We start from the raw sequence: 56,530 nt of genomic DNA, 5'->3' as shown, positions 1-56,530 counted from the left end.
GAGAAATCGGGTTCGGCAGGCGGCTCGCGGCGGGAACCGATCCCCGGATCGGACGCCACGATCCGCCCTCCTGCTCGAAAACGCCGGGCCGGCTCGGGTCCTGCAAGCAGTCTCCCTGGCAGTCGAGCAGATGCGGCCCGATCCCGAGGGTCCCGTTCGACGTCGGCTTGGCCGTGGATATCGGGCACCCATCGGGGCAGGGCCGGGGATCATCGGCAATGATCTGGATGGGCAGGCCAGGAACCGTCATGCCGCCGATCCGAAGGTCGGCGCGGAATAGTGGCCCCCAGGCGTCATCGTGGACGAAACGCAGGCATTCTGCGAGGGACTTGCCGTCCGGCCCCAGGAATGGCGGGAGCCGGAACTCCGACGGGAGGGCCGAGGCTTCGAGCCTCAGACCTGTTGATCCCGTGTCGACCATGATGTCGTCGACCGTCGCACAACGATCCGTCCCCGGCTCACACAGGGTGATGCTGACAACCAAGCGGTTGAACCCGGAATGGGGCGTTCGCACCCGGAGCGGGACGACGTTGGCCGACGACAACGTTTGCGCGGAGGCAGGGTCCCCCAGCCACATGGCGGCTAGCAGGACAAGCAACAACAGTAGTTTCCAGATCATTCGAGACCCTCCCTGGTTCCTGCGCGCTTCTGCCATCTGAATGTGCCTCCGCGGGCACCATACTTTCCCGCCGACCAGCGCCCGATCTTGGGCTCCTCCTCCGAATTGACTGATCCACACATGCCCGACTCTCTACGATTACTCATCGCCGAGAGCGAGACGGTTCAGGATCGGGAACGGAGGCGACAGAGCACCGGCCGCAGCAGTGGCGAGAGCTATATGGCGACGCTGCAAACGATCTGTCCGAACGCCGAATGCGAGCTTGTGCGGCCGGTCGAGCCTGGCGGGAATGCGAGACCGGCGCAGGATCTCGCCGCATACGACGCCGTATTCCTGACGGGCTCCCCTATGCACGTCTACAGGGAGACGCCCGAGGTCCGGCGCCAGCTCGAGTTCATGCGTGCCGTCTTCGAGGCCGCGACGCCGAGTTTCGGCTCCTGCGCCGGGCTTCAGGTGGCCGTTGCGGCGGCCGGCGGCACTGTTCGAGAGTGCCGGCGGGGTCACGAAGTCGCTTTCGCTCGGCGCATCTTGCGGACCGAGGCCGGCCAGACGCACCCGCTCCTGGCAGGTCGGCCCTCTGTCTACGACGCAGGGGCGATCCACTCCGACGAGGTCGAAGTCCTCCCGTCCGAAGGCGCCACCCTTCTTGCGACCAACGGCGTGACCCGCGTCCAGGCCGCCGAGGTGCGGTTCGGGCATGGCGTGTTCTGGGGCGTCCAATACCATCCCGAACTGCCGCTGTCGGAAATCGCCGACGCGCTGCGCCGCCAGGGCGACGACCTGATCGAGCAGGGTCTCGCGCGAACCTGGACGGACGTGGAGGACCAGGCATCGCTGATCGAAGCTTTAGGTCGGGAGCCGGATCGCCGCGATCTTGCCTGGCGCCTGGGTGTGGACGATCAGGTGGCGGACCCAAGGCTTCGCCAAACCGAGCTGCGCAACTTCATCGAGCATCTTGTCTTGCCGACACGCTCCGGTCGTGGACGGGGCTGAAAGGCGCGCACGGGGTGTTCCAGTTTGCCTGGATGCGCCTCGGCAGGTGGGCGTTGCCGGATTGGCAACAGGTGGTGCGAAACTTGCGGCTTCTCCCTCGGTCATCGCTGGGGCATGACGTCTCTGAGCTTCACCGGAACCGAAAGACATGCTCCCCTTCAGTCTCGAAAGCGTCAGCTCCGCCAAGGCGTTTCGCATCGGTCCGAACGACACGAATTATTTCGCCATGCTGTTCGATGGCGAGAAGGACCAGATCGACAATATCTTCGTGATCGAGATCTTCACGGTTGGAGGCGCCACGCCGCCGAACGAACACGCGGCCGCACATGAATTCTTCTATGTGCTGGCGGGTGAAGGAATGGCGCGCTGCGCGGACAAGACGATGCCGATCAAGAAGGGCGATGCGCTTCTGCTTCGGCCGGGCAGCGAGCACGTCATTGAGAATACCGGCTCAGGGAAACTCTATACTTTGACCGTCATGACTCCGAACGAAGGCTTTGCCGAGCTGATCCGCAGCGGGCAGCCGGTGGAACTGGACGACGAGGACCTGCGGGTTCTCGGTGGCAAGAATTGAGCCGTCCGATCGACTGAACGGCATCGCACAGCCATGGATCCTGGCGCCGCCGCAACCAGAGAGGCCGGTCCCGATGCCTTTTCCGTCTGACGATCCGCGCGACGCACTGGCCCTCGCGGCGGATATCCGCAGCGGCCGCCTCTCGGCCCGCGCGGCCCTGGATGCCGCACTGGGAGCGGCTGAGTCCGTAAAACACCTGGGAGCGATCCGCTTTCTGGATGCGGCCCGTGCTCGTGGTCGCGCCGATGAACTCGACCGCCTCCTGGCCGACAAGCCGGAGGAAGCGGCCTCCATGCCGTTCTTTGGTGTGCCCTTTCTGATGAAGGATCTCGGGTCTGCGGCGGCCGGATTCCCGGTCGTCTGCGGCTCCCGGCTGCTCGAAGGCATGCCGCCGCCCCAGGTCGACAGCCATCTTGCGGCGCGCTTCCTGGCCGCGGGTCTCGTGCCGTTCGGTGTCACGACAGTGCCGGAATTCGGTCTGGCGACGACGTCCGAACCCGACCTCGGTCCCGTGGCTCGCAATCCGCTCGATTCCACCCGAACGCCGGGCGGCTCGTCGGGTGGCGCGGCTGCGGCCGTGGCGGCCGGCATCGTCACCTTGGCGCAGTCCGGCGACGCCGGTGGATCGACCCGCGTGCCGGCCGCCTGCTGTGGCCTGGTCGGCCTGAAGCCAAGCCGTGGAGCGGTGCCGGGCGGCCCTGGTTTCGGCAACCATCTGAGCGGGATCGCCATCGAACTCGTGTTGAGCCGGAGCCTGCGCGATACCGCAGCCGCTCTCGACGCCGTGACAGGTCGCGCCCAGGGGCCGGAACCCGACCCCGATCTCGGCGGATCGGTCCTGGCGCGGTTGGAAGAGCCGCTTCCCCGGTTACGTGTCGGGCTCTGCCTCGGCATGCCGGGCAGCATCGATCCCGCGCGGCGCGACGCCGTCGCGGCGGCCGCGGATGTCTTGGCCCGGAACGGCCATACGCTCATCGTGGTGCCGCCCGAACATCTGGCGCCGCTGACTCTCGCGTCGGCGCGGGCCTTCGATCGGATCATTTCCGTCAACCTCGCCCGCAACCTCGCTGGGCTCGGAGACGACGACCTTGCGCGCGTCGAGCCGCTCACACGCGCGGTGCTGGCTCGGGGTCGCGCGATCTCCGGGGTCGAGTTGCAGGAGGCGCAGGCCGCAGCCGTCGGCGTCGCTCATGAGATGTGGCGTCTCTTCGGTGACATGGACGTGTTGCTGACGCCCATGTTGGCGACGGCACCGACGCCGATCGGGGCGATGCCGATGGATCACGGCGACGTGGAGCTGCACTGGCGCCGCATGGAGGCCTTCGCGCCCTATGCGATGCTGGCGAACATTGCCGGTACGCCGGCATTATCGGTTCCCATTGGACCGGACCGCGACGGGCTCCCGCTTCCCCTGCATCTGGTCGGCATGATGGGGAGTGACGCGCTTCTCCTCAGAGTGGCCCGGCAACTCACCACTCTCTGACCGTCAGGCTGGACCGTTGCCGTTTCGACAACGCCCCGTGCGGAACACGTGCCTTCCGGTGAGGCAACGTTTCAGACACGATCGGTCTCACCGCTGCATCGCCGCGGCGCCATGGAGATCCGCATGTCTGCGCTTTTGACCCGACGCCAAACGCTGGCCAGCATCGTCGGAGGCGTGGCAGCAGGTGCCCTGTCGCTCGATCGCGCCAAGGCAGCCGTCTCGGAACTCGTCTGGGCAACCTGGGATTCGAACGCCCATCCCGAATATGTGGATCCGTTCAAGAAGGAGACCGGCACGGCCATCAAGCTGTCGTTCCTCAGCAGTGAGGACGCGCAATTCGCGGCGCTGAAGACGGGTGCGGCCAAGGATTGGGACGTGGTCAATCCGGGCCTGAACGGCACGTGGCGTTACATCGACGCCAAGGTCCTGCAGCCGCTCGATCTCACCAAGATCCCCAACCGGCAATACATGTACGCCCCCTTCAAGGACACCGACAAGGTGGTGGGCAAGGACGGCAAGACCTACGCAATCCCGTATCTCTGGGGCTTGAACCCGATCGTCTACCGGAAGGACAAGTATAGCGAGGAGCCGACCTACGCGACGCTGTTCGACAGCAAATACAAAGGCCAGCTGGCGATGCGCGACTATGCGCTCGAAAGCATCGCGGTGGCGGGTCTCTTCATTGGCGTGCCGCGCGATCACGTCTTCACCATGAGCGACGCCGAGCTGGCCGAGGCCAAGAAAGCCCTGATCGCCCAGAAGCCGCTGCTGCGCACCTATTGGCAGACGATTGGCGATCTCACAAATCTGTTCGCCACCAATGAGGTGACCTGCGCCTTCTCCTGGCGGGTGCCCTTCGATGCGTTGCGCGACAAGCTGCCGATGGGCATGGCCAAGCCCAAGGCCGGAATTTTCGGTTGGAGTGATTGCTTCGCGATCCCGGCGACGCTGTCCGACGACAAGGTGGCGGCCGCTCATGCGTTCGGCAATTACCTCCTGGGCGCCGATTATGCCTCGGCCATCGCGGAGATCGGCAATTACGCCACCTCGTCGAACATCATCCGGGACAAGCTCACCCACGAGAAGCAGGAAGCCATCTTCGTCGACGATCTCTCGGTCATGAACAGCTTCATGTGGCCCGTCGCCCCGCCCAATTATTCGGCCTGGCTGAAGATCTGGAACGAGGTGAAGGCCGCTTGACGCACCGAGAGCCCGCACACGTTCTGCTTTCCGCGCGCGGGCTCACCAAATCTTATGGGGGGCCGCCCGTCGTGGATCGCGTGGATTTCGATCTCGGCGAGCGGGCTTTTACGACCCTGCTCGGTCCGTCCGGCTGCGGCAAGACCACGATCCTGAGATTGATCGGCGGGTTTGAACGGCCGTCGGCCGGCCGGATTCTGCTCGACGGACGGCCGATCGATGCGGACCCACCCGAGCGGCGACCGGTCAACACCGTCTTCCAGTCCTACGCGCTGTTCCCGCACATGAACGTGTTCGACAATGTCGCGTTTTCGCTGACCCTTCGGTCGGGAACGGGCGATATTGCCGCGAAAGTCGCCCGGGCGCTCGACGCGGTACATATGGGCGAGTTCACGAACCGCTTTCCGAATGAACTGTCGGGCGGCCAGCAGCAGCGCGTGGCGGTCGCCCGCGCCATGGTGGCGGAGCCGCGCCTGCTGCTGCTCGACGAGCCCTTGTCGGCCCTCGACCGCAAGATGCGGGCGCATCTGCAGGTCGAACTGAAGGACCTGCAGCGCCGACTCGGCATCGCCTTCGTGTATGTCACGCACGATCAGGAGGAGGCGTTCGCCCTGTCGGATATCATCATGGTGATGAATGCGGGGCGGATCGTCCAGGCGGGGGCGCCGCAGGAGATCTATCGTCGTCCCGCCAGCACCTTCGTGGCCGATTTCATCGGCGGCGCCAGTCTTGTCAGCGGCCATATCCTCAGCGCCACGGCGGATCGGGCGATCATCCGGACCGCCCTCGGTACCTTCGAGGCGCCGGCCCGGCCTGCCTTCACGCAAGGCGAACCAGCGGTCCTGGTGCTGCGCCCCGAAAGTCTGGCGCCGGGCCGCGTGGGCGAGGCAGTGCCCGCGACAGTCCGGCACGTGACCTATGCGGGCCAGGATTTCACGGTGGAGGCGGAAGCCCACGGCGTGGTGTTGCGCTTCGCCGCGCAGGAAGCGCCGGAGCCCGGCGCGACCGTGCCTTTGGCGGTACTGGGCCACAAAGCCTTCGTCACGGCGGCCTGATGCCAGACAGCCGTCAAATCTTGGCGCTCCCGGTCGTGCTGTTGCTGCTCGTCGGCGCGATCCTGCCGCTCACCATCCTGGTCGTGATCAGCTTCTGGAGCGTCGATTTCGATGCCTTCGAACTCGTGCCGGGCTTTGGTCTTGCGAGCTGGCGCGAGATCCTCGGCAACCCGACCTATCCCTATCTGATCGGCAAGGCCGTGCTGACCGGCGGTGTGACCACGTCTCTGACGGCTCTTGCCGGCTATCCGCTCGCCCTGTCTCTGCTGCGGTTGCCAAAGCGCTGGAAGAGCGTCGCCCTCGTGGTGCTGCTGACGCCCCTCTACACCGGCGAGATCGTGCGCATCTATGCCTGGCGTTTGGTGCTCGGCACCGATGGGCTCGTCAATAGCCTGCTGATGGGGCTGCATCTCGTCGATGCCCCACTGAAGTTCCTGCTCTTCTCGCCCTTCACCACGGCACTCGCCCTGTTCTACGATGAACTGCCCTTTATGACGCTGGCGCTCTGGATTGCGCTCGAACGCCTCGACATGCGCCTCGTCGAGGCCGCCCGCGACCTCGGCGCCCGCCCGCTCCCGGCCTTCATCCGCGTCACCCTTCCCTTGACCAGCACAGGACTTTGCGCCGGTGCGCTCGCGGTCTTCGCTCTCTCGGCGGGCGACATGCAGACACCTAATTTCCTCGGCGGCCCTTCGGGCGCGACCGCGCTTGCCTCGATCGACAACTTCTTCGGCACCGCCTTCGACTGGCCTACGGCCTCTGCCCTCGCACTCACCCTGCTGCTGACGCTGATCGTCGCCGCAGCGCTTCTCGCCGCTGGAATCCTCCGGCTCGGGGGCCGGCCTGCGCGAGTCGCCCGATGAGCCGCCGGAGCCTCGCAGTGCTGACCGCCGCGGTGGCCTTCCTGTATTTGCCGATCGCCATCCTGGCGGTCTTCTCGTTCAACGCGTCGCGCCTGATGGCCTTTCCGCTGTCGGGCTTCACGCTCGACTGGTACCGGTCGCTGGCGGGCAATACGAATTTCCAGAATGGGTTCGTCACCAGTTTTCTGGTCGCCCAGCCGGTCGGGATCCTGGGCGCCGGGCTCGGGCTGACGGCCGCGATGGCATTGATCGCAGCCGGTCGCCGATTGCGCATCATGCTGACGGCGCTGCTTCTCGTGCCCTTTCTGGTGCCGAAAACGGTTCTGTCCATTGCCCAGACCATGGTGCTGAGCCGCCTCGGTCTCGGCCGTGGCGCCGCGACCCTCATTCTTGCTCAGGTGATCGTCGTGATCCCGTTCACCACCGCGATCATCGCTTCCGTGCTGATCCGGCTCGACCCGCGGCTCGCGGAGGCGGCCCGCGATCTCGGTGCGAGCCCTTGGATCTGCTTTCGCCGCATCACCTTTCCGCAGATCAAGCCCGCCGTCATGGCGGCCTATTCCATGGGCGTGATCCTGTCCTTGGCCGATCTGACCATCGGCCTCTATCTGGCGGGGCGGACCCAGCCCCTGTCCCTCATCGTCGCGTCGCAGTTCCGCCGCGAACTCAGCCCCGACCTCAACGCCATGCAGGTGGCGGTGCTGGTTCTGACCGCTCTCATCGTCGTGCTGACGGAGGTCTACCAGCGCCGCCGCGACGCGCGCCGACGTGGGCGGGCACCCGTCCGACAAGCCACCGGCGAAACCTTGGAAAGACCCGCGTGAGCGAACTGACACTGACCGAGCTGGCCGAAGCCGCGCGCCGGGACCTCGCGACGCTCGCCTACCCGGCGACCGATTGGGTCGAGGCATGTGCGACGCGGCAGGGCGAGCATGTCCATGCCGTCATCGTCGTCGGAGCCGGCCAGTCGGGTCTCCTGGCGGCGGCGAGCTTGCGGCGTGAGGGGGTGCACGACGTGGTCGTCCTGGACCGGGCGCAGGCCGGCCAGGAAGGTGTGTGGGATGCCTTCGCCCGCATGGAGGAACTGCGGAGCCCCAAGGCGCTGAACGGCCTGGAGTTCGGATGTCCCAATCTGTCGATCGCCACGTGGTACGCGGCCCGGCACGGTCGTGCGGCCTGGGAGGCGATCGAGCGGGTTCCGAGACGCGACTGGGCCGACTACCTTCGATGGTACCGCACCACACTGGCCCTCGCGGTTCAAAGTGGGACCGATGTGGTCGGCATCCGCGACGCCGAAGCCGACGAGAATGTGCTGGCGGTCGAGACCGAGGTGAACGGACGCCGCGCGGCCCGCTTCGCCCGCACGGTCGTGATCGCCACGGGCTTCGATGGCGCTGGGGCCTGGCGGGTCCCGGATTTCATCAGCGATCACCTGCCGCGCGACCGATACGATCACACCAACGGGCCGGTGGATTTCGAGCGGCTGCGTGGGCGTCGCGTCGCGGTTCTCGGCCATGGGGCATCGGCCTTCGACAATGCCAATGCGGCGCTTCGTGCCGGAGCTGCGCGTGTCGACCTCTGTTTCCGCCGGACGCGGTTGCCGCGGTCGAATCCGCATCGGCATCTCGAAACGGCCGGTACGATGACGCACTTCAACGAACTCGACGATGCGATCCGATGGCAGGTGGCGCGGCATTTTCGGGCGGCCGACCAGCCGCCACCGAACCGCGCCTTCGCCGAAGCCCTGGCGCACCCCCGCTTCAGCCTGCATCCGGGGCGTCCCTGGCTGTCCGTGCGCCTCGATGGCGATGAGATCGTCATCGCGACGCCGCAGGGCGCCCTCCGCTGCGATCATCTGCTCTGCGGAACGGGTCTTGCCGTCGATCTCGCGGCCCGACCTGAATTGACGTCCCTCGCGCCCCTGGTCGCTTTGTGGCGCGACCTGTACACGCCGCCGCCGGCGCAGGAAGACGCGCGACTGGAGGCCTTTCCCTATCTGGACGCGAATTTCAACTTCCTTCCTCGGCATGAGAGAGATGGATGGGTGCGCCAGGTGTTCGCTTTCAACGGGCTCAGCGCCGTCAGCCAAGGACCGCACTCGACCTCGATCAGCGGCCATCGTCATGCGATGCCCCGCCTCGTTCGTGGCGTCACGGCGCGCCTGTTTTCCCTCCAGTCGGCTTCGTTCATCGATCGGCTGAAACGCTACGACAACAATGATCTGGCCGTGCCGGACGATTTCGAGTCGGCGCACCCGGCCTTGGGTGAGCCTCATCCGAGTCCCTTGCCTCAGCCGGCGAGGCTGGGCAGGACCGAGATCGTGTCCGGCTGATCGGCCTGCAGCCGCTCGTCGCCGAGTTGGCTGAGAGCATCGTCGACCGCCTCGGCGAAACACGCGCCCGCCACTGGCAGGATCCGGTTCCGCTTGACGATGGCGGCCACCGTCTCGCGTGGAAAGGAGCGTTCCTCGAAGGGCACGAAGGCGACCTCGCCGCGGCCGATTTCGCCCGCGATCCCCACACGCGACCGGATGCCGACCCCGACGCCCGCCTTGATCAGCGCCGTCATGGTCTCGAAGGAGTTCGTCTCCAACTGCCGCCCGATCACAAGTTCGGCGTCTCCGCCCAATTGCGCATTGAACAGGCGCCGGGTCGAAAAACCGTTGTCCGGTACGATCAGGGTTTCCCCGATCAGGTCCGTCAATTTGATCGAAGCGCAGTCCGCCAGCAGATGCGAGGGATGCACCACGGCGCCGATCGCGACGGCCGTTTCACGGCGCCGCCGGATGCACGGCTCGCTCGAAGGACTGAACGCGATCCCGAGATCCGCGAGCCCCTCGGCCACGTCGGAGACGACGGTTTGCATGTCGCGCACATGCACCCCGAAACTCACATGCCGGTGCTGGGCCCGGAAAGCACCGATGACGGCCGGCAGAAAGTCCTTGGCGATCCCTTCTTCGCAGGCGACCACGACATGGCCTCGGCGCGCGCTCCTGAGGTCGTCGACATCGGCGATGGCGCGATCGAGATCCGCATGGGTCTTCAGGACGTAGCGGTAGAACACTTCTCCGGCCGCCGTCAGCTTCAATCCCTTGCTGCTTCGCTCGAAGAGAGGTGATTTAAGCTGCTCTTCGAGCTTCAGGATCTGCCGGTTGATGGCCGATGGCGCGATGTTGAGCTGGTCGGCCGCCTTGCGGATCGACCGGGTTTGTACGGTTTCCCGGAAGTACCTGAGTGCGATCCACTGAAAATGCATGCGTCGGCCGCCTTCGGTTCAGCCGGCTCTTCTGCATGCCCCATGCCAACCAGATCGCAGAGTGGCATCGCTCGAAAATTGTGGCCAAGGCGTGTCGCTCATTTGACAAGGCAGACATGCACGTTGCACATAATCATCCCGCATCGGAGATGGTTGGGCCGCCTCGAGCGTGGAGGAGGAGTGTCATGACCGATCGATCTGAGCCGTCTGCGGTTCATGACGGCCCCATCTTGGAAATGCGCAACATTTCCAAGACGTTTCCGGGCGTTAAAGCCCTTTCCAATGTGCAGTTGACGGTCGCCCCCGGCGAGATCCATGCCCTGATGGGCGAGAACGGCGCGGGCAAGTCGACCCTGATGAAGATCCTGTCCGGCGCCTACCAGGCGGACCCCGGTGCGATCATCAAAGTGGCAGGCGTTCCGCTGGTCAGCCGCGGCCCCCTGGAATCCAAAGCGGCCGGCATCTCGATCATCTACCAGGAACTTGCTCTGTCGCCCAACCTGACGGTCGCTGAAAACATCTTCCTGGGTCGCGAGCCCCGGAACGGGGCCTTCATCGATCGTGCGGCGATGAGCAAGAGCGCGGGCGAGGTTCTCGCGCGGCTCGGTGCGACCTTCGGACCAACCACGATCGTGTCGACCTTGTCCATCGCCGAGCGGCAGATGGTGGAGATCGCGCGCGCGGTTTTCGCCAATTCCCGCATCCTGGTCATGGACGAGCCAACCACGGCCTTGTCGTCGCGCGAGACCGACAAGCTCTTCGCGATCGTCCGGAAATTGCGTCAGGACGGTATCGCGATCATCTACATCTCGCATCGCATGGCGGAGGTCTATGAACTGTCCGACCGGGTCTCGATCCTGCGGGACGGGACCTATGTCGGAACGCTCGAACACGATCAGATGACGCCCGACGCGATCGTCAAGATGATGGTCGGCCGCGATCTCGGCTCTTTCTACAAGAAGGAACACCGGTTCCGCCCCAATGCCGCGCCGATCCTCGAAGTGCGCAACATGGGTGACGGCCGGCGTGTCAAGGACGTGTCCTTCGCTCTCCATGCGGGGGAGGTGCTCGGCCTCGCCGGACTCGTCGGCGCGGGCCGGACCGAACTCGCCCGAATGCTGTTTGGCGCCGACCGCCACGTGACCGGGACGGTCGTCCTGGCGGGCAAGACCCTCGAGATCAAAGGTCCCCAGGATGCCATCGATGCCGGCCTCGTCTACCTGACGGAAGACCGCAAGGCCGAGGGCGTGCTGCTCGACATGTCGGTCAAGGACAACATCAATCTGATGATCTGCGGCAAGGATGCGAAATCCGGCATCCTCAACCTGGCAAAGATGAAATCCCGCGCGAAGGCGGCGATTTCGGCCCTGAGCATCCGGGTCGCCAGCGCCGACGTCAACGTCGGCTCGCTCTCGGGCGGCAACCAGCAGAAGGTGCTGCTCTCCCGCCTGCTCGAAACCAAACCGCTCGTTCTGATCCTCGACGAACCGACGCGCGGCGTCGACATCGGCGCGAAATCCGAGATCTACCGGATCATCGACGAACTGGCCAAGGCCGGAGCCGGTGTCCTGGTGATCTCGTCCGAGCTGCCCGAGGTCATCGGCATCGCGGACCGTATTCTGGTGATGCGCGAGGGGCATCTCGAAGGTGAATTGCAGGGCGAACAGATCAACCAGGAACGAATCATCGCCCTGGCAACCGCCGCCGACCGCGAGCTTGCCAAAGCGTCCTGATCCCCGTGCGCAACCGCGACCCGGGCCGGAATCCAACTAGACAATGATGTAAAGTCTCAGCCAAGAGACGCGACACGAACGCAAGGGATGGAAGCCATGTCGACCGTCAAGACGACCGAAGCCCCGTCGCAGAAGAACGTCGCGGCCAAGCAGCACATGCAGGGCATTCTTCGCGCCGTTGGAATGCTGCCGATCCTAATCCTGATCGGCCTGATGTTCCAGTTCCTCAGCGGCTATGTTGAAAGCGGCAGTGTCTCGAGCGCCTTTTCAAGCGGGCGCTTCATCTCGGCGCTCAACCTGTCCACTGTCGCCCAACAGGCGGCCGTCAACACGGTTCTTGCCGCCGGCATGACCTTCGTGATCCTGACCGGCGGCATCGACCTGTCGGTCGGTTCCATCCTGGCCGTCGCGGCCATGGCGGCCCTCATCGTTTCGAAGTTCCCCTCCATCGGCATTTTGGGCATTCCGGCCGGTCTTCTGACCGGACTGGCCTTCGGGCTCATCAATGGCGGCCTGATCTCGGCCATGCGGCTTCCGCCGTTCATCGTGACACTCGGATCGCTCACGGCCGTTCGCGGCGTCGCCCGGCTGATGGGCGATGATACGACCGTGTTCAATTCAGACTTGCCCTTCGCGTTCATCGGCAACGGCAGCCTGTTCGGCGTGTCATGGCTCATCATCATCGCGGTTGTGGCGATCATCACCTCCTGGTTTGTCCTGCGCCGCACTGTCCTCGGCGTGCATATCTATGCCGTCGGCGGCAATCCCGATGCCGCGCGGCTGTCCGGCATCAAGGTCTGGGCGGTGCTGCTGTTCGTCTATGGAGCGTCGGGACTGTTGTCCGGTCTGGGCGGTGTCATGCAGGCGGCACGGCTCTATGCAGCCAACGGTCTCCAACTCGGCACGAGCTACGAACTCGATGCAATCGCGGCGGTCATCCTCGGCGGCACGAGCTTCGTGGGCGGGGTCGGATCGATCGTCGGCACGCTCGTCGGTGCGCTCATCATCGCGGTGCTGGCGAATGGATTGATCCTGACAGGCGTTTCGGACGTCTGGCAGTTTATCATCAAAGGTCTTGTGATCATCGGCGCCGTGGCGCTCGACCGCTATCGCATGAGCGGCGGCGCCCGCACCTGATCTCAACTTTCAGCTGAAGTGCTGGAACCCCGGCGCGGCCTCGGGCCGAGCCGGTCACTTGTGTCACAGGAAGGAAACCCATGTTGAAGAAACTTCTGCTCGCGGGCGCGGCCCTCGCGCTCCTGAACGGCGCGGCATCCGCAAAGGATCTGAAATCGATCGGCATCTCGCTCGGTTCTCTTGGCAACCCGTTCTTCATCGCCCTATCGAAGGGCGCCGAAGCGGAAGCCAAGAAGACGAACCCGAGCGTCAAGGTGCAAACCGTCGGCTTCGATTATGACCTCGGCAAGCAGGTCACGCAGATCGACAATTTCATCGCCTCGGGCGTGGACTTGATCCTGCTCAACCCGGGCGACCCCAAGGCCCTGAAGCCGGCGATCCAAAAGGCCCAGGCGGCCGGCATCCTGGTGGTGGCCGTCGACACTGCGGCGGATGGTGCGGACGCGACGGTCACGACCGACAACGTGCAGGCCGGGCAGATCGCCTGCCAGTTCATCATCGACAAGCTGAGCGGCAAGGGTGACGTGATCATCGAAAACGGTCCGCAGGTCTCCTCCGTGGTGGATCGCGTCACCGGCTGCAAGAAGGCGTTCGCGGCTGCTCCTGGCATCAAGATCCTGTCGAGCGACCAGGACGCCAAGGGCTCGCGCGATGGCGGCTTGTCGGTGGCTCAGAGTTTGTTCACCCGCTTCCCCAAGGTCGATGGCCTCTTCGCCATCAATGATCCGCAGGTGATCGGCAGCGACCTCGCGGCCAAGCAACTCGGCCGTACTGGAATCGTCATGACCTCGGTCGACGGCGCGCCGGACATCGAAGCGGCGCTCAAGAACCCCGCGAGCCCGATGATCATGGCTTCGGCCAGCCAGGACCCCTATTACATGGCCCAGAAGGCTGTCGACGTCGGCATCGAGCTTCTGCAGGGCAAGAAGCCTGAGCAGTTGATCACCTTGGTGCCGTCGAAGCTCGTCACACGTGACAATGTCGCCGACTACAAAGGCTGGCAGGCGGTTCGCTGATTATCGGCCTGAAGCCGGGACGCGGAACCGGGTCCCGGCACTTATGACGACCCTTCCGCCGCGAAACGGCGGAAGGCTTCCGCGACCCTGGTATAGGTTGCCCGTTTGTGCGGCATGACCAACGCGGGCAGGGACCCTAACGGCACCCAGGCCCAGGCCGAGAATTCCGGGCGCAGACCGCTCGCTGGCTCCGTGACATTGATGGCGCTCTCCTGGCCTTCGAACCGCAGGGCCACCCAACGCTGCGTCTGTCCACGAAATCCGCTCAATGAATGCGGCGGACCCGCATAGGGTGGAAAATCATAGGCCCACCACGTCTCGGTCGCGGCCAGGAACGAGACCTCGCCGATTCCCGTCTCCTCGAAGAGTTCGCGGCGCGCCGCGATTTCGAGATCCTCGTTCGGATCGATGCCGCCCTGCGGCATCTGCCATTCGAAGCCGGCCACCACCTGCTCCGGCCCTTCGTTCAGGGCCATCCCGGCGAAGACCAGACCTGCGGAGTTGAAGAGCGCAATGCCGACGTTCGGCCGATAGGGAAGTGTCGAATCCACGATCTTCGTCTCCGGCAGTGCATGTGCGAGATCAATACGGGCTCTTGTGCATTGCAATGCAAAACGTTTCAATAAAAGACGGAGCGTAGGGTTTGAGTTCCTGGCTGGCTAAGTTTTGGCCGCCCTCGCGAGTGGATGCGTGATGGAAGTGTCCGAGAGCAGCGATCCCTCGCAGATGCGCGCCGCGTTTAGGTGGCGCATTCCCGAGCGTTACAATATCGGCGTCGATGTGTGTGATCGTTGGGCGGAGCGCGATCCCGGCCGTGCCGCGATCATCGACGTCGCCGACGACGGCCATCGGACGATCACGACCTATGCCGAGTTGCGGGCGCAATCCAATCAGCTCGCGCGGGCCTTGCGCGGCCTTGGGGTCGTGCGCAGCGACCGCGTGGCCGTGCTGCTGCCGCAGTGTGCCGAGGCGGTCTCGGCTCATGTGGCAATCTACAAGCTCGGCGCCATCGCGGTGCCGCTCGCCTCGGTGTTTGGCGTCGATGCCCTGGCGTATCGCCTCGCCGATTCCGGCACCAAACTGGTTCTGACGAACGGGCAGGGGGCCGCCAAGATCGCGGCGATCGGGCCGCTCGCGCGGAGCGTCGAGATTGTCATTTCGATCGATGGCGCCGACGGGTACGCGTTGGGCTATGCGGAACTCCTCGCGCGGCAGTCCCAGGATTTCCAGCCAACCCGGACGAGCGCGGAGGATCCTGCGCTGATGATCTACACGTCCGGCACGACGGGTCAGCCGAAGGGTGCGCTGCATGCGCACCGGGTTCTGCCCGGGCATCTCCCCGGCATCCAGATCAGCCATGACTTCCTGCCGCAGCCTGGCGATCTCATGTGGACGCCGGCCGACTGGGCCTGGGCGGGCGGGTTGCTCAATGCGCTGCTTCCAAGCCTCCATTTCGGTGTTCCCGTCGTGGCGCGGCGCGTCGAGCGGTTTGACCCCGAAGCCGCTTTCGCGCTGATGGCCCGGCAGGGCATCCGCAATGCCTTCATTCCACCAACGGCGCTTCGGCTGCTCCGCACGGTCGCGCGACCGCGCGAGCGGTTTTCCCTCGCGCTCCGTAGCGTCACTTCGGCCGGCGAGCCGCTCGGTGCCGAGACGTTCCTATGGGGGCAAGAAGCTTTCGGTCTCGCCATCAACGAGGTGTTCGGGCAGACCGAGTGCAACTACGTTCTGGCCTCTTGCGGCCGGCTTGGGCTGTCGCGCCCCGGGGCCATTGGGCAGGCCGTGCCGGGCCACCATGTGGGGGTCATCCGGCCCGATGGATCGTTGTGCGACCCTGGCGAGACCGGGCAGATCGCCGTGGCGCAGCCGGACCCGGCGATGTTCCTGCGCTATTGGAACCAGCCCGAGGCGACCGCCCAGAAATATCTCGGCCTGTGGATGACGACCGGCGACCTCGCCTGGATGGACGCCGACGGCTACGTCACCTTTCTGGGCCGCAACGACGACATCATCACCTCGTCGGGCTATCGCATCGGTCCGGCCGAGATCGAGGATTGCCTGCTCAAGCATCCGGCCGTCGTCTCGGCCGCGGCCGTCGGCAAGCCCGACCCGATCCGCACCGAGATCGTCAAGACCTTCGTGGTGCTTCGAGCCGGAACCGACGCGACGCCGGCGCTTGCGACAGAGATCAAGGATTTTGTCCGCTCGCGTCTTTCGGCGCACGAATACCCGCGCGAGGTCGCTTTCGTGGACGCTCTACCCATGACCAGTTCCGGCAAGATCATGCGACGACTATTGCGCGAACAGGCGTAAGACTGAATCCGCACGCTCACGTCCGCTTTTGCCGTCATTGCGAGGCGGCGAAGCTGCCGTGGCAATCCATGCAGCGTTGGGGATCTGGATCGCCAGGCTTCACTCGCGATTGATGACGGTCAAGTGAAACCAATCATCCAGAATCGATACAAGGGGTCCGCTTAAAGAAAGCTTTGTGGCTCGACGTCGATATCGACCCTGATGTCGCCTCGTGCCTTCGGGCCGGCCGCCAGGGCGGCGCGGAGAAAGCCCTGCAGGTCGATTGCGCGGCTCGCCGTGACGAGCAGACGGAAGCGGTGGCGTCCGCGCAGCAGGGCAAGCGGCGCCTCGGCCGGGCCGAGGACGTCGAGGCGCTGTTCGGCCGGCCGCCAGGCGCCGATCGTTGCAACCGCGGCCCGGGCCAAAGCGCGGGCATGTGCCTCGGCGGCATGTCGGTCGCCGCCGGAGACGATCACGGCCGCCAGCCTGCCGAAGGGTGGCAGGCCGGCCGATCGCCGCATTTCGGTTTCGGTCCGATAGAAGCGTTCGCCATCACCCGAGACGAGCGCTCGCATGACCGGGTGATCGGGCTCCCAGGTCTGGATCAGGCCGCGACCGGGTTTGTCGCCGCGCCCGGCCCGGCCTGTCACCTGCTGTAGCATCTGGAATGTGCGCTCGGCGGCACGCGGATCGCCATTGGCCAGACCGACATCCGCGTCGACGACGCCGACGAGGGTCAGACTCGGGAAATTATGACCTTTGGCAACAAGCTGTGTTCCGATCACGAGATCGACCTCGTGACGCGCGATGGCCGCAAGCTGCTCGCGGATGTGCTCGGCCCCTCCAGGAGCATCGGACGACAGCAGAAGTGTGCGGGCCGCCGGAAAGCGCTGCTCGACCTCCTCGGTCAGTCGTTCGACCCCTGGACCGCAGGGCACCAGCGTGTCGGCGTTGCCGCAAGCCGGGCATTGGGTGGGGCGCCGCTCGACATGGCCGCAATGGTGGCACATGAGCGCATTGCGGAAGCGGTGCTCGACGAGCCAGGTCGAGCAGTTCGGGCACTGGAACCGATGCCCGCAGGTCCGGCACAAAGTGAGCGGCGCATAGCCCCGACGGTTGAGGAACAGGAGGACCTGCTCGCCCCGGCCGATGGTTTCGCCGATCGCTTCGGCGAGCGGCGGCGAAATCCAGCTTCCGCGCGGCGGTGGCGTCTTGCGAAGATTGATGGCGGCCAGAGCCGGCAGGCTTCGACCGCCGACCCGTGCGGCGAGCACCAGATGGCCATAGCGGCCTTCCTCGGCATTGACACGCGTTTCGAGCGCCGGGGTCGCCGAGGCCAGCACGACCGGAACGTCCTCCAGCCGGCCCCGCACCACGGCCATGTCACGGGCGTGGTAGACGACGCCGTCCTCTTGCTTGTACGCCGGGTCGTGCTCCTCGTCGACGACGATCAACCCTAGGTTCGCGAACGGCAGGAACAGGCTCGACCGGGCCCCGATGACGATTTGGACGTCGCCTGACGCCACCCCCAGCCAAACTCGTGCGCGACGACGGGAGGGCACGGCGGAGTGCCACTCGGCCGGCCGGGCGCCGAAGCGGGCCGCGAAGCGGTCGAGCGCCTGCGCGGTCAGGGCGATTTCCGGCATGGTGATCAGGACCTGCCGACTTGCCCGGAGCGCAGCCGCGACGGCTTCGAAATAGACTTCCGTCTTGCCGGCTCCCGTGACGCCTTCGAGCAGGATCGTCCCGAAGCGGCGGCGCGTGACCGCCGCGACGAGCTCGCCTGCGGCCATCTTTTGCGAGGGTTCGAGCCGGACCGCAGCGAAATCCGGGTCGAGAGTGCCGCCGAGGGGCTCGGCCGAAAGCACCACCGGCGTGATGGTGCCCTCGTCGATCAACCCGTCGATCACGCCTGTGCTGCAGCCCGCAGCCCGCGCAAGCTCGGCTTTCGACGCATCTGGCAGTGTGGCCAGGGTGTCGAGTACGCGGATGCGGGCCGGCGTCAGACGCGCGGGTGGCGGCCCGGCCCGCCGCAGCCCGATCCGCACGCGCTCCGGTCCTGCATGGGAGGGCGCCCGCACCGCCATGCGGAGCACCATGCCGCGCGGCGTCAGCGTCCACCGCGCCACCCAATCGATGAAGCGGCGCAAGCGGGGCGGCAGGGGCGGCAGATCGACCGTGCCGATCACGGATTTCAGGTTGGAGCCTCGCCCCGGACCCAGCACCTCGCGCGACCAGACGACGCCCACGGTTTCCCGGGTGCCGAGTGGCACGTGAACGAAATCCCCCTCGGCGGCGTCCAGCCCAGGTGGGAGGCGGTACGAATAGGCGACATCGACGGCCACCGGGACGAGGACATCCACCACGACGGAGGACTCGCCGCCCACCTCGACTTCTTCAGGCATTGGAGATCACGTGTGGGGATGCCGGTGATCGTCGCCGCTGCGGCGATTCCGACCATGCTGAATGGGGCACAAAGTGTCTCGCCTCGGCATTAGCGCTCATTGGAGGTTGGCATGAGCGGAACGGCGGACAAGACCGATCCTTCCTTATGGGAAAAGGTCAAACGGCAGGTGACGGCATCGGACAAAGGCGGCAAGCCTGGTCAATGGTCCGCCCGGAAGGCGCAACTCGCCGTCCACGACTACAAGCAGGAGGGTGGCGGTTACAAGGGAAAGAAGTCGACCGACAACCATCTGACGCAGTGGACAGAGGAGCAGTGGGGCACCAAGTCGGGCAAGCCGAGCCTGGAAACGGCAGAGCGCTATCTGCCCAAAGCAGCCCGAGAGGCTCTCAGCCCCGATGAATATCGACGCACGTCGGCCAAGAAGCGAGCCGACATGCGGAAAGGCAAACAAGCCTCCGCGCAGCCAAGGGATGTAGCGGAAAAAACGTCCCATTCTCGCAAGGCGCCCGTCGAGTTGGCGACTGGGCGTGCCAGCAAGGCCGCTCTCTATGCCGAGGCCAAGCGGCTCGACATCGAAGGTCGATCCAAGATGAGCAAGGACGAGCTCGTCGCGGCGCTGCTTCACGCGTCCGAACGCGCTTAGAGGAGTGCGAGGAGATTTTGCTCATCGGGGTGCGGGGCCGGCACAACGTCATCGAGGCCATGGCGAGCAAGGCCGGCCGCGACGTCGTCCGACAGGCAATAGTGCCGCCATCTGCGCATCTCGGAGCCCAGCCCGGACTCGATTGCGACCTCGACCGCCAGATCCACGCTCCGTCGAGAATAGTGGAGGGCCGCGTCGCAGCTTCGACGAAGCGTCTCGACGACGTCGGGCGGCCAGCGTTCCACACGCCGGGCGTGGTAAACCTCGACGACATTGAGGGTGAACCCGCTCCGTCGCAATGTCTCCTCGACGGTCGGCTTCCGGTCGCGACCGGCGACGAGCACGATGCGCCGGGACGGGGCGATCTGCTTGGCGATCAAGGCTGCGAGCGCGGCGGCATTGTCGTCGCCGCTGCGCACGTCGGAAAACCCTAAGGCCTGCGCGGCTCCTGCGGTTCGTGACCCAACGCAGTAGCATGGCATCGAGCGGAAACGCGTCGGAAGAGCCTCGCGGTCAAGCACCTCGACCGCATGGGCGCTCGTGAACACAAGGATGTCGCCGTCGGCCGGAACCTTCACGCCTGTGGAGACGATCTCGATCACAGGCGCCAGCATGGCGGCATGTCCCAGTGCCGCAAGTTTCCCCGCCGTCCGACGGCCGTCACCCGCAGCGCGGAATACGGCGACGCGCATCCGTCACACCGCGCGGAAAGCAGCCAGCACGTGCTGGGGAGCACGCGAGAGAAGATCTCGGGCGGCCTCCTCGCCCAGCCGAGTCGCGTCTCCCACCGGCCCGCTCGCGAAGGTCTCGACCGATTCGGCTCCGTCGGGTGTCAGGACGAGCCCGCGAAAATCGAGGTGCCTGTCATGCAGGACCGCGTGGCCGGCGATCGGTGTACGGCAGGAACCGTCGAGAAGCGTAAGGAAGGCCCGTTCGCAGGCGAGGGCCGACCCCGTTGCCGGATCGAGCACGAGCGAGATGGCCTGCTGTGTCGCGTCGTCCTCACGGCGTACTGCGATCGCGACAGCGCCCTGGCCGACGGCGGGAAGGAACTGATCTTTGTCCAGAATGGTCATCGCCAGGTGGCCGAGACCGAGCCGCTTCAGTCCCGCGAGCGCCAGCAGTGTCGCGTCGAAATCGCCCGCCTGTACCTTGGCGAGCCTTGTCTGGACGTTGCCGCGCAACAGGCGGACCTGCAGATCGGGCCTGACCTTGCGGACCTGGGCCTGGCGTCGCAACGAAGCCGAGCCGACGACGGCACCTTGCGGCAAGCTGTGAAGATCGCCGCCTGCTCGGGTGATCAGCACGTCACGCACATCTTCGCGCGGCAGGTAGCCCGGCACCGCGATGCCGTCCGGCATGACGGTGGGCAGGTCCTTGGCCGAATGCACCGCAAGATCGATCGCGTGATCGGCCAGGGCGATGTCGAGTTCCTTCGTGAACAGCCCCTTGCCGCCGGCCTCCGAGAGAGCCCGGTCCTGGATCATGTCGCCCGTCGTGCGGATCACCACGATCTCGATCGCGTCGTGCTGCCAGCCATGCGCGGCCAGAAGACGGTCCCGTGTTTCACGGGCCTGTGCCAGGGCGAGCGGGCTCCCGCGAGTCCCGATTCTCAAAATGGACTTGTTCAAGGAAATGGCTCCTCCGGTCTATTCGGTCTTGCGCTTCTAAAACGACGTTCGAACCCGGAATGGAGCATGTTGACGGCCGTCATGACCAGCACGATGGCGACAATGCATCCATTTCCCGGCCGAACAGCCGACACCTCGCCCGACCGCTCGTTTTTTGTCGAGCGCTCGACTATACGGTCCTGAGATCGATTGCAAAACCGCTGCCTTGGGGCTTCGACGTGCGCATTCTCGGCATTGAGACCACTTGTGACGAAACGGCAGCCGCCGTCGTGGCCATGAAGCCCGAGGGTGGTGGTCAGATTCTGTCGAACATCGTTCGGAGTCAGATTGATGAGCATGCCATCTTCGGCGGCGTCGTGCCGGAGGTCGCGGCGCGCGCGCACGTTGAGGTTCTCGACGGAATCATCGCCCAGGCGTTAGCGACCGCCCGGATGTCGCTTTCGGAGGTCGACGGGATCGCAGCCGCGGCCGGTCCGGGGCTCATCGGGGGACTGCTGGTCGGTTTGACCACCGCCAAGACACTGGCGCTCGTGGCGCACAAGCCGCTTCTCGCGATCAACCATCTCGAAGCGCATGCGCTGACGGCTCGGTTGACCGACAACGTGCAGTTTCCCTACCTGCTGCTTCTCGTCTCGGGAGGTCACACCCAGCTCGTGGCTGTCATGGGCGTCGGCGACTACATTCGGCTCGGCACGACGCTCGACGATGCGATCGGCGAAGCCTTCGACAAGGTGGCCAAAACGCTCGGGCTGCCCTATCCGGGCGGCCCGGCACTCGAGCGGATGGCGCAGAGCGGCGACCCCGAAGCCTTCGCGTTCCCGCGACCCATGATGGGCCGGCCAGTCCCCGATTTCTCGCTGTCGGGGCTAAAGACAGCGGTGCGGCTGGAAGCCGAGCGGATCGCCCCCTTGAGCGAAACGGCCATTGCCGATCTCTGTGCTTCGTTTCAGGCAGCGGTGGTCGACGTGGTCATCGACCGCACCCGCGCGGGTCTCGGTGCCTTCCGGCACGTGGCCGGCCGCGCCCAGGCCCTGGTGGCCGCGGGCGGTGTCGCGTCGAACGGGGCACTTCGCCGAGCGCTGGCACGGTTTGCCGCGGAAAGCGGGCTTGTCCTCGTCGTGCCGCCGCCCGCACTGTGCAGCGACAATGGCGCTATGCTGGCCTGGGCCGGGATCGAGCGGTTGAACCTCGGGCTTGGCGATGACTTTACCTTCGCGGCGCGGCCGCGCTGGCCTCTCGACACGCGGGGAACGCCCGCGCTTTACGGCAAGGCGTGATGGCTTCCATCGGGATCATCGGGGCGGGGGCCTGGGGCACGGCGCTTGCGGTGACCTTAGCCCGGAACGGTCAATCCGTGTCGCTCTGGTCGCGCTTCGAGGGTTGGGCCGATCGGTTGCAGGTTGAACGCGAAAACAAGCGCTCCCTTCCCGGCGTGACGCTCCCGGCGGGCATCACCGTGTCCGCGGTGCCCGACGCGCTCGGCCGTTGTGATCTCGTTCTCGCCGTGGTTCCCGCCCAAGCTCTGCGCGAAACGCTTCTCGCGGTCGGGCCGCTGATCAGGGCCGGAACCCCGATCGTCGTCTGCGCGAAGGGGATCGAGCGCGGCACCGGGGCCTCGATGCGCGACGTCGTTCGCTCCTGCTGTCCCGAATGTCCACCGGCCGCACTGTCCGGCCCAAGTTTCGCTGCAGATGTGGCGAAAGGCCTGCCGACAGCCGTGACATTGGCGGCCGAAACGCTCGATGGCGCCGGAAGAATGGCGCGGCGTCTCGCAACGCCAACCTTTCGCCTCTACCACACGGACGATCTCCTCGGGGTCGAGATCGGCGGCGCCGCCAAGAACGTGCTGGCTATCGCGTGTGGGATCGCACAAGGGCGGGCTCTCGGTGCGAGCGCGAGTGCGGCCTTGATGGCACGCGCATTTTCCGAGTTGCTACGCTTCGGGCGGGCCAGCGGCGCGAGAGCCGAAACGCTGATGGGCTTGTCGGGTCTCGGGGATCTCGTTCTCACCTGCGGCTCGCCGCAGTCGCGCAATTTCGCCTTCGGGGTCGCGCTGGGGCAGGGGCTGGATGCGTCGGCTGCCAGTCGCGACAAGCTTGTCGAGGGAATCGCCACCGCGCCCGTGCTGCATGCGGCCGCACGCAAAATCGGGGTTGAAATGCCTATCGTGGAGAGTGTCGACGCGATCCTGGCCAAGCGGCTGACGATCGCGGATGCCATTGAGGCGCTTTTGACGCGACCGCCGAGGGCGGAAGACTGAGGAGAAATGAACGGATGGCCAAATGGCTGGTCAAAAGCGAGCCGTCGAGTTGGTCCTTCGCCCAGCAGATCGAGGCCGGGAAAGCTGGCACGTCGTGGAACGGCGTGCGCAATCACACGGCCAAGCAATATCTGATGGCCATGGCCATGGGGGACGAAGCCTTCTTCTACCATTCCAACGACGGCAAGGAGATCGTCGGGATCGTGGCGGTGTCTCGCACCTACTATCCCGACCCGACCGACGCCAAAGGCAAGTTCGGAATGGTGGACTTCAGCGTCGTGCGCCCGCTGGATAAGCCTGTGACGCTCGACGCCATCAAGAAAGAGGCGGCCTTGCAGGACATGGTTCTGGTCAAGAACTCGCGGCTTTCGGTCCAGCCCGTGACCGAGGCCGAATGGGACACAGTGCTTCGCATGGCGGCGGCGTGATCAAGGCCCGAGCAGGTCGATGAGGGCCGGGATGAGAGGTTCGTCCGCCGGGGGCATCGGATAGTCGCGGAGCGCGCGGGGCCGCACCCATTTTAGCGCCTGCCCTTCACGCGACTGGGGCTGCCCCTCCCAGCGGCGGCAGATATAGAGCGGCATCAGAAGATGCATGTCGGGGTAGCCGTAGCTCGCGAACGTCAGCGGTGCCAAACAGGCTTCCTGGACTGCAATCCCGAGTTCTTCGTCGAGTTCCCGGATCAGTGCTTGTTCCGGCCGCTCGCCGGACTCCAGTTTCCCACCCGGAAACTCCCATAAGCCGCCAAGCGCCTTATGGACCGGCCTTTGCGCGATGAGGACACGCGAATCCGCGTCGACCAGGGCCACGGCAACGACGAGCAACAGGTGCACACGATCCTCCCTCACAATGTCACGCTAGACATAGCCGGTTTCGGAGGCTCTGTTGGCCTCCACGGTGGTGCGCCAGTGAAAAAGCCGTTTCGCCGACGCGGCTTTCGGGCGCCGAAACCCTATGTTAGGAGAGCGCAGACAGGTGGGCTTGAGGTTTGAGCCCTTAGCCAGCACTGGGAAAGCGATATCCGTGATGGGCGACAAACGCTCGACTTTTGATTTTGAAGATCTGCTGGCCTGCGGGCGGGGCGAGCTGTTCGGACAAGGCAATGCTCAACTGCCGATGCCTCCGATGTTGATGTTCGACAGGATCGAAGAGATTGACGAGCAGGGCGGCGCGAACGGCAAAGGCTTCATCAAGGCGGCTCTCGATATCAAGCCGGACCTGTGGTTCTTCCCGGTGCACTTCAAGAACGATCCGGTGATGCCGGGTTGCCTCGGGCTCGACGCGCTTTGGCAGCTTTGCGGCTTCTATCTTGGGTGGTTGGGGCTGCAAGGCCGGGGCCGGGCCTTGGGGGTGGGTGAGGTCAAGTTCGCCGATCAGGTGACGCCGGCCATCAAGCGCGTGGTCTATGGCATCGACTTCAAGCGGGTGTTTCGCGGAAAGCTCATCCTGGGCATCGCGGACGGCTGGCTTGAAGCAGACGGACGACGGATCTACGAAGCCAAGGATCTTCGCGTCGGACTTTTCAAGCCGGAGCCCGTGCCGGCCTGAGGCGGGCAGAGGCATACCGACACAGCGGAGTTGAAGAGATATGCGGCGCGTCGTCGTGACCGGGATGGGGATAGTTTCCTCGATCGGCAACAATACCAGCGAGGTTTTGCAATCCCTGCGCGAGGCCCGATCCGGGATCGTGCGATCGGATGTGTATGCCGAGATGGGATTCAGGTCTCAGGTGGTCGGTGCCCCGACGCTTGATCCCGAGAAAGTGCTCGACCGGCGTGCCATGCGGTTTCATGGGCTCGGGTCGGCCTGGAACCATGTGGCGATGGATCAGGCGATCGCCGATGCCGGGCTCGCTCCGGACGAAGTCTCGAACGAGCGCACCGGCATCATCATGGGATCGGGCGGCCCGTCCACGCGAACGATCGTGGAATCTGCCGATATCGCGCGTAGCAAGGGCGTGAAGAAGATCGGGCCTTTCGCGGTGCCGAAATCCATGTCGTCGACCGCCTCAGCCACCCTCGCGACATGGTTCAAGATCAAAGGCATCAACTATTCGATCGCCTCCGCCTGCGCGACTTCCAACCATTGCATCGGCAACGCTTACGAGGCGATTCGTTACGGCAAGCAGGATGTGATGTTCGGCGGTGGCTGCGAGGAACTCGACTGGACGCTCTCGGAACTCTTTGACGCCATGGGCGCGATGTCGTCGAACTTCAACGATCGTCCGGCCGTAGCCTCCCGCGCCTTCGATCGCAACCGCGACGGCTTCGTGATCTCGGCGGGCGGCGGCGTGCTGGTGCTTGAGGAGCGTGAGAGAGCTAAGGCCCGCGGCGCGAAGATCTATGCCGAGATCATCGGTTACGGGATGTCGTCCGATGGCTACGACATGGTCGCGCCGTCTGGCGAAGGTGCCATTCGCTGCATGCGGGCGGCCCTCGCGGACGTGAAGGCGCCCATCGATTACGTGAACCCGCATGCGACCTCGACCCCCAAGGGGGACGAGAAAGAGATCGAGGCTCTGCGCGAGGTCTTCGGCGCGGAAGAGAAGTGTCCGCCGATCTCGGCCACCAAGTCGCTGACGGGTCATTCCCAAGGGGCGACCGGCGTCCACGAGGCGATCTACTCGCTGCTGATGATGAACAACGATTTTATCTGCAAGAGCGCCCATATCGAAGAGCTCGATCCGGCCTTCGCGGATATGAATATCGTGCGCGAACGCCGCGACGGCGTGAAGCTCGGTACGGTTCTGTCCAATGCCTTCGGGTTCGGAGGCACCAATGCCGCCCTCGTCTTCCAACACCCCGACCTCTGAGGCGCGCCATGAGCGACATCCATCGGTCCGGCCTCATGGCCGGCAAGCGCGGCATCGTCATGGGTGTGGCCAACGACCATTCCATCGCCTGGGGAATCGCCAAGGCGCTGGGGAGTGAGGGCGCGGAGCTTGCGTTCACCTATCAGGGCGCGGCGCTCGGCAAACGCGTGAAGCCTTTGGCCGAATCGCTCGGGTCGCGGCTTGTGTTCCCCTGCGATGTCGAGGATGTCGAAACCGTGGATGCGGCCTTCGCGGCCGTGAAGCAGGAATGGGGCGGCATCGACTTCCTGGTGCACGGCATCGCCTATTCGGACCGCACCGAGCTCAAGGGACGCTATGCGGATACGACACGGGCGAATTTCATCAAAACCATGGTGATCTCCGCCTTTTCGTTCACCGAAGTCAGCAAGCGTGCCGCCGCCCTGATGCCCAAGGGCGGATCGCTTCTGACGCTGACCTTCGGGGGTTCGTCGCGTGTGACGCCTAACTACAATGTTATGGGCGTCGCCAAATCGGCGCTTGAAGCCAGTGTGCGCTATCTCGCGGCGGATCTCGGACCCGATGCGATCCGGGTCAACGCGATTTCGGCCGGGCCGATCCGGACGCTGGCCGGCGCCGGCATCTCGGATGCGCGTTTCATGTTCAACTACACCAAGGCGCACAGCCCGCTGCGCCGGACCGTGACGATCGATGACGTGGGGGGATCCGCCCTCTATCTGCTGTCGGATTTATCGAGCGGCGTGACGGGCGAAATCCACTTCGTCGACGCCGGCTACAATTTCATCGGCATGCCGCGCTCGGAGAACTTGCAATCGGGTGAATCGACCCGCGCCGACGGGAGCGATTAACGCGCGGGGGAAACTAAATCCGCGTCTGGGAAACGGCAAGGAACAGCATCCGTTTCTGCTCCGCCCGTCCGCGTGCCACGCTATCGAGAATGATGCCGCAGACAGCCAGCAGGGCCGCGCCAAGGCTGAGGCCGGTGCAAAGTACGGCGGTGGGGAGTCGGGGCACCGTTCCACTGGTGAGATATGTATCGAAAAGCGGAATCGACAGCACGGCCGCCAAAAGCGCGGTCAGTGCTGCGGGCAGTCCGAAGAACAACATCGGCCTCGTCTCCTTGAGGAGATACAGCAGGACGCCCAGGATCCGCAGGCCATCGCGAAAAGTGCGCAGCTTCGAGACCGACCCGTTCACGCGCTCGCAGTAGGGCAACAAGACTTCCGCCGTCGCCAGTTTGAGCTGACGTGCATGAACCGAGAGTTCGGTCTCGATTTCGAACCCTGACGACAAAGCGGGAAAGCTCTTCACGAAGCGGCGCGAAAAGGCGCGATAGCCCGAGAAGATGTCACCGAACTCGGCCCCGAACAGGCGACCGTAGAGGTGGTTGAAGAGTCGGTTGCCGACGGCATGGCCGCGGCGATGGGCGTTCCGCCCGATATCGGCCCGCGCACCGACAACCATATCGTAGCCGCCGCAGGCCACGAGATCGACCAGCCGACGAGCGGAGGCCGCATCGTAGGTCCCGTCGCCATCCGCCATCAGATAGATATCGGCTTCGACATCCGCGAACATCCGGCGGACCACGTGGCCCTTTCCCGGCCTTGCTTCGCGAAACACCTCAGCACCCGCCGCGCGGGCAAGAACGCTTGTCTCATCGGTCGAAGCATTGTCGAACACGGCAATACGGGCTTCCGGCAATGCCTGCCGGAAATCCGCCACCACCTGCGCGATGGTGCTTTCCTCGTTGCGGCAGGGGATGACCACCGCGAGCAAAGGGACCTTGCGGATAGGACCAGGCTGCTTCTCGTCCCGGTTTACTTCAGCCAAGTGGTCGAAATGCTGAGCGAGAACCTGCTGGAGCGCGAGGGCTGAAAGAGGCTGGCTCATCTGGCGATCTACAAACGGTGTAACGCTTCATTCAAGCCTCGCACCGGAGAGTTAAGCGGCCGAAAAAAATCAGAACGCCGAAGCCATGCTCGTCAGTGATGCTTAATGAAGCCAGAACCGCACCATGGCGATGAGCGGAATGGCGAAGCACGAACGCACGGTCACCGGTGTGTCCGATGCACGTTCCAAAGGTCCCGGACTGCTCACCCTGGTTGTCATTGGGAGCGTCATCTCACTCAGTCTGTCATGGCCGCATCTCCTAAGTGTCTGGCAAACGGGAACGTTCTTTGACACGGATGATGCCATGCGAATGGTGCAGATCCGTGCGTGGCTTGGTGGTCAAGGCTGGTTCGATCTGACGGCCCACAGGATGAATCCGCCAAGCGGGGTCCTCATGCACTGGTCACGGATCGTGGATGTGCCGGTGAGCGCGCTGATCCTGGCCTTCAGGAGTGTGGCTTCGCCGCCCGACGCCGAGCGGCTGGCCAGGATTCTGTTCCCGTTGGCTTGTCAGGCGCTCCTGATCACCGCCTTCCTCCGAACGTCGCAAGTTCTGTGCGGCAGGCAGGCGTCCGTGTCCGCTCTGCTGGTCATCGTGCTGAGCGGATTCCAGTACGGACAGTTCGTGGCCGGGCGGATCGACCACCATGCGCCGCAAATCGTGCTCCTTGTCACGATGGTCGGAGCGGCAAGTACGGGGCTTCGAGGTGGCGGCAAAGGACCGGCCTTTGTCTGCGCGCTGGCGATCGCCCTGTCGCTCGGCATCAGCCTCGAAAATCTCCCGTTCATTGCGGCGATCGTCATCGGCGTTCTGGTCGTCTGGGTCGCACGGGGTGCCGGTGCGGCTGAATTCGTCCGCGGCTTCGGACTTTCGCTGGCGACTCTGGTGCCGCTCGTCGCCGCAGCCACGATCCCGCCATCGCGCTATACTGTCGTGGCGGCCGACGCTCTCTCGGCGCCGCACGTCCTGTTCGCGATCCTCGGCGGCACGGCGACCTTCTTCTTGACGTCGTCCGCCTGTCAGCTGCCGCATTGGTCCATGCGCCTTGTGGGGCTCTCTCTGTCAGGTCTGGCAATCGGCGCGATTGTGCTGATGCTCTGTCCAGGACTGCTGGCGAGCCCCTATGGCGACGTGGACCCCTTGGTCCGCCAGATCTGGCTGGCACATGTGACCGAGGCGATGCCGCTCTCCACGACCATCGGATTGCATCCCGGAGCCTCGACCCTCATTCTTGCGCCTTTGCTGGCTGGCTTTACGGCCAACCTTTGGGCGGCGGCCTCGTGCAAGGCAGAAGCACGTGACGCGTGGCGTCTGATCGCCGTCCTGACCGCGATCGGGCTCGCCGGGGCGTTTTGGGAAGTACGCGTGGCTTCATCGGCCATGCCGCTCGCGGCTCTGGGCGGCGTCTGGGCCATGACGCGCGCCGCGCACATGCGTCCCTCCGGTCTATTCCGCCTTCCGTGGCTCCGGACGGGGCTTTGCCTTCTGCCCTTCACTCCCTTCACCTGGATTTTCGTGCCCGTGCCCGAGGAACTCCCCGCTGTTCGCGACGCCACCGCGGCGGCCCAGGCGTGTCACGACGCCGACGCTCTTGCGCCTCTTGCCAACCTGCCACCCGGGATCGTCTTCGCGCCGATCGACGCGGGCTCGCATCTTCTGGTCCACACCGGCCTGTCGGTGCTGGGCGCACCCTACCACCGCAACAATGCCGGCAATCGCGCGGTCATCGATGGGTTTTCGACCGATCCGATTGCTGCCGAATCGCTCGTGCGGCGCACCGGCGCCCGATATGTCGCTATCTGCCCCGGCGAGGCGCAGGCCAAGGCTCTGGCGGATTATGCGCCGCAGGGACTTGCGGCGCATCTCCTTGCCGGAGATCCGCCGCCTTGGCTTCGGCCTGTGCCGCTCGGGCCGACCCTCTTTCGCGTCTACAGCCTGCAATGATCAGGATGGCTTTTTTGAACGCCACGACCTGTCCCTAATAGGCGCGTTGCCGATCGACCGTATGTCGCGGCGCTCCGCCGCTTTCCAGATGCGCGATCTCGCCCGCAATGAAGCCGGTGATCGACCCGTAATTCGAGATCGCGGAATTGTGCGGCGTGATCGTCACGGCCGGATGATGCCACAGGGGAGAGCTTTCAGGCAGCGGTTCGGTCTCGAACACGTCGAGCGTTGCGGCCTTCAAGATTCCATCGTCGAGCGCCGCCAGGATGTCGGCCTCGTTCTGCAAGCCGCCGCGGCCCGCATTGAGCAGGATCGGACCGCCGAAATAGGAATCACGAGCCAGCTTGCTGAAAAGGGAGTGATTGAGGATTCCGCGTGTCTCGGGCGTGAGCGGCAAGAGCACGACCAGGATCTGCGTACGGGCCAGAAAGCGATCGAGACCCTCCTGGCCCGAAAAGGTCTCGATACCGTCGAGCGTCTTCGCGGTCCGGCTCCATCCGGCCACGTCGAAACCGATCATCTTCAGCTTGCGGGTCGCATCCGCGCCAAGAACTCCCAATCCCATCACGCCGACGCGAACCTCGCCGGCCGCGGGCTGGAAGGGATCTTCGACCCACATCTTCTCGCTTTGGTGCCAATCATAGAGGCGGACTTGCCTGTGATGAATGAGCGTGTGGAGGACCACCCATTCGCTCATGCGGTCCCGCAGATCGGGATCGACGATCCGGACGATCGGCACATCCGCAGGTAGGTTCGAATCGGAGACGAGGTGGTCGACGCCCGCGCCGAGAGAAAAGATGGCTTTCAGGTTGGGAAAGCCCGTCAGGGAACCGGGTGGGTGACGCCAGGTGACCGCATAACGCACACGCGCGATATCAACCGGCCCATTCAGGGACTGGACATGCAGACCAGGGACACGATCCGCCAAGGCCTCGACCCAGGGCGCGGCGCCCGCGCCATCGCGGCCGTAAGCGACCACCAGCACGTCGGGTTCACTCACGAGGCAGCCTCCATGATTTCAATGACGGGATGTCGCTCAACGGGTGCAACATCCGCGATCCCGTAGGCTTTGCGGAGGCTAACTGCCGCCTGCTCTGCCGCATCCAGCGTCGCGGCATGAACGAAGCCGAGCGGCGTATCGGCCGCAACGACGGTGCCCACCGGTAACAGGGCCGAAAAGCCCACGCGTGGATCCACCGCATCGGACGCGCGGGTGCGTCCCCCACCGAGCGACACGACCGCCAACCCGACCGCGCGTGTCTCGATGTTGGTCACAACCCCCGCCTTGTCGGCGTTGACGGGCCGACAGACCGGAGCCCGAGGCAAGATATCCTCGACATGATCCAGAAGATCCGAAGGGCCGCCCAGAGCGGCCACCATGCGGCCGAAGCACTCCGCCGCTGCTCCTCCCGAAAGCGCGCGTTCGATCCTGACCTGCCCCTCGGCGCGGCTTGCCACAAGGCCACCGAGGCGGAGCATTTCGCTGCCAAGCGCCAGGACCACGGCGTGCAGGCGTGCGTCACGGACCGTACCGGTCAGGTAGTCGACAGCCGTCCGGATTTCGAGTGAGTTACCGGCCGCGCGGGCGAGCGGCTGGTCCATGTCTGTGATCAAGGCGCTGGTCGGCAAACCAGCACCGGCCGCGACCTCGACCAGGCTTCGCGCGAGCGCCCGCGCGTCGTCCAGGTCGACCATGAAGGCGCCGGACCCGGTTTTGACGTCCATCACGAGCCGGCCGAGACCTGCCGACAGCTTCTTCGACAGGATCGAGGCGGTGATCAGCGGGATGGACTCGACCGTCGCGGTCACGTCGCGGATGCCGTAGAGGAGGCGGTCGGCGGGCGCCAGGTCGGTCGTCTGGCCGATGATGGCGCAGCCGATCTCGGCCACCACCTTGCGAAACCGCTCAGGCGAGGGGCTGATCTCGTAACCTGGAATCGCTTCGAGTTTGTCGAGCGTGCCGCCGCTATGACCGAGGCCTCGCCCGGAGATCATCGGCACGAAAGCGCCGCAGGCCGCGACGGCGGGCGCGAGCATCAGGCTGACCACGTCCCCGACACCCCCGGTCGAATGCTTGTCCAGCACTGGACCGTCGAGGCCGGACCAAGAGAGGCGCGATCCGGACCGCATCATGGTTTCGGTCAGCGCCACGGTCTCGTCACGGTCGAGCCCGCGGAGAAACGCGGCCATCAAGAAGGCCGCGACCTGCTCCGGCGCGACACGCCCGGCGAGTGCGCCGGACACGAAGGCGTCGATCTCGGCCGCCGCCAGTGAGCCGCCGTCCCGCTTCCGACGAATTGTTTCCTGCGGCAGGGGGCGTCGAGCCGCGTCCGCGTCTTCACGCATAGGCGACGGGTCCCTCGCGCATGAAGGCACGCAGAAGGCGCTTCAGCGTGATGGCGCCGGTGCTCGCCACAGACTTGGTTTCGCTGTGCGACGGATCGCCAGTCTTGATCCCTGTGGCGAAGTTCGTCACGAGTGATAGCGCCAGGACCCGCATGTCGAGCTGGCGCGCCAGGATCACCTCGGGAACTGTCGACATGCCGACGAGATCGGCGCCGAGGATTTTCGCGGCCCGCACCTCCGCCGGAGTCTCGAAAGACGGGCCTGAGAACCACATGTAGACACCTTCGCGCAGCATGACTTTCCCAGCCGCCGCAGCCGCCTGCTTGAAGCGAGCCCGGAGGCGGCGGTCATAGGCTTCGCGCAGGTTGACGAAGCGAGATTCGGTCCTGTCACCGATGAGGGGGTTTGCACCTGAAAAATTGATATGATCGCTGATCATCGCGACGGAGCCCGGGTGCCAATCGAGATTGACCGATCCAGCCGAGTTGGTGATCACGAGCGTCGTCACGCCGATCGCCTTGAGCACGGCGAGCGCCGCCGCCATGGCGCGCGCATTTCCGGTCTCGTAGTAATGCGCCCGCCCTTCCATGATGGCCACGTGGGTTCCTTCCCAGGTTCCAATCCACAGCCGGCCGGCATGGCCTGAAACATTGGCTTTCGGGAAGCCGGGCAGGTCGGCGTAGTCGATGCGGATCGGCTCAACCAATTCCTCAGTGATCGAGCCGAGGCCCGTGCCGAGTATGAAGGCCATGGAAATCGGCTGCCTGATCCCGCGCGCCCGCAGAACCGCCACCGCGGCTTCGGTGGTGTCCTCCTTCACTCCTACGCCCGGATCCATCGCTCCCCCTCCCGCCATGTCGTCATGTCATCAGGTTTTCCGGTCCAAAGCTATGCGGTAAGAGTTCGGTCAAGGTGAAGCTTGCACGACGGCCTTTGAGACTCGCGATATGAATCGGCGTGTCGGCCGAGGCGAATTCACGGATGCGCTGCCGGCATCCTCCACATGGCGTGACGAGCCCGTCCCCCTCGCCGATCACCAAAATCTCGGCGATGCGGGTTTCTCCGCCCAGAATCATGGCCGAGATCGCCGCAGCTTCCGCACAGGCACCTTGCGGATAAGCGGCGTTTTCGACATTGGCACCGGCGAACAAGGCGCCTGACGGTGTGCGGATCGCCGCCCCGACCTTGAAGTGCGAATAGGGCGCATAGGCCCTCTCCCGCGCCTGCCGGGCGAGGTCGAAAAGCGGATCGAGGTCGGTCATTATCGTTCTTTCACATACGGTATCCCGGACGCCTTGGGCGGGATGGCGCGGCCCACGAAACCGGCCAGCAGGATCACTGTCAGGAGATATGGCAGCGCCTGGATCGCCTGAACCGGAACTTCGCCCACACCCGGAATGACGGCACCTTGAAGCCGGATCGAGATCGCGTCGAGAAAGCCGAAGAGCAGGCAGGTGAAAAGGGCGGGCCAAGGCCGCCATTTCGAGAACACGAGAGCCGCGAGGGCAATGAACCCCTTGCCGGCTGTCATCGAGGGCAGGAAGCTGGCGGCCTGGGCAACAGACAGGTAGGTGCCGGCAAATCCGCACAGCACCCCGCAGATGACGACCCCCGCGTAGCGCAAACCGCGCACGGAAATGCCAGCCGTGTCGACGGCGGCCGGGTTCTCCCCCGTCGCCCGAAGTCGCAGGCCAAACCGGGTGCGGTAGAGCACGAAAGACGTTAAAGGCACCAGCAGGATCGCCAGGTAGGTCAGGACAACATGGCCGGCCAGGAGATTGCTGTAGAATGGTCCGAGGACCGGGATCGCACCGAGGCTCGCTTCTCCGGGCCAGGGGATTTCATGAAAGCGGGACGCCACTGAATCGAGCTGCGGTGTCCGGCCGCCTTCGCCGTACCAGGCATTGCCGAGCAGCGCCGTGAGCCCGGCGGCCACGAGATTGATGGCGGCGCCCGAGACGATCTGGTTGCCGCGCTGGTCGATCACCGCGAAGCCGTGCACAAGTCCCAACGCCACCGACGCCAGGATGCCGGCCGCAAGGCCCGCCCAGGCGCTGTCCACCTGATAGGCCACGACCGCGCTCGCGAAAGCCGCAACCAGCATCTTGCCCTCAAGCCCGATGTCGACCACGCCGGAGCGTTCCGACCAGAGGCCGGCGATGCAGGCGAAGATCAGCGGCACCGCGAGCCGCAGGCTGGAGGCGAGGATCAGTGCGGTGTCGGATGCCAGTCCGGTCAACATGAGGCCGATGTCCCTGCGGCCGGCTGAGAACCTAGGGCGTAACGCTGGGCATCCACTCCTTTGCCCTGCATGCGCCTATCGGAGTTACACCTCTTATGAAGGCTGGGCCGTGGTTTTCTCCCCTCTCCCTTGTGGAGAGGGGCAGGGGGTGAAGGTCGCAACGATCCTGGAGCCTGATCAGCAGACCAAGTGCCTCCATTGTCTCGACCCCCAACCCCTCTCCACAAGCGAGACGGAGATTTCTCATGTCCCGCCAAGTGTTGTGAATGGAAGGGCCGCAAGGAGGGCAACTGGGAAAGCGTGCCTCGCTTTCGGTTTCGAATGCAGGCGATTCTCATTCAAATCGGCCCCGAGCGGGTGCGGGGCAGGGCGGTGAAGATACGGGCGAGGTGGGGGCGGTAGAGGCCATCGAGGGCGCCGGCGAACAGCACGACGAAGCCCTGGATGGCCACGATCATGTCGCGCGAGATCTTCGGCTGGTCGAAGGCGAGCTCGGCGCCGCCCTGATAGAGGATGCCGAACAATAAGCTCGCGAAGACGATCCCCACCGGATGGGCGCGCCCCATCAGCGCCACCGCGATGCCGACGAAGCCGTAGCCGGCCGTGAATTCGAGCAGCAGCCGGTTCTGCACGCCCATGATCTCATTGACCGCGACCCCGCTCGCGAGTGCTCCCGACAATCCCATGGTGAGCATGATGATCCAGGCTGGTGCGATGCCGCCATAGACGGCGGCGGTCGGGTTCGCGCCGGTGGTCCGGATCTCGTAGCCGGTCCGGGTGCGCCAGATGAAGAGCCACATCGCGAAAGCACAGGCGAGTGCCAGCAGGAAGCTCAGGTTGAGCGGCGTGGTGGCAGAGGGAATCCCGAGCGCCTCCAGGATGCCGTGCACGGTCGGGATCGCGGCCTGCGGCGGGAACGGGACGGTTTCCGGTTCCATCGACTGTGGTGCCCGCATGCCGTTGACCAGCAGGTAGCCCATCAGGGTGGAGGCCAGCCAGTTGAACATGATGGTGGTGATGACGATGTGACTGCCGCGTTTGGCCTGCAGATAGCCGGGCACGAGGCCCCAGATGCCGCCGAAGACCGCCGCGGCGACGATCCCCAGGGGGATCAGCAGCCAGCCGGGCAGGAAGCCACCGTGCAGGCAGACGAGCGCCGCGCCGAGGCCGCCGAGCGTTGCCTGTCCTTCGCCGCCGATGTTGAACAGCCCGGCCTGAAAGGCGAGCGCCACCGCAAGACCCGTGAAGATGAAGTCGGTGGTGTAATAGAGCGTGAAGCCGAGCGCCTCGCCGCTGCCGAGGCTGCCGGTGATCAGGGTCCTGGTGGCGTCCCAAGGGCTGACCCCGATGGCCGCGACCACGAGGCCGCCGACCACGAAGGCCGTGAGAACGCTGAGCACGGGCACGAGCACGAGGTCGGCCCAGCGGGGCAGAGTGATGGGGGCGCTCATGGTGGAAGGATCACGGCCCCGGTGTCGTCCAACGGAAAAAACGGATTGTGGGCCAGTTCCCAGGCAAATCCGTCGGGATCGGCGAAATAGGCCGTATGTCCTCCCCAGAAGACCGGCCCGGGCGGCTTCAGCGGTGTGGCGCCCGCCGAAAGCGCGGCCTCATAAGCAAGGTCGACCTCACCGGGGCTCGCAAAATTCTGGGCGAGGCTGATGCCGGAAAAGCCTGCCGGGGTGTTTGCGACTTGCGCATCGTCGGCGAGGTCCTGTCGGCCGAACAGCGCCAGCACCACGGGTCCGAGCTGGAAAAACGCGACGCCCTCCTGGCTGGCGCCGGATGCCGTCCAACCGAGCCTCTCGTAGAAGGCACGGCTGACCGCCACGGAAGCGACGCCGAGCGTGACGAAGCTGACGCGCGGTGCGATCACGCCGCTTGCTCCGTTACGCCGGCCATCAGCAGACCGAGGTCGCCGACGAAACGCTCATCGTTGGCGGCGTCAGGCGGCGGCGTGCGCGCGCCGGTGAGACGGCCGCCGCACATCACGAGGATCTGATCGGCGAGCGCCATGATCTCGTCGAGCTCGACCGAGACGACCAGCACGGCCTTGCCGGCATCGCGCAAGGCGACGAGGCGGCTGTGGATGAACTCGATGGCGCCGATGTCGACACCCCGCGTCGGCTGCCCGGCGAGCACGATGCCGGGATCGCGCTCCATCTCGCGGGCGAGAACGATCTTCTGCTGATTGCCGCCGGAAAAATTCGCCGTCTTCAGCCGCGGATTTGGCGGCCGAATGTCGTAGCCCGCCATCTTGCGGGCGAGATCCGCGATGATGGACTTGCGCGACAACCAGGGGCCGCGCCCGAAAGCTGGATCGGTATGAATGCCGAGGATGGCGCTTTCGGCGGCCTCGAACGGCATGATGAGGCCCATGCGGTGCCGGTCCTCCGGCACATGGGCGAGGCCGAGGGTCCGGATCGCCTTTGGGTTGTGGCTCGTCGCAGGCACGACTTTCCCGTCGATGAGAATCTCGCCCGCCGCGATCGGGCGGATTCCGGCAAGCGCTTCCAGCAGCTCCGATTGGCCGTTGCCCGCGACGCCGGCGAGCCCGGTGATTTCGCCGGCCCTTAAGGTGAACGAGACATCGTCGACCAGCGCCACGCCGTTGCTGCCTAGAACCGTCAGGCCGCGTGCTTCCAGGCGCACGGGGCCGGGCGTGGCGGGGCCTTTGGCGACGGTCAGCAGCACCCGGCGACCCACCATGGCATCGGCGAGTTGGGCCGGCGAGGTCGCGGCCGTCTCGGTCGTCAGTACGATCTCGCCACGCCGCATCACCGAGACACGATCGGTGATGTGCATGATCTCGCGCAGCTTGTGGGTGATGAAGATCACCGTCTTGCCCTCGCGCCGCAGCGTATCGAGCATGCCGAACAGCTGGTCGGCCTCGGGCGGGGTGAGCACGGCGGTCGGCTCGTCGAGGATCAGGATCGTGGCCCCGCGCACCAGCGCCTTCAGGATCTCGACGCGCTGCTGCAGGCCCACCCCGAGATCGCCGACAAGCGCGTCGGGATCCACCACGAGACCGTAGGCGCGGCCAAGCTCCGCGAGTTTGACCCGGATCGCCGCGGCGCCTCGGGCCACGAGCGCGCCGCCCTCGGCGCCGAGCATGACATTGTCGAGCACGCTCAACGTATCTACCAGCATGAAGTGCTGGTGCACCATGCCGATCCCGTGCGCGATGGCCTGTCGCGACGAGCCGATCTTCACAGGCGTGCCGCCGACCCGGATCTCGCCCGCATCGGCTTCATAAAAGCCGTACAGGATCGACATGAGGGTCGACTTGCCGGCGCCATTCTCGCCCACGATGCCGTGGATCGAGCCTGCCGCCACGCTCAGGGTCACGTTCCTGTTGGCGTGAACCGCGCCGAAACTCTTGTCGATGCCTTCGAGTTCGATGGCCGCCGCAACGGGCATTCGCGCCTACTCAGGGCACTTCGAGTCCGACATGTAGTCGTGCACTTGGATCTTGCCGTCGATGATGTCCTTGGCGGCAGCGTCGGCTGCCGCCTTCATTTCGGGCGTGATCAGCGCCTTGTTATAGTCGTCGTAGGAATAGCCCACGCCATCTTCCTTGAGGCCAAGAACCTGACTGCCCGGCTTCCAGGTGCCGTCCTTGGCGTCCATGAAGGTCTTGTAGGTCGCCACGTCGACATGTTTGAGCATGGAGGTTAGGATCTTGCCCGGAAACAGGCCGTCCTGGTTCGAATCGACGCCGATGCCGAGCTTACCCCCGTCGGCCGCAGCGCGAAGCACGCCGAGGCCGGTCGCGCCGGCAGCCGCATAGATCACCTCTGCGCCGCGGTCGATCTGCGAGCGGGCGAGTTCGCCGCCCTTCACCGGATCACGCCATGCGGCGCCGGTGGTGCCGGTCATGTTCTGGTACACGTCGGCTTTCGGGTTCGCGTATTTCGCACCCTGGACATAGCCGCAGCCGAATTTGCGGATCAGGGGGATGTCCATGCCGCCGACGAAGCCGACCTTGCCGTCCTTCGAAGCTTTGCTGGCCAGAAGCCCGACCAGGAACGAGCCCTGTTCCTCGCGGAACGTGATCGACTGCACGTTCGGCTTGTCGACCACGGAATCGATGATGGTGAAATGGGTGTTGGGGAATTCGGCCGCGACCTTTTCAAGCGGCTGCGCCTGTCCGAAGCCCACTGCCACGATCGGGTTGAAGCCGTCGCGGGCGAATTTGCGCAAGGCCTGTTCGCGCTGGGCGTCGTTGGTCACCTCGAAGTCGCGGAAGTCGATGCCGGTGTCGGACTTGAACTTCTCGGCGCCGTGAAACACGCCTTCGTTGAAGGATTTGTCGAATTTGCCGCCGATGTCATAGACCACGGCCGGCTTGACGCTGGCGGCGGACGCCGCCGTCGCACAGAGCGCCAGAAGGCTCGCACCGGCCAGGACAGCCGCACCACGCGTGCAACGCGTCATCATCAGGATCACTCCACCAAAACAAGGTCGGGAGCCGCGAAGCTCAGCCGCGTGCAACATGGCACGAGACTTCGAGGTCGGGAAAGGGCGCAAGCGCCGGAACCTGCGTGTTTTGTTGCCGTGGGGTGCCTGCGGTAACGGCAGTGTGTAGGGGGCCGTCACTTGCGTCCGCTGCGCGAGACAGCAGCAGACATTTGAACCTGCGTGATGCAACTCCCAACCCTCCGTTTCGCGGCGGCTGCGAAACGGCGCAAGACTATTCATTCGCACATCAATGTACTCATACGGCAGCAGACGCTGCATATGCGGCCTGAGCGGCCATGACCTCCCCTCGATGCTCTTCCGCCCATCGCAGCATCGCCTGCAGATGAGGTTCAAGCGAACGGCCGAGCGTTGAAATTTCGTACACGACCGCGACCGGCGCCGTGCTGACGACCATGCGTTTGATGAAGCCGCTGGCCTCAAGCCGTCTGAGGCACTGCGTCAACGCGCGTTGCGTGATGCCCTTTTGCGTTCGTCGCAGCGCGTTGAACCGCATGGGACCGGCACAAAGGGCATCAAGAACAAGCAGCGTCCACTTGCCGGTCAGCTCTTCCAACACCAGACGGTTGAGTTCGATGGATTCGGGTGCCGCTTGCGCCATGCGGGATACTCCAACGTACCTGGTACGCTTCAGGTGCCTAATTGCATACTAGTACGATTTATATACCTATTCGGCTTTCAGCGACAGGAGGTCGGCACGATGGTCGAGAAAGCGCAAAGATTGAGCGACGCCGAAAGCGGTTCGGGCAAAAGGACCGTGCTGGTGTTCGGTGCGACCGGGCAGCAGGGTGGGGCCGTCACAGCCGCGCTCAAGGCGAAAGGATGGTCGGTCAGAGCTCTTGTCCGCGATCCGCGCAGCGCGAAGGCCCGTGCCCTGGCATCGGCAGGCGTGGCCGTTGTTCCCGGCGACCTGGCCGATCCCGTCTCGATCGAGGCTGCCATGTCGGGTGTCTACGGAGTGTTCAGCGTGCAACCCAGTTCGGGTCAAGGACCCGCCTATGGTGTCACTGACGAGCAGGAGGTTCGCTATGGCACGACGATCGCCAATCTCGCGCTTGCTCACGGCGTTCAACACCTCGTGTACACGTCGGTCAACGCGGCTGGGCAAGGCCCTACCGGCATGGGCCACTTCGATAGCAAGACCCAGATCGAAGAACACATCCGCGGCCTGCCTCTGCGCAGCACGATTGTCCGTCCGGCCGCGTTCATGGAACTGCTGACGCTGCCGGGCATGGGGCTCGACCAGGGCGTTTTCACATTCTTCCTACGTCCTGACCAATCCGCGCAGATCATCGCGGCCGACGACATCGGGAAGATCGTGGCCGGCGTGTTTGCCGACCCGGTACGATATGCCGGTCGCACCATCGAGATCGCAGGCGACCAGGTGACAGGGATCGATCTCCAGAAAGAGCTCACCCGCGCTGCCGGTAAGCCGATCACCTATCAACGATTGCCGGACAGCCTTCTTCAGGAGAACGCGTTCCTGGGCGGTTTGGCATCCTTGATCGACGATGGCCGCCTCGCAGGCCATGCGGATATCGCGTCGCTCAGGGCCGAGTTCGGAAAGCTGTATCATCTCTCCGACTGGCTGGCAGGGCCTGGCAAGCCATTGTTGGACTCCGCAACTGGCGTACATGGCGGAGAGATGTCGCTTCGTTGACCAGCATAGCGGAATGAAAGCTTTCCGCGGCAGGTCGAGGGAGCAGTATGGTGCGTAGGCTTGAGTTTGCACAGCCCGAAGTCCTGCTTGTGATCCGCAAGCGGCTCAACACCGATGACAATCTCAGAGTCCAAGTTCGGTCGGTAGCCGACCCTCGGCCGCCTTGCCGATCTGCCGGCCCGCAAGACACAACGGCCTCGGAATTCGAAAGCAAGGTCCGGGGTGCGGCGGGCCAAAGGCGCGTCTACGGTCCGGTGATGCTACTCTGGTCAGCGGGAAACGACATGTCGGCGATGGCGATGGGAGACACCACCAAGACGGTTCAAACGCAGCAGGACGCGCGATGGCGCGCTGTGATGGAGCGTGACGCCACGCTCGACGGAAGCTTCGTCTATGCGGTGGCGACGACCGGGGTCTATTGCCGTCCCTCCTGCCCGTCTCGGCGCGCGAAGGCCGAGAATGTCAGCTTCTACGGCAGCGCGGCAGCGGCGGCCCGAGCCGGCTTCCGTCCCTGTTTGCGCTGTCGGCCCGACCAGCACGGACAGGCCGACGCTCATGCCGCTGTTGTGGCTGACGCGTGCCGGACCATCGCGGCGGCCGAGACCCTGCCGAGCCTCGCCGTGCTGGCCCGTCAGGCTGGGTTGAGCCCGTTCCATTTCCATCGCGTGTTCAAGGCCGCGACAGGGGTGACGCCCCGAGCCTATGCGGTGGCGCACCGGACGGGCCGCTTGCAGGCGGCCCTGGCGGCGCCCGACGCAAACGTGACACAGGCCATATACGAAGCCGGCTTCAATGCGAGCAGTCGCGCCTATGCGGCAGCCGATGAGGCGCTGGGCATGACGCCCTCGGCTTATCGGACGGGCGGGAGGGAGACGGTGATCCGCTTCGCGGTCGGGGCCTGTTCGCTCGGCGCGATCCTGGTGGCCGCGACCCCACGCGGGCTCTGCGCCATCCTGCTCGGCGACGACCCGGACGCGCTGGTTCGCGATCTGCAGGACCGGTTTCCGAAGGCGGAACTCATCGGCGGCGACCCGGACTTCGAGCGGCACGTCGCCACGGTCATCGGACTGGTGGAGGCCCCAGGCGGCCGCCTCGACCTGCCGCTCGACATCGCCGGGACGGCGTTCCAGCGGCGGGTGTGGGAGGCCCTGCGGGCCATCCCGCCAGGCCGCACTGCGAGCTATGCGGAGATCGCGGCAACCATCGGCCTGCCGCGTGCCGTGCGGGCCGTGGCGCAAGCTTGCGCCGCCAATGCTCTGGCGGTGGCGATCCCCTGCCACCGGGTGGTGCGTTCCGACGGCGGTTTGTCGGGCTATCGCTGGGGGGTGGATCGCAAACGCGCGCTTCTCGATCGCGAAGCCGAGCGCTGAGACGAGGGTATAATGCCTGTGCCGGCCGACTGTCTCCAAGCAACTGCGGGATCAGCCGCCGCCACGCTCAGCGCTGCAGAAAAGCTTCGACGGTTGCGCTCGCGATGAAGCCCGCCAGCGGGATTTCCTCAAGTGGCCTCGTTCCCGCCAGATCGCGGGACACGAGAGCAAAATCGACCCACAACAGTTCGTCGGGCTCCGCCTCCTCTTTAAGAACGGCAGACGTCCAGGCGCAACGCTCCGCCCAGGCTTTGCGCCGCCCCGGGAGCAGCTTGGTCGTCACCGCGACCAGCCGCTGCTTGCGGGACTTCAAGGGGCGGAGCAGAGCCTCGACGTCTTCACCGGCCTCGAACCAGGATGCGACTGTCTCGAACTCCTGCATCCATGTCAGGGAACGCCGATGTGCGTCCTCCACGGCAGCGGGACCTGTCAGGTCCGCCGGCAGTCCCGCCAGCAGGGCCTCGGCGAGCACCGCAGGCGGTGAAGCGTCCGGTCGCAGGCTGGAAAGCCCCAGGACATCCATGGCCTGAAGCAGGTGGAAGGGCGGTGGCGTGCCGGTGTCAAGATGAGCCACGAGGGCATCGGCGAGCCGCCGTTCAAACAACACCATGGAGATTTCGACGCTTTCGACGCCGGCCAGAACGTCGTTGATGAAGGCCTCCGCGTCCGCCTTGGTCAGCGCGTCGCGAATCCAGGCATCCGCGATGCCGGTCCCGAGTTTGACCAGGACACAGGCCACGGCGAAGCGTCGGCCACGCTTGACCATGGCAAACAGGCTTTGGGCACCGGCACCATCGCAGATCGAGGCCAGCACAAGTCGAACCTCCGAGCGGGGTGGGCGCTCGACGCCCTGCGACGATTTCGCGCGCAGACTGCGGATCGCGGCGTCGATCTCTGGCCGGCGTTTCTCTCCGACCCAAAACCGGATCTGCATAAGCCACGCCGACAGGACCGTAGCGACCGGTCCATCGATCTTGGCGTCTTTCAAGGCCGTAAGCGCCGCGTGAGCCACCACGGCGTCAGGCGACAGCGCAAATCCCAAGGTCGATTTGCAGACCGTCGGGTTCGGCGACGCGGCCAAGAGGGTGGCCATCGCGGCGCGATGTTCGCTCGGCAACGCCGAACCTGTGGCGGCAAGCTCGGCGTGCAGCGCGAAAGGATCGTCCCCAAGCGCCGCCGCGAGGTCGGAGAAGGGGTCGACTGAACCTTCCGGACTCTCATCTTCGGATGCTTCCGGCAGATCAGCGAGCGCCTGCATCATGACGTCGCGCAAGGCCGGTCCAGGATCGAGTTGAGCCTCCGCAAAGGCCCGTGCCAAAAGCATGATCGCGACCGGCTCGCCATTGCCGGCCGGCAGCGCGGCCGCGACGGCCTTCTGGACTTCCCCGATATCGCGAGCCGCCGCGACGTCACCGCCGTTGGCTGCGATGCGGAGTTCCGTCAGGCCGTCCTGGAACAGGATGCTGTAGCGCTCGACCATGGCGTCCCGTGGTTTTTTACGGCTCATCTCTTGGAAGAGCAGACGCGCCAGTTCCGCAAGGCTCTGAGCGACACTCATCATGCTCGACTGGGCTTCCAGACCGCCGCCGCCGCCTCGGGGCCGTTTGGTGGCAGGCACCTTGCCGCCGGATCGGGCCATATCTCTCTCCATTGTCGAGCCGATGGTCGGAGCGTATCGGTTTATATGCCAACTACGCATCCCGGAATCTCTCTCTACGACCGCACTAAAATTCTAGTGGACGGGTTGCGGGAAAAATGCGCAAACTTTTCTGGAGCGCGTTCGAAGAAACGCGAAAATCGGCACGGTGCGGGACGTGTCGGCGCCAGCAGTCCAACGGTCGCTGGCGGTGAATGATAAGTCCGCGGGAGGAACGCCAATGCATCGCTTTACGAAACGTACCCTGCTGTCTGCTGCATCCGTGCTGATCGCGGGGGCCGCGTTGATCCAGCCCAGCGTCGCTGCCGACAAGAAGACGCTTGCCTTCGTGGTGAACGTCCCGGCCGATTTCTGGACCATCGCGCGTCGCGGCACGGAAAAGGCTCAGAAGGAGCTGCCGAACTACAACGTCGAATTCTACATTCCTGGCGAAATGTCGGCCGCCGCCCAGAAGCGTATTCTCGAAGATCTTCTCGCCAAGGGCGTTGCTGGCGTCTCGATCAGCCCGGTCAATCCCGACAATTCCACCGAGATCCTGAATCAGGTCGCGTCCAAGGCCGTCCTGTTCACGCAGGATGCCGATGCGCCGAAATCGAACCGCGTCATGTATATCGGCACCGACAATGTCGCGGCGGGGCGGCAGGCGGGCGAGCTCATCAAGAAGGCGCTGCCGAACGGCGGCAAGATCATGCTGTTCGTCGGCACCATGGACGCCGCCAATGCGCGTGAGCGGAGCCAGGGCATCAAGGAAGTGATCGCCGGCACCAAGATCGAGATCATCGACATTCGCACCGACGGCGGCGATCAGGCCAAAGCCAAGGCGAATGTGGAAGACACTTTGACCAAATACCCCGACATCGACCTGCTCGCCGGCCTCTGGGCCTACAATACACCGCAGATCTACAATGCGGTGAAGGCGGCCGGCAAGGAAGGCAAGGTCAAGATCGTCGGCTTCGACGAGGATCAGCAGACGTTGAAGGGCGTGGCGGAAGGCGTGATCGACGGCACTGTCGTGCAGCAGCCCTACGAGTTCGGCTATCAGTCGATCAAGAACCTTGCGAAATACATCGAGGGCGACAAGTCGGTCGTTCCCGCCAACAAACTACAGATTATTCCGACGCAAATCATCGACAAGTCCAACGTGAAGGAATTCTCGACGCGCGTTCGAGATCTGTTGAAGAAGTAAGCGTCGCAACCGGCGGGCGCGGGGCCGCGAGGTCCTGCGCCGTCATGCTGTTTCGGGACTGTACCCGCAAACCCGGGCCGGCAGACCGCGCTTTCGCCGTGCGAGGCGGGCGGGCCACCATATTTCGTCGCTCGAACAATTAGGCAGGAATGGCCGAGACCCTTCTCGAATTGCGTGGGATCATCAAGACCTATCCGGGCGTGACGGCGCTTGACGGTGTCAGCCTGTCGGTCGGCAAGGCTGAGATCCTCGGCCTGATCGGCGAGAATGGGGCCGGCAAGTCGACGCTGATGAAGATCCTCGGGGGTGTCGTCGCGCCGACCGCAGGCGTCATCGTCGTTGACGGCACCGAATTTCCGACCCTCACGGTCAAGGAAGCCACCAAGGCCGGCATCGCCTTCGTGCATCAGGAACTCAACCTCTTCGAAAATCTCGATGTGGCCGCGAATGTGTTCATCGGCCGCGAACCACGCCGAGGCGGCATTCTCAATCTCGTTGACGAAGCGACTATGCATGCGCGCGTGGCGCCGCTGCTCACGCGGCTCGGCGTCGATTTCGGACCCGGCGACTCCGTCGAGACCTTATCGATCGCGCAACGCCAGATGGTCGAGATCGCCAAGGCCCTGTCGCTCGACGCGCGCATCATCATCATGGACGAGCCGACATCGAGCCTGACCCTGACCGAGACGGAGCGCTTGCTTGGCGTGATCGCCGAATTGCGGGCCGACGGCGTGAGTGTGATCTATATTTCGCACCGGCTCGCCGAGGTAAGGGATTGCTGCGACCGCGTCGTCGTGCTGCGGGACGGCAAACGTGTCGGCGAACTCGCCAAAGCCGAGATCAGCCACGCCGCCATGATCCGCCTGATGATCGGGCGAGACCTGAAATCGATCTACATTCAGCCGAAAACCGTCCCGCAAAATGCCGGGCTTGATGTCAAGGAGCTCGTGACCTCAGCCTTTCCGGACCGGGCTGTCAGCCTGTCGGTTCGGTTCGGAGAAATTTTGGGGCTCGCCGGCCTCATCGGCTCCGGCCGCACGAGCCTCGCCGAGACTGTCTTCGGCGTCCAGCCGCCGGTCGCGGGCGGCATCACGCTGAACGGCACGCCCATCCGTGTGAACACCGCGCGGGACGCCATCGCCGAGGGCATCTACCTCATTCCGGAGGACCGAAAACGCTGCGGCCTGCTTCTCGACATGCCGATCGTCGAGAACATCTCGCTCGCCGATCTCGACAGCTACGCGCCGATGATGCTGGTCGACGGCGGTCGCGAGCACAAGGTGGCCGAAGAACAGCGCCGCAGCCTTTCCATCAAGGCGCCGAGCGTCGACACCAAGGCCATCACGCTGTCGGGCGGCAACCAGCAGAAGGTCGTGCTCGGCAAGTGGCTCTCGATGCGCCCGAAGGCGATCATCTTCGACGAGCCGACACGCGGCATCGATGTCGGGGCCAAGAGCGAGATCTATGCGCTGATGCGGGCGCTCGCCGACCGCGGCGTCGCCATCCTGATGATCTCCAGTGACATGGAAGAGGTCATCGGGGTCAGCGACCGCATCGCGGTGATGCACGAGGGCCGTATCAGCGGCTTCCTCGACCGCAAGGATTTCTCAGAACACAATGTGCTGATGCTTGCCGTCGGCCACACGGGTCAAGAGGACGTTGCCGCCCATGCTTAAGAAAGAGCTTGGACTTTTCCTGCTCATCGTGGTGATCGGCGGCGTGACGGCGACGATCAACCCGCAGTTCCTGTCGCAGGTCAACCTGATGAACCTCGCGAACCAGATCGGGCTGTTTGGCCTGTTCGCCATCGGCGAAGGTTTGGTGATCATCACCGGCGGCATCGAATTGTCGGTCGGCTCGATGTTCGCTCTGCTCGGGATCATCTTCCTCGACCTCTTGATCAACTACGACCTCGGTTGGCCCTTGGCGCTGCTGGTCACGGTCGCCGGCGGCGTGGTCCTCGGCGGCATCCACGGCACGCTGGTGACGCGCCTCAAGATGCAGCCCTTCGTGGTCACCTTGTGCGGGCTGCTGCTCTACCGCGGCATCGCGCGCTGGTACACGGCCGACTCGACGCAAGGCTTCGGCTACGGCGGCGGCTACGAGAACCTGGAATGGCTGATGTCGGGCCGCAGCTACAACGTGCCCCACACCTTCATCTTCCTCGTCATCGTCGCGGCGATCATGAGCGTGGTGCTGCATAAGTCTGTCTTCGGCCGCTATCTCTTCGCGGTCGGCAAGAACGAGGAGGCGGCTCGCTTCTCCGGTATTCCCACGGCGCGGGTGATCACGACCGCCTATGTGCTCTCGGGCCTTTTGTCGGGTCTGTCGGCCGTGTTCTTCGTGTTCTACACCCAGTCCGTCTCACCCTCGGCGCACGGCAACTTCTATGAGCTCTATGCCATCGCGTCGGCGGTGCTCGGCGGCTGCTCGCTGCGGGGCGGGGAGGGATCGATCATCGGCATCGTGCTCGGCACCGTGCTGCTGCAGGTGCTGCAGAACCTCGTCAACATGCTGGGCATCCCGAGCTCGCTCAATTTCGCCGTGATGGGCGCCGTGATCCTGCTCGGCGTGCTGGCCGACCAGCAATTGCAGCGCCGTCGCCAGCGCAATATCGCGCTGGCCGGGGCCGAGGCCCGAAACCTCGCCCGGCAATCCTCGGCGGGCGCTGCGGCCTAAACACTCACTTCGTGCCGAACATCCGGTCGCCCGCGTCGCCGAGGCCCGGCACGATGTAGCCGTGGTCGTTGAGGTGGCTGTCGACCGCCGCCGTCCAGATCGTCACTTCCGGGTGCGCGTCGCGCAGGCGCTTGATGCCCTCGGGCGCGGCGAGCAGGCACACGAATCGGATGTCCTTGGCGCCGCGCGCCTTCAGCCGGTCGATCGCCGCGACGGCCGAGTTCGCGGTCGCCAGCATCGGGTCCATCACGATGGTCAGGCGGTCGGCGAGATCGCTCGGCGCCTTGAAGTAATATTCCACCGCCTGCAGCGTTTCGGGGTCGCGGTAGAGCCCGATATGAGCCACGCGGGCGGAGGGCACGAGATCGAGCATCCCGTCGAGAAATCCGACGCCGGCCCGCAGGATGGGCGCGAAGACCAGCTTCTTGCCGGCGATCATGGGGGCCTTCATGGGCTGTAGCGGCGTCTCGATGTCGACGAGTTCCGTCGGCAGGTCACGCGTCACTTCGTAGCAGAGCAGCATGCCGATCTCGTTCAGCAACTGCCGGAACCCCTTGGTGGACCGGCTGTCCGTCCGCATCAGGGTCAGCTTGTGCTGCACCAGCGGGTGATCGACGACGTGGACGCCTTCCATTTGGCTTTCTCCCTTTACGGCTGCGCGTCCCTGTAGCACGGCTCTCCCGTCTCCCGCGAGGGCGGGACAAGGAAGATGCACCGGGGCCTCGCCGCCGCCGTTTTCCGTGCTAGAATCTCCTTGAAAATCAGGTCGCGGCCGAGGAGTTGTCTGGGTGCGTTCTACCGTTGAAGTTTCCAATGTCCGGCGCATTCTGTGCGTCTTCCCGCACTACACCCCCTCCTTCGGCACCTTCTCCCACGCTTATCCGCTGATGCCGGGCGTCAAGGCCTTCATGCCCCCGCAGGGGCTGCTCGTCATCGCGGCCTATCTGCCGGAGAAGTGGGACGTTCGCTTCATCGACGAGAACCTCCGGCCGGCCAGCGACGAGGATTATCAATGGGCCGATGCGGTCTTCGTCTCCGGCATGCACATCCAGGAAAAGCAGATCCACGTCATTCACGAGAAGGCCAAGCGCTTCGGCAAGGTGACGTGTATCGGCGGCTCCTCGGCCTCGGGCGCGCCGGAAAAATACCCCGAGTTCGATTACCTGCATTCGGGCGAGATCGGCGACGCCACCGACCAGCTGATCCGCATCCTCGATGCCGACCTCACGCCGCCGGCCGCCCAGGTGGTGCTCACCACCGTCGAGCGCATGCCGCTCTCCGACTTTCCGCTGCCGGCCTATGATCAGCTGCCGCTGAAGAAATACCTGCTCGGCTCGCTGCAGTTCAGTTCCGGCTGCCCCTACCGGTGCGAGTTTTGCGACATTCCGGCCCTCTATGGCCGGCAGGCGCGGCTGAAGACGCCCGAGCAACTGCTGGCGGAGCTCGACGCCTTCATCTCGCAGCCGGCGCACCCGGCCGTGATCTATTTCGTCGACGACAATTTCATCGCCAACCGCAAGGCCACGAAGGAGATGCTGCCGCATCTGGTGGAATGGCAGAAGAAGCACGACTACCCGCTGCAATTCGCCTGCGAGGCGACGCTCAACATGGCGAAGCAGCCCGAGATCCTGGAGCTGATGAAGCAGGCGGGCTTCTTCACGGTCTTCGTCGGCATCGAGACGCCGGAACTCGATGCGCTGAAGGCCATCGCCAAGGACCACAACAATGCCGTGCCGATGTTCGAGGCGCTCAACACGCTGAACAGCTACGGCCTGGAGGTGACCTCCGGCATCATCCTGGGGCTCGATTCCGAATCCGACGAATCGGAGCAGCGCCTCATCGAATTCATCGACCGCTCGGCCGTGCCGGTGCTCACCATCAACATCCTGCAGGCGCTGCCCAAGACGCCCCTGTGGGACCGGCTCGCCAAGGCCGACCGGCTGATCGACGACCCCAAGCTCGAATCGAACGTCAAATTCCTGCGCCCGCACGATGCCGTGGTGGCGAGCTGGCGCCGCGCCATCGCGCATGCCTACAGCCCGGAAAACATCTTCAGCCGCTTCCGCACCCAGATGGACGTGACCTACGGCAACCGCATCAAGACCCCGGCCAAGGGCAAGCTGACCCGCGCGAACCTGCGTCGCGGCCTCTTCATGGGCGCCAACATCATCTGGCAGATCGGCGTCAAATCCGACTACCGCGGCGTCTTCTGGCGCTCGGCCTGGCACGCGCTGAAGAAGGGCCAGATCGAGGCCATCTACAACATGGGCTTCGTCTGCCACCACCTCATCCAATTCACCCGCGAGGCGCTGCGGGGGGAGCACAATGCGTCGTTCTATGCGGCGCAGAAGAAGGAATTGGGGGATGCGGGGGCGGAACGGGTGGATGTGGCGGCTTAAACACGTTTTCCAGCTGTCTCATCGCGCGCCGATTCGCTCAGAGGACATGCAAATCTGTCTAGCGGCTACTCAGGCTCCAGGTGGGATCATATGCGACAGCTTCGAACTATCACCGCCGTACTCAACTTGCCACTTGGAAGTAAGCAATTTACGAAAACGTAAATGGCCTAACGTCTGGTCACCTCCTTCAACCTGGATGCCAAATTTGGTAAGCGTTTGCTCCACCCTTTGATCACGCTTTTTGCTTTTTCCAACCCTGACGCGCGAAGCTATATGCGCGTTTGAGGTATAGCGTAGTATTCTGTCCACATCTGTATTGGAGGGAAGTTTGCGACCTCTACTCCAAGGCGTCAGTCCCGAAGTGACGTCACTGAGCAACAGGTCTGTCCACGTCAAAGGGTGATGACCGGTTACGGATCCGTGATGAGGAATTTTGAAGAAGCAAGCTTGACCTCTGTTACGCCACGCCGCTCGGTTAAGCGCATCCCAGCCGGTACTCAACTTGCTTGTTTCCAAGTCTGCCCCGAACAGTAGCTTGTCTGCCTGGATTTCGACGACTGCTGCGACTGATGCGTCATTACGGGGTGGCGAAATAATGCGTCGCCCGGGCTCATCAGACAAGACATAATTTCGGATAGATTCCATGAAATCAACAAAGTCTCCACTACTCGGTGATAATGACTCGAATCTAAATGGAAAAGTTGATCGATCCTCAGCAATAATTTGATTATGCCAGCAAAACATAGAGTCTCTGTGCTTAATCAAACTAAGCACTTGCACAAGTTCATCGATGCCGCTTGAAATAGTGCTCGTAGAGGGCGGGTCTGCCCGCTGTAGTAACGTAATGAACTCGTCTTCCAATAGAACTCCCGATAACGCGATTATTGCAGAGGAGCACTGTGCGATGAGTGAGGCTGCGCCTCCAATATGATCATCATGCCAATGAGTAATCAGAATAGCCACGACGTCACTTTGCAGATCGCAGCCGAGTGAAATTAAATACTCCAGCGCTACAGGCTGGCCGCTGCTAGTAAGCAAGCTGTCAATAATCAGCCACTTGCCTTGTCCGACGTGAATACAGATCGACTCGCCATATCCACGGCTAAATATCGATACCTCAATCTCTTGCAGGCCTGGTTTTGATGCGGGAAGCGTCACGTAAACTACTCAAAAGAGAGGCTGCCTTTGCACCAATTCTCGTCGATTCGGGAGCATATTTGCGGAAGTAAATGATTGGCTTGCGTGAGTAAGTTCCACCTTTTTCTCGCGTGTAGCCGATTATGAGATGAAACAGAGCACCACGTTGGATTTTATGCCGGTCAACCTTGTCGACGATCTTGAACGGTATGGTTGTGAACTCGGCGTCTGTTGACGGTCGAGTCAGATCAACGATTCGAGCATTGAAGCGACTGTCTTCTATGCCTTCGACGCAGCCCTGCCACTCCTGTAGGGTGTTCACCGATATGCCCGTGATTTCTGATCTCTTGAAAAAGCCTTCGACGTGAAAAAGGATCTCCTCATTTTTGCGAGCCCCTGTAAACAGCTCAGGCTGAAACTCGGGATGTCGTTGCAGGGTAAAGCGCTTAGCAGCGCGGTCGACAACTCTTAAATCCCGGTCAATGCTCACTTCATGAGAAACGAAACCGTAGCTTGACTTGTTAGCCCGTACCGTCTCTGGCACTATTTCTCGAAGCGCAGCCGTGGGCATTACAAGCCTCTAGCAACTGAAATAAGATGAGACAAAACGGATCGCGCTCTCTGCAACGAGGGAGTTAATTGTTTTAAGCAAAGGCCAGGGAAATCGATGCTGGATTCGTTCTTAGCAATCGAGAAGTGATCATTGTGCTGAAAGAAAACACCTTGCCCTGCAGGGATGTGCGCGGATGGCTGTACAGTTACCATTATGTGGCCGGACGCGCGGTCTGGAGGAGAAACTTGTTGCATCGACAGGCTTGTTAGTCCCCCAACCTGCTCTGAAATATCGCTTTCCAGCGTGCTGCCCCAGTCGCCCCATGGCTGGATTGGTGCAAGCGTTCTGCCGAAAGCAGTCTGTTGCTGGCGGCTCAAAACACGGAAGTGGGCGAAGTAGTTTATGCCCATCGCGGTGATGGGAGTGTGCGGTAGCGCCTTCGCAAAGATATCCGCGATAACGTCTGCAACCCTAACGAATGGCTCCGAAAGAGCGTGTACCGTGAATCGATCAATCAGTATCTCAAACCGAAGAGAGCCAACTTTAAATTGGGCAACTTCAGCATGTATGACGTTCACGCCCCCTTCATCTAGTTCTGCCGAGGAGACGACTTCCTGGCGAACTAGCCAGTCAGGATTAAAGATGGCTGGATTGAAGTTGCCTGCCAAAACGACAGATGCTCCTTGCTCCTCGACATGTTCCATATTTCGTTCGAGAGACATAGCTTCGATTGAGTGAGCGGTTTTGACGAGCCTACGTACATTCTTTTTTGCATCACGTCACTAAATTCTACACTGGCGACCGCTGGCGAATGGCACGTAAACGACATTGATACCGAGGGGCTGGTGGCGGTCCCAGGAGCCATTCTCTTCGGATGAGGCGCCGCTGCAGTGGTCACCCGTGCGTCTGCGTGCTGGCCCCAACAATGCTGTAGAGCAGCCGTAGAAGACGTTCTCGCGCACGGATGTTAGACAGTCTGGCAGAAGGTCGGGTCCTAACTCGGTTTATTCGGGCGGATGGATCGACACCCGTCGCCGCCGATGATGGTAACCGGGCTCCTGGACCCTTGGGAGACGCTCTGGAACGCGTGAATGGCAACCGTTCTCGGATGGGCCCGATTGACCAACACGGAAGGGCTCAGGGTTCTGCTAACAGAATTTTTGGCTAAAGTGAGCGGCACGGCAGGCCCTCTAGAAATGAGGTCAAGGATACCGACCGCGGCGGGCCCGCGCAAGGATGGCCGCCTGCAACAATGGCCCGGTGAATTACTCCCGCTGTCCGGTTGCGCCGCGACCCAGGCTGGTCCGTGGCTCACCGCCTCCGCGGCCGCCCCGCAAACGTCCTATTCCCCCTCGGCCCGACCAGCACCGGCGTGTTGTCCTTGTTCTCGTCGAAGAGGGTGCGCCAGCGGGCGAGGCGGGCGGGGTCGAGGGTGCCGGCTTTGACGGCGGCCTGGACGGCGCAGCCGGGTTCGTGGGCGTGGGTGCAATCGCTGAAGCGGCACAGGGGGGCGAGTTCGGTGATCTCGGCGAAGAGCGTGCCGATCCCCTCCGCGGCGTCGCCCACGTGCAGCGTGCGCATGCCGGGCGTGTCGATCACCCAGCCGCCGCCCGCGATGGCGTGCAGGGAGCGGGCGGTCGTGGTGTGGCGTCCCTTGGCATCGTGTTCGCGGATCGCGCCGGTCTGTTGCGGCGCCTCCTGGTCGGGGCCGGCCAGCGTGTTCACGAGCGTCGATTTGCCGACCCCGGAGGAGCCGACCATCGCCACCGTCTGTCCGAAACCGCACCAGGGCGCGAGGGTCGCGACTGAAGCGCGGGCGCGCGGATCGAGCATCAGGACCGGAAGATCGCGTTGCAGCGCGGCGGCCTGCCGTCGATAGCTGTCCGCCTCATTCGTGTCGTCCGCCTTGGTCAGCACGATGACCGAGGCGGCGCCGCCCTGGTTCGCCAGGGCCAGATAGCGTTCGAGCCGCGCCGGGTTGAAATCGGCGTTGCAGGAGGTGACGATGAACAGCGTGTCCACATTGGCGGCGGCGAGTTGCGGGACGCGGCTGTTCTCGACGTGACGCTCCAGCACCGTCCGGCGCTGCAGGCGGCGGTGCAGCGTTTCGGTGTGAGGGTCGACCAGCACCCAGTCGCCCACCGCGAAGTCCCCGGTGTTGGTATTGGCCGCGATCGTCAGCCGCACCGGGCCGGCGTCGGAGAGGCCGGTCAGGCGGGCGCGGTGAACCTCGGCGATCCGGCGCGGCACGAAACCCGCGTCGCCGGGCGCGCGCTGATGCTCGAAGAAGTCGGACCACCCCAGGCTGGCAAGCGGGTGCGGCGAAACCGGGGGAGGGTGATCTGTCACGCTGCCGTGCATGACACGGCGCGGCGCCGATGCCCAGCGACTTCGCATCGCCGCGGCCTCCGCCCGCTTCATCGCCGCTTCATCTTCCGCGTCCTAGCCTGCGCATGATGGCCCGACGCAGGGCCATATTCACCAAGGGAGAGCAACGATGAAAATCACCAGCTTGGTCCTCGCGGCGGGCGCGATGCTGTTCGCGATAGGCGGCGCCGAGGCCATGCCGGCCGCGCCGCTGGCCCAGGACAGCCCGGTGATCCTGGCGCGCGCAGGCTGCGGGTTCGGCGCGCACCGGGGTCCCTACGGCGGCTGCCGCCTCAATCGCGGCCCGCGCGGCAGTATTCGCGCCATGATGACCGGCGCGCCGCGCGGTTGTCCGCCCCGCATGTATCGTGGTCGCTACGGCCGCTGCCACTACCGGTAACCAACAAAGCAAGGTCGGCCCATCGGAGCCGACCTTGCTTCTGGGTGTGGACATGCGCAAACGGCCCGGTCGAGGCCGGGCCGTTTGCGATCGATCGGGGTTGCGTTACTTCTGCGCGGCAACCGGCGTCGGGTCGTCGGTTCCACCGGCTTTCGGGGCGGGCGTCGCCGAGGCTGTTTTCTTCACCACGTCCGTCACCTCGGTAAAACTGTCCGGGCCGATCACCATCGCGACCGGATTGCCCATCTTGTCCTTGGCGCGGACGAAGAAGGAGGATGGCATCACGGTCACGGCCGAATAGCCGTTCTTGGTGAGTTGATCCTGGATCTGCTGCCGCATGTTCATCGGATGCATTTGGTCGGCCGCCGCCATCGCCTGGCTGTTTTGGATGACGGGGCCGGCGTCCGCCGCCTTGGCGGGGCTCGTCGCCGCATTCGCGGTGGCGGCTCCAGCCAGGAGAAGCAACGCCGAGCTGAATGTAACAATATTGTAATTCATAGGAACGCCTCCTCTTGAATCCCCTCGTCTATACAATCATTCGACGCTGCATCGGGTTCTGGGAGCAAGATTAAACTTGTGAAAGCCGGAGTAGCGTCAGCCTGGTGAGGTGAGGTGTGTCAGCCGAGGAGAGCGGAGGCTGCCGTCACTCAGTCACCCTTCTGCCCCGGCGCGACACCTCCCTGCCGCCGCGACACCCACCAGCACAGGAGCGCCACCGGGGCGCCGATCAGCGCCGTCATGGTGAAGAACCATTCGAAGCTCATCCGCTCGATCAGGAAGCCCGAAGCGCCGGCCAGCAGGCTGCCCGGCATGGCGCAGAGCGAGGTCAGCAGGGCATATTGGGTCGCGGCATGTTCGGTCGTGGCCAGCGCCGACATGTAGGTGATGAGGATGATCGACGCGAACGAATAGGCGAAATCGTCGATGCTGACGCTGGTGGCGAAGAGCCAGAACTCGCCGCCGCCATGGTCGCCGTGTACGGCCAGATAGGCGAGGCTGAGGTGCGACGCCGAGGCGAAGACCGTGCCGCAGAGAAGGCTGCGCATCAGCCCGATGCGCTTGACCACCCAACTTGCGAAGAATGTGCCCGCGAGCGCGACCGGGAAGCCGAAGAGCTTCGTGACCGTGGCGATGTCCGAATTCGAATAGTGCAGGCTCTTGAACAGCGGCACCGCCATGGCGTTCGAAATATAGCCCGGCATGCGGAAGCCGGCGACGAGCAGCAGGGTCGGGAGGGCCAGAGGCCCGAGCCGCCCGATCAGATCGCGGATCGGCGCCACGATCGTGTCCACGAAGCTCGAGGGCGGCGGCTGCGCGGCCGTGTCGGATTGCGGTTCCGGCGCCATCAGGGCGGCGATCAAGCCGGGGAGCATGCAGAAAGCCATGCAGAGATAGGCGGCGCGCCAGCCGAACGCATCGGCGAGATAGAGCGCGCCCGCGCCGGCCACGAGATTGCCGATACGCCACCCCACCTCCGACCAGGAGGACATGAGGGCCTGCCGCTCGACGGGCGCGACCGTGATGCGCCAGCCGTCGATGACCACATCCTGGGTCGCGCCCGCGAAGCCCAATGCGAGCGAGAACAGGACCGTCCAGGTGAGCCAATGGGCGGGATCGCCGAAGGCGATGCCGGCGAGCGTGAGCGCGATGCCGATCTGCGCCACCACGATCCAGCCGCGCCGGCGTCCCAACAGCCGGCCGAAGACCGGCGGATCGTAGCGGTCGAGAAAGGGCGCCCACAGGAACTTGAACTTGTAGGCGAGCGTCATCTCGCTCATCAGGCCCAGCGTGCCGAGCGGCACCTTGGCCTCGCTGAGCCAGGCCGATTGCGTGATGTAGACGAGCAGGAACGGGATGCCGGACGAGAAGCCGAGCCCCACCATGGTGCCGAGGCGGCGGTCGGCGAACAGCGCGCGAAGGGGCGAGAGGCTGTCGGCGCCGGTCGGCAGGGTCTGGCTTTGCATGCGGGCTCGTGATCAGGGCGAAACGTCGGCCCCATTCGCGGGTGGGAGGAGCGGCTTGGCAAGCCCTGGGTTGCATCGAGGGCAGATGAACGGCCGATAAGTGCGGCGTTCCCGGTGCATTCAGCCCGCCGGCGGCATGATCTCCCCATGGTTCCGAATGATCCTCCCACCGGGAGGTGCGGAACCGCTCAGGACGGTGAAAGCCATGGCTTTCGTCACTCGCAAAGCGCCCGCTCTTCTTCTCGCTGCCGTTACGTCGCTGGGTCTGCTGGTCCCGCACGCC

At 64.4% G+C, this 56,530-nt stretch carries 54 protein-coding genes (2 of these 54 only partly in view); 28 read left to right on the top strand and 26 right to left on the bottom strand.

From position 1 onward, the window contains the following. A protein-coding gene (locus M8523_RS05345) for a DUF3443 family protein (protein WP_282583787.1) crosses the window boundary here: on the bottom strand, positions 1-619 show its 5' portion. It extends 545 nt beyond the left edge of the window; the window shows 619 of its 1,164 coding nt (coding positions 1-619); its start codon is at positions 617-619; the stop codon falls past the left edge of the window. Between the two features lie 120 nt (positions 620-739). Between M8523_RS05345 and M8523_RS05340 the strand changes: the two genes are divergently transcribed. The 8 genes from M8523_RS05340 to M8523_RS05305 all read left to right on the top strand — a co-directional run bounded on the left by M8523_RS05340 (position 740) and on the right by M8523_RS05305 (position 9,119). Next, positions 740-1,612 carry a type 1 glutamine amidotransferase gene (locus M8523_RS05340; protein ID WP_282583786.1) on the top strand — a complete coding sequence of 291 codons (873 nt, stop codon included), beginning with the start codon at positions 740-742 and terminating at the stop codon, positions 1,610-1,612. A 148-nt stretch (positions 1,613-1,760) separates the two neighbouring features. Further along, entirely contained in the window at positions 1,761-2,186 is a 426-nt protein-coding gene (locus M8523_RS05335; RefSeq protein ID WP_282583785.1) for a cupin domain-containing protein, read from the top strand. Between the two features lie 73 nt (positions 2,187-2,259). After that, the gene (locus tag M8523_RS05330) at positions 2,260-3,669 is read left to right on the top strand and encodes an amidase (RefSeq protein ID WP_282583784.1); all 1,410 of its coding nucleotides are present in this window, start codon (positions 2,260-2,262) and stop codon (positions 3,667-3,669) included. A gap of 123 nt (positions 3,670-3,792) precedes the next feature. Further along, complete coding sequence (locus tag M8523_RS05325; RefSeq protein ID WP_282583783.1) at positions 3,793-4,869, top strand: ABC transporter substrate-binding protein; 1,077 nt, start codon at positions 3,793-3,795, stop codon at positions 4,867-4,869. Positions 4,870-4,949: 80 nt separating this feature from the next. Further along, positions 4,950-5,924: an ABC transporter ATP-binding protein gene (locus M8523_RS05320; RefSeq protein WP_282583782.1), complete on the top strand. Its 975-nt coding sequence runs from the start codon at positions 4,950-4,952 to the stop codon at positions 5,922-5,924. After that, positions 5,924-6,787 (top strand): ABC transporter permease, encoded by an 864-nt coding sequence (locus tag M8523_RS05315; RefSeq protein ID WP_282583781.1) that lies wholly within the window; start codon positions 5,924-5,926, stop codon positions 6,785-6,787. Before M8523_RS05320 ends, M8523_RS05315 begins: the two co-directional genes overlap by 1 nt. Continuing rightward, complete coding sequence (locus tag M8523_RS05310) at positions 6,784-7,611, top strand: ABC transporter permease (protein ID WP_282583780.1); 828 nt, start codon at positions 6,784-6,786, stop codon at positions 7,609-7,611. Before M8523_RS05315 ends, M8523_RS05310 begins: the two co-directional genes overlap by 4 nt. Continuing rightward, positions 7,608-9,119 carry an NAD(P)-binding domain-containing protein gene (locus M8523_RS05305; RefSeq protein WP_282583779.1) on the top strand — a complete coding sequence of 504 codons (1,512 nt, stop codon included), beginning with the start codon at positions 7,608-7,610 and terminating at the stop codon, positions 9,117-9,119. The genes M8523_RS05310 and M8523_RS05305 overlap by 4 nt, the downstream gene beginning before the upstream one ends. Here the strand turns inward: M8523_RS05305 and M8523_RS05300 are convergent. Further along, positions 9,077-10,042, bottom strand: a complete 966-nt coding sequence (locus M8523_RS05300; protein ID WP_282583778.1) for a LysR family transcriptional regulator — start codon at positions 10,040-10,042, stop codon at positions 9,077-9,079. The two genes, M8523_RS05305 and M8523_RS05300, sit on opposite strands and share 43 nt — an antisense overlap. 185 nt (positions 10,043-10,227) lie before the next feature. Here M8523_RS05300 and M8523_RS05295 point away from each other — a divergent pair, with 185 nt between their 5' ends. The 3 genes from M8523_RS05295 to M8523_RS05285 all read left to right on the top strand — a co-directional run bounded on the left by M8523_RS05295 (position 10,228) and on the right by M8523_RS05285 (position 13,928). After that, complete coding sequence (locus M8523_RS05295) at positions 10,228-11,775, top strand: sugar ABC transporter ATP-binding protein (RefSeq protein ID WP_282583777.1); 1,548 nt, start codon at positions 10,228-10,230, stop codon at positions 11,773-11,775. 96 nt (positions 11,776-11,871) lie between these two features. Then, positions 11,872-12,912, top strand: coding sequence for an ABC transporter permease subunit (locus M8523_RS05290; RefSeq protein WP_282583776.1), 1,041 nt, complete (start codon positions 11,872-11,874; stop codon positions 12,910-12,912). Between the two features lie 80 nt (positions 12,913-12,992). Beyond that, entirely contained in the window at positions 12,993-13,928 is a 936-nt protein-coding gene (locus M8523_RS05285; RefSeq protein ID WP_282583775.1) for an ABC transporter substrate-binding protein, read from the top strand. Positions 13,929-13,969: 41 nt separating this feature from the next. Here the strand turns inward: M8523_RS05285 and M8523_RS05280 are convergent, their stop codons facing one another. Beyond that, the gene (locus tag M8523_RS05280; protein WP_282583774.1) at positions 13,970-14,479 is read right to left on the bottom strand and encodes an RNA pyrophosphohydrolase; all 510 of its coding nucleotides are present in this window, start codon (positions 14,477-14,479) and stop codon (positions 13,970-13,972) included. A gap of 142 nt (positions 14,480-14,621) precedes the next feature. On the opposite strand from M8523_RS05280, the gene M8523_RS05275 reads away from it, so the two are divergent. Further along, complete coding sequence (locus M8523_RS05275) at positions 14,622-16,241, top strand: AMP-binding protein (protein WP_282583836.1); 1,620 nt, start codon at positions 14,622-14,624, stop codon at positions 16,239-16,241. 161 nt (positions 16,242-16,402) lie between these two features. On the opposite strand, the gene M8523_RS05270 is transcribed toward M8523_RS05275, so the two are convergent. Continuing rightward, the gene (locus tag M8523_RS05270) at positions 16,403-18,625 is read right to left on the bottom strand and encodes a primosomal protein N' (protein ID WP_282583773.1); all 2,223 of its coding nucleotides are present in this window, start codon (positions 18,623-18,625) and stop codon (positions 16,403-16,405) included. 111 nt (positions 18,626-18,736) lie between these two features. On the opposite strand from M8523_RS05270, the gene M8523_RS05265 reads away from it, so the two are divergent. Further along, positions 18,737-19,270, top strand: a complete 534-nt coding sequence (locus tag M8523_RS05265) for a DUF5872 domain-containing protein (RefSeq protein ID WP_282583772.1) — start codon at positions 18,737-18,739, stop codon at positions 19,268-19,270. On the opposite strand, the gene M8523_RS05260 is transcribed toward M8523_RS05265, so the two are convergent. Beyond that, a complete protein-coding gene (locus M8523_RS05260) occupies positions 19,267-19,962 on the bottom strand; it encodes a uroporphyrinogen-III synthase (RefSeq protein ID WP_282583771.1) in 696 nt (231 codons plus the stop codon). The genes M8523_RS05265 and M8523_RS05260 overlap by 4 nt on opposite strands. A gap of 3 nt (positions 19,963-19,965) precedes the next feature. Continuing rightward, a complete protein-coding gene (gene hemC / locus M8523_RS05255; RefSeq protein ID WP_282583770.1) occupies positions 19,966-20,901 on the bottom strand; it encodes a hydroxymethylbilane synthase in 936 nt (311 codons plus the stop codon). 218 nt (positions 20,902-21,119) lie between these two features. On the opposite strand from hemC, the gene tsaD reads away from it, so the two are divergent. The 3 genes from tsaD to M8523_RS05240 are packed head-to-tail and all read left to right on the top strand — an operon-like array spanning position 21,120 to position 23,589. Beyond that, positions 21,120-22,178: a tRNA (adenosine(37)-N6)-threonylcarbamoyltransferase complex transferase subunit TsaD gene (gene tsaD / locus M8523_RS05250; RefSeq protein WP_282583835.1), complete on the top strand. Its 1,059-nt coding sequence runs from the start codon at positions 21,120-21,122 to the stop codon at positions 22,176-22,178. After that, complete coding sequence (locus M8523_RS05245) at positions 22,178-23,161, top strand: NAD(P)H-dependent glycerol-3-phosphate dehydrogenase (protein WP_282583769.1); 984 nt, start codon at positions 22,178-22,180, stop codon at positions 23,159-23,161. The genes tsaD and M8523_RS05245 overlap by 1 nt, the downstream gene beginning before the upstream one ends. Positions 23,162-23,175: 14 nt before the next feature. Beyond that, positions 23,176-23,589, top strand: a complete 414-nt coding sequence (locus tag M8523_RS05240) for an EVE domain-containing protein (protein ID WP_282583768.1) — start codon at positions 23,176-23,178, stop codon at positions 23,587-23,589. Here the strand turns inward: M8523_RS05240 and mutT are convergent, their stop codons facing one another. Beyond that, positions 23,590-23,994 (bottom strand): 8-oxo-dGTP diphosphatase MutT, encoded by a 405-nt coding sequence (gene mutT, locus M8523_RS05235; RefSeq protein WP_282583767.1) that lies wholly within the window; start codon positions 23,992-23,994, stop codon positions 23,590-23,592. Positions 23,995-24,187: 193 nt separating this feature from the next. Between mutT and fabA the strand changes: the two genes are divergently transcribed. From fabA to fabI, 3 genes are read left to right on the top strand one after another with little or no spacing between them, the layout of a single operon-like run. Then, complete coding sequence (fabA, locus tag M8523_RS05230; protein WP_282583766.1) at positions 24,188-24,709, top strand: 3-hydroxyacyl-[acyl-carrier-protein] dehydratase FabA; 522 nt, start codon at positions 24,188-24,190, stop codon at positions 24,707-24,709. Positions 24,710-24,749: 40 nt separating this feature from the next. After that, positions 24,750-25,973 carry a beta-ketoacyl-ACP synthase I gene (gene fabB / locus M8523_RS05225; RefSeq protein ID WP_282583765.1) on the top strand — a complete coding sequence of 408 codons (1,224 nt, stop codon included), beginning with the start codon at positions 24,750-24,752 and terminating at the stop codon, positions 25,971-25,973. A gap of 8 nt (positions 25,974-25,981) precedes the next feature. Further along, a complete protein-coding gene (gene fabI / locus M8523_RS05220) occupies positions 25,982-26,821 on the top strand; it encodes an enoyl-ACP reductase FabI (protein WP_282583764.1) in 840 nt (279 codons plus the stop codon). A 13-nt stretch (positions 26,822-26,834) separates the two neighbouring features. On the opposite strand, the gene M8523_RS05215 is transcribed toward fabI, so the two are convergent. Then, complete coding sequence (locus M8523_RS05215; RefSeq protein WP_282583763.1) at positions 26,835-27,863, bottom strand: glycosyltransferase; 1,029 nt, start codon at positions 27,861-27,863, stop codon at positions 26,835-26,837. A 304-nt stretch (positions 27,864-28,167) separates the two neighbouring features. Between M8523_RS05215 and M8523_RS05210 the strand changes: the two genes are divergently transcribed. Further along, positions 28,168-29,808 carry a hypothetical protein gene (locus M8523_RS05210; RefSeq protein ID WP_282583762.1) on the top strand — a complete coding sequence of 547 codons (1,641 nt, stop codon included), beginning with the start codon at positions 28,168-28,170 and terminating at the stop codon, positions 29,806-29,808. Positions 29,809-29,842: 34 nt separating this feature from the next. Here M8523_RS05210 and M8523_RS05205 read toward each other — a convergent pair whose 3' ends face one another. From M8523_RS05205 to M8523_RS05160, 10 genes are all read right to left on the bottom strand, one after another. Next, on the bottom strand, positions 29,843-30,808 hold the full coding sequence (locus M8523_RS05205) for a 2-hydroxyacid dehydrogenase (RefSeq protein WP_282583761.1): 966 nt from the start codon (positions 30,806-30,808) through the stop codon (positions 29,843-29,845). Next, positions 30,805-32,154: a thymidine phosphorylase gene (gene deoA, locus M8523_RS05200; protein WP_282583760.1), complete on the bottom strand. Its 1,350-nt coding sequence runs from the start codon at positions 32,152-32,154 to the stop codon at positions 30,805-30,807. Before deoA ends, M8523_RS05205 begins: the two co-directional genes overlap by 4 nt. Continuing rightward, positions 32,147-32,992, bottom strand: a complete 846-nt coding sequence (locus M8523_RS05195) for a purine-nucleoside phosphorylase (protein WP_282583759.1) — start codon at positions 32,990-32,992, stop codon at positions 32,147-32,149. The genes deoA and M8523_RS05195 overlap by 8 nt, the downstream gene beginning before the upstream one ends. Positions 32,993-33,014: 22 nt before the next feature. Then, entirely contained in the window at positions 33,015-33,416 is a 402-nt protein-coding gene (cdd, locus tag M8523_RS05190) for a cytidine deaminase (protein WP_282583758.1), read from the bottom strand. Beyond that, on the bottom strand, positions 33,416-34,396 hold the full coding sequence (locus tag M8523_RS05185; protein WP_282583757.1) for an ABC transporter permease: 981 nt from the start codon (positions 34,394-34,396) through the stop codon (positions 33,416-33,418). The genes cdd and M8523_RS05185 overlap by 1 nt, the downstream gene beginning before the upstream one ends. A gap of 338 nt (positions 34,397-34,734) precedes the next feature. Continuing rightward, a complete protein-coding gene (locus tag M8523_RS05180) occupies positions 34,735-35,847 on the bottom strand; it encodes an ABC transporter permease (RefSeq protein ID WP_282583756.1) in 1,113 nt (370 codons plus the stop codon). Continuing rightward, the gene (locus M8523_RS05175; protein WP_345894223.1) at positions 35,844-36,272 is read right to left on the bottom strand and encodes a VOC family protein; all 429 of its coding nucleotides are present in this window, start codon (positions 36,270-36,272) and stop codon (positions 35,844-35,846) included. Before M8523_RS05175 ends, M8523_RS05180 begins: the two co-directional genes overlap by 4 nt. Then, complete coding sequence (locus tag M8523_RS05170) at positions 36,269-37,816, bottom strand: ABC transporter ATP-binding protein (RefSeq protein WP_282583755.1); 1,548 nt, start codon at positions 37,814-37,816, stop codon at positions 36,269-36,271. Before M8523_RS05170 ends, M8523_RS05175 begins: the two co-directional genes overlap by 4 nt. A 6-nt stretch (positions 37,817-37,822) precedes the next feature. Beyond that, positions 37,823-38,833, bottom strand: coding sequence for a BMP family lipoprotein (locus M8523_RS05165; RefSeq protein WP_282583833.1), 1,011 nt, complete (start codon positions 38,831-38,833; stop codon positions 37,823-37,825). A 280-nt stretch (positions 38,834-39,113) separates the two neighbouring features. Further along, positions 39,114-39,476, bottom strand: coding sequence for a winged helix-turn-helix transcriptional regulator (locus M8523_RS05160; RefSeq protein WP_282583754.1), 363 nt, complete (start codon positions 39,474-39,476; stop codon positions 39,114-39,116). Here M8523_RS05160 and M8523_RS05155 point away from each other — a divergent pair. Together M8523_RS05155 and ada are read left to right on the top strand one after the other, a co-directional pair. Further along, a complete protein-coding gene (locus M8523_RS05155; protein ID WP_282583753.1) occupies positions 39,468-40,535 on the top strand; it encodes an NmrA/HSCARG family protein in 1,068 nt (355 codons plus the stop codon). The genes M8523_RS05160 and M8523_RS05155 overlap by 9 nt on opposite strands. A gap of 284 nt (positions 40,536-40,819) precedes the next feature. Further along, entirely contained in the window at positions 40,820-41,905 is a 1,086-nt protein-coding gene (gene ada / locus M8523_RS05150) for a bifunctional DNA-binding transcriptional regulator/O6-methylguanine-DNA methyltransferase Ada (protein ID WP_282583752.1), read from the top strand. A 67-nt stretch (positions 41,906-41,972) separates the two neighbouring features. Here ada and M8523_RS05145 read toward each other — a convergent pair whose 3' ends face one another. After that, complete coding sequence (locus tag M8523_RS05145) at positions 41,973-43,544, bottom strand: Y4lR C-terminal helical domain-containing protein (RefSeq protein ID WP_282583751.1); 1,572 nt, start codon at positions 43,542-43,544, stop codon at positions 41,973-41,975. 238 nt (positions 43,545-43,782) lie between these two features. On the opposite strand from M8523_RS05145, the gene M8523_RS05140 reads away from it, so the two are divergent. From M8523_RS05140 to M8523_RS05130, 3 genes are all read left to right on the top strand, one after another. Further along, entirely contained in the window at positions 43,783-44,748 is a 966-nt protein-coding gene (locus M8523_RS05140; RefSeq protein WP_282583750.1) for a sugar-binding protein, read from the top strand. A gap of 149 nt (positions 44,749-44,897) precedes the next feature. Next, positions 44,898-46,424 carry a sugar ABC transporter ATP-binding protein gene (locus M8523_RS05135; RefSeq protein ID WP_282583749.1) on the top strand — a complete coding sequence of 509 codons (1,527 nt, stop codon included), beginning with the start codon at positions 44,898-44,900 and terminating at the stop codon, positions 46,422-46,424. Further along, positions 46,417-47,427 (top strand): ABC transporter permease, encoded by a 1,011-nt coding sequence (locus tag M8523_RS05130; protein WP_282583748.1) that lies wholly within the window; start codon positions 46,417-46,419, stop codon positions 47,425-47,427. The genes M8523_RS05135 and M8523_RS05130 overlap by 8 nt, the downstream gene beginning before the upstream one ends. Positions 47,428-47,431: 4 nt before the next feature. Here M8523_RS05130 and upp read toward each other — a convergent pair whose 3' ends face one another. After that, positions 47,432-48,061: a uracil phosphoribosyltransferase gene (gene upp / locus M8523_RS05125; protein WP_282583747.1), complete on the bottom strand. Its 630-nt coding sequence runs from the start codon at positions 48,059-48,061 to the stop codon at positions 47,432-47,434. A gap of 154 nt (positions 48,062-48,215) precedes the next feature. Here upp and M8523_RS05120 point away from each other — a divergent pair, with 154 nt between their 5' ends. After that, positions 48,216-49,826, top strand: coding sequence for a B12-binding domain-containing radical SAM protein (locus tag M8523_RS05120; RefSeq protein WP_282583746.1), 1,611 nt, complete (start codon positions 48,216-48,218; stop codon positions 49,824-49,826). A gap of 69 nt (positions 49,827-49,895) precedes the next feature. Here M8523_RS05120 and M8523_RS05115 read toward each other — a convergent pair whose 3' ends face one another. The 4 genes from M8523_RS05115 to rsgA all read right to left on the bottom strand — a co-directional run bounded on the left by M8523_RS05115 (position 49,896) and on the right by rsgA (position 53,877). Beyond that, positions 49,896-50,984, bottom strand: a complete 1,089-nt coding sequence (locus M8523_RS05115; protein ID WP_282583745.1) for an MBL fold metallo-hydrolase — start codon at positions 50,982-50,984, stop codon at positions 49,896-49,898. Then, positions 50,944-51,534: a hypothetical protein gene (locus tag M8523_RS05110; RefSeq protein ID WP_282583744.1), complete on the bottom strand. Its 591-nt coding sequence runs from the start codon at positions 51,532-51,534 to the stop codon at positions 50,944-50,946. Before M8523_RS05110 ends, M8523_RS05115 begins: the two co-directional genes overlap by 41 nt. After that, positions 51,534-52,220: a hypothetical protein gene (locus M8523_RS05105; protein WP_282583743.1), complete on the bottom strand. Its 687-nt coding sequence runs from the start codon at positions 52,218-52,220 to the stop codon at positions 51,534-51,536. The genes M8523_RS05110 and M8523_RS05105 overlap by 1 nt, the downstream gene beginning before the upstream one ends. A gap of 607 nt (positions 52,221-52,827) precedes the next feature. Further along, on the bottom strand, positions 52,828-53,877 hold the full coding sequence (rsgA, locus tag M8523_RS05100) for a ribosome small subunit-dependent GTPase A (protein ID WP_282583832.1): 1,050 nt from the start codon (positions 53,875-53,877) through the stop codon (positions 52,828-52,830). 136 nt (positions 53,878-54,013) lie between these two features. On the opposite strand from rsgA, the gene M8523_RS05095 reads away from it, so the two are divergent. Then, entirely contained in the window at positions 54,014-54,283 is a 270-nt protein-coding gene (locus tag M8523_RS05095; RefSeq protein WP_282583742.1) for a GCG_CRPN prefix-to-repeats domain-containing protein, read from the top strand. A 105-nt stretch (positions 54,284-54,388) separates the two neighbouring features. Here M8523_RS05095 and M8523_RS05090 read toward each other — a convergent pair whose 3' ends face one another. Next, complete coding sequence (locus M8523_RS05090) at positions 54,389-54,781, bottom strand: hypothetical protein (protein WP_282583741.1); 393 nt, start codon at positions 54,779-54,781, stop codon at positions 54,389-54,391. Between the two features lie 149 nt (positions 54,782-54,930). Next, complete coding sequence (locus M8523_RS05085) at positions 54,931-56,247, bottom strand: AmpG family muropeptide MFS transporter (protein ID WP_282583740.1); 1,317 nt, start codon at positions 56,245-56,247, stop codon at positions 54,931-54,933. 205 nt (positions 56,248-56,452) lie between these two features. Here M8523_RS05085 and M8523_RS05080 point away from each other — a divergent pair, with 205 nt between their 5' ends. Continuing rightward, positions 56,453-56,530, top strand: the 5' portion of a protein-coding gene (locus M8523_RS05080; RefSeq protein ID WP_282583739.1) for a hypothetical protein. The gene runs 330 nt beyond the window's last position; the window shows 78 of its 408 coding nt (coding positions 1-78); the start codon lies at positions 56,453-56,455; the stop codon falls past the right edge of the window.

It is taken from the genome of Lichenifustis flavocetrariae (assembly GCF_026130545.1).
Classification (GTDB): domain Bacteria; phylum Pseudomonadota; class Alphaproteobacteria; order Rhizobiales; family Beijerinckiaceae; genus Lichenihabitans; species Lichenihabitans flavocetrariae.
This window is presented reverse-complemented; position numbering and strand designations above follow the sequence as displayed.

Bases quoted from the DNA above. Each gene is read 5' to 3' on its own strand.
- M8523_RS05240 (WP_282583768.1), top strand. From the start codon at position 23,176: ATGGCCAAATGGCTGGTCAAAAGCGAGCCGTCGAGTTGGTCCTTCGCC.
- M8523_RS05095 (WP_282583742.1), top strand. From the start codon at position 54,014: ATGAAAATCACCAGCTTGGTCCTCGCGGCGGGCGCGATGCTGTTCGCG.
- M8523_RS05145 (WP_282583751.1), bottom strand. From the start codon at position 43,544: ATGGCCCGATCCGGCGGCAAGGTGCCTGCCACCAAACGGCCCCGAGGC.
- fabA (WP_282583766.1), top strand. From the start codon at position 24,188: ATGGGCGACAAACGCTCGACTTTTGATTTTGAAGATCTGCTGGCCTGC.
- cdd (WP_282583758.1), bottom strand. From the start codon at position 33,416: ATGACCGACCTCGATCCGCTTTTCGACCTCGCCCGGCAGGCGCGGGAG.
- M8523_RS05160 (WP_282583754.1), bottom strand. From the start codon at position 39,476: ATGGCGCAAGCGGCACCCGAATCCATCGAACTCAACCGTCTGGTGTTG.
- M8523_RS05285 (WP_282583775.1), top strand. From the start codon at position 12,993: ATGTTGAAGAAACTTCTGCTCGCGGGCGCGGCCCTCGCGCTCCTGAAC.
- upp (WP_282583747.1), bottom strand. From the start codon at position 48,061: ATGGAAGGCGTCCACGTCGTCGATCACCCGCTGGTGCAGCACAAGCTG.
- M8523_RS05340 (WP_282583786.1), top strand. From the start codon at position 740: ATGCCCGACTCTCTACGATTACTCATCGCCGAGAGCGAGACGGTTCAG.
- M8523_RS05325 (WP_282583783.1), top strand. From the start codon at position 3,793: ATGTCTGCGCTTTTGACCCGACGCCAAACGCTGGCCAGCATCGTCGGA.
- M8523_RS05085 (WP_282583740.1), bottom strand. From the start codon at position 56,247: ATGCAAAGCCAGACCCTGCCGACCGGCGCCGACAGCCTCTCGCCCCTT.
- M8523_RS05180 (WP_282583756.1), bottom strand. From the start codon at position 35,847: ATGAGCGCCCCCATCACTCTGCCCCGCTGGGCCGACCTCGTGCTCGTG.
- M8523_RS05140 (WP_282583750.1), top strand. From the start codon at position 43,783: ATGCATCGCTTTACGAAACGTACCCTGCTGTCTGCTGCATCCGTGCTG.
- M8523_RS05270 (WP_282583773.1), bottom strand. From the start codon at position 18,625: ATGCCTGAAGAAGTCGAGGTGGGCGGCGAGTCCTCCGTCGTGGTGGAT.
- M8523_RS05170 (WP_282583755.1), bottom strand. From the start codon at position 37,816: ATGCCCGTTGCGGCGGCCATCGAACTCGAAGGCATCGACAAGAGTTTC.
- M8523_RS05105 (WP_282583743.1), bottom strand. From the start codon at position 52,220: ATGGAACATGTCGAGGAGCAAGGAGCATCTGTCGTTTTGGCAGGCAAC.
- ada (WP_282583752.1), top strand. From the start codon at position 40,820: ATGTCGGCGATGGCGATGGGAGACACCACCAAGACGGTTCAAACGCAG.
- M8523_RS05260 (WP_282583771.1), bottom strand. From the start codon at position 19,962: ATGCGCGTCGCCGTATTCCGCGCTGCGGGTGACGGCCGTCGGACGGCG.
- rsgA (WP_282583832.1), bottom strand. From the start codon at position 53,877: ATGCACGGCAGCGTGACAGATCACCCTCCCCCGGTTTCGCCGCACCCG.
- M8523_RS05245 (WP_282583769.1), top strand. From the start codon at position 22,178: ATGGCTTCCATCGGGATCATCGGGGCGGGGGCCTGGGGCACGGCGCTT.
- fabB (WP_282583765.1), top strand. From the start codon at position 24,750: ATGCGGCGCGTCGTCGTGACCGGGATGGGGATAGTTTCCTCGATCGGC.
- M8523_RS05315 (WP_282583781.1), top strand. From the start codon at position 5,924: ATGCCAGACAGCCGTCAAATCTTGGCGCTCCCGGTCGTGCTGTTGCTG.
- M8523_RS05165 (WP_282583833.1), bottom strand. From the start codon at position 38,833: ATGACGCGTTGCACGCGTGGTGCGGCTGTCCTGGCCGGTGCGAGCCTT.
- M8523_RS05130 (WP_282583748.1), top strand. From the start codon at position 46,417: ATGCTTAAGAAAGAGCTTGGACTTTTCCTGCTCATCGTGGTGATCGGC.
- M8523_RS05215 (WP_282583763.1), bottom strand. From the start codon at position 27,863: ATGAGCCAGCCTCTTTCAGCCCTCGCGCTCCAGCAGGTTCTCGCTCAG.
- M8523_RS05290 (WP_282583776.1), top strand. From the start codon at position 11,872: ATGTCGACCGTCAAGACGACCGAAGCCCCGTCGCAGAAGAACGTCGCG.
- M8523_RS05090 (WP_282583741.1), bottom strand. From the start codon at position 54,781: ATGAATTACAATATTGTTACATTCAGCTCGGCGTTGCTTCTCCTGGCT.
- M8523_RS05330 (WP_282583784.1), top strand. From the start codon at position 2,260: ATGCCTTTTCCGTCTGACGATCCGCGCGACGCACTGGCCCTCGCGGCG.
- M8523_RS05185 (WP_282583757.1), bottom strand. From the start codon at position 34,396: ATGTTGACCGGACTGGCATCCGACACCGCACTGATCCTCGCCTCCAGC.
- M8523_RS05265 (WP_282583772.1), top strand. From the start codon at position 18,737: ATGAGCGGAACGGCGGACAAGACCGATCCTTCCTTATGGGAAAAGGTC.
- M8523_RS05110 (WP_282583744.1), bottom strand. From the start codon at position 51,534: ATGCCCACGGCTGCGCTTCGAGAAATAGTGCCAGAGACGGTACGGGCT.
- M8523_RS05195 (WP_282583759.1), bottom strand. From the start codon at position 32,992: ATGGATCCGGGCGTAGGAGTGAAGGAGGACACCACCGAAGCCGCGGTG.
- fabI (WP_282583764.1), top strand. From the start codon at position 25,982: ATGAGCGACATCCATCGGTCCGGCCTCATGGCCGGCAAGCGCGGCATC.
- M8523_RS05295 (WP_282583777.1), top strand. From the start codon at position 10,228: ATGACCGATCGATCTGAGCCGTCTGCGGTTCATGACGGCCCCATCTTG.
- deoA (WP_282583760.1), bottom strand. From the start codon at position 32,154: ATGCGTGAAGACGCGGACGCGGCTCGACGCCCCCTGCCGCAGGAAACA.
- M8523_RS05335 (WP_282583785.1), top strand. From the start codon at position 1,761: ATGCTCCCCTTCAGTCTCGAAAGCGTCAGCTCCGCCAAGGCGTTTCGC.
- M8523_RS05275 (WP_282583836.1), top strand. From the start codon at position 14,622: ATGGAAGTGTCCGAGAGCAGCGATCCCTCGCAGATGCGCGCCGCGTTT.
- M8523_RS05310 (WP_282583780.1), top strand. From the start codon at position 6,784: ATGAGCCGCCGGAGCCTCGCAGTGCTGACCGCCGCGGTGGCCTTCCTG.
- M8523_RS05135 (WP_282583749.1), top strand. From the start codon at position 44,898: ATGGCCGAGACCCTTCTCGAATTGCGTGGGATCATCAAGACCTATCCG.
- M8523_RS05300 (WP_282583778.1), bottom strand. From the start codon at position 10,042: ATGCATTTTCAGTGGATCGCACTCAGGTACTTCCGGGAAACCGTACAA.
- M8523_RS05210 (WP_282583762.1), top strand. From the start codon at position 28,168: ATGCGAATGGTGCAGATCCGTGCGTGGCTTGGTGGTCAAGGCTGGTTC.